This is a genomic window from Aurantiacibacter odishensis (genome assembly GCF_003605195.1).
GTDB lineage: Bacteria > Pseudomonadota > Alphaproteobacteria > Sphingomonadales > Sphingomonadaceae > Alteraurantiacibacter > Alteraurantiacibacter odishensis.
Genome location: NZ_QYOS01000025.1, coordinates 222363 through 279674, shown reverse-complemented (window position 1 = coordinate 279674; position 57312 = coordinate 222363). Strand labels below are relative to the sequence as shown.

General features: G+C 63.6%; 50 protein-coding genes (1 of these 50 cut by a window edge). 30 read left to right on the top strand and 20 right to left on the bottom strand.

Translation table 11 applies throughout. The features are described from left to right. The 9 genes in view from D4Q51_RS13210 to D4Q51_RS13170 are tightly spaced (at most 47 nt apart) and all read left to right on the top strand, a layout consistent with a single transcriptional unit that may run on beyond the window. Positions 1–1012, top strand: the 3' portion of a protein-coding gene (locus D4Q51_RS13210) for a thiolase family protein (RefSeq protein ID WP_120078759.1). 125 nt of this gene lie to the left of the window's left edge; the window shows 1012 of its 1137 coding nt (coding positions 126–1137); its start codon lies off the left edge, out of view; it ends in the stop codon at positions 1010–1012. Next, the gene (locus D4Q51_RS13205; RefSeq protein ID WP_120078269.1) at positions 1012–3345 is read left to right on the top strand and encodes a 3-hydroxyacyl-CoA dehydrogenase/enoyl-CoA hydratase family protein; all 2334 of its coding nucleotides are present in this window, start codon (positions 1012–1014) and stop codon (positions 3343–3345) included. Before D4Q51_RS13210 ends, D4Q51_RS13205 begins: the two co-directional genes overlap by 1 nt. A gap of 18 nt (positions 3346–3363) precedes the next feature. Next, entirely contained in the window at positions 3364–5154 is a 1791-nt protein-coding gene (locus tag D4Q51_RS13200) for an acyl-CoA dehydrogenase C-terminal domain-containing protein (protein WP_120078266.1), read from the top strand. Continuing rightward, positions 5154–6077 carry an NAD(P)H-dependent flavin oxidoreductase gene (locus D4Q51_RS13195; protein WP_240624741.1) on the top strand — a complete coding sequence of 308 codons (924 nt, stop codon included), beginning with the start codon at positions 5154–5156 and terminating at the stop codon, positions 6075–6077. Before D4Q51_RS13200 ends, D4Q51_RS13195 begins: the two co-directional genes overlap by 1 nt. A 38-nt stretch (positions 6078–6115) precedes the next feature. Then, positions 6116–7183: a type III polyketide synthase gene (locus D4Q51_RS13190; protein ID WP_120078264.1), complete on the top strand. Its 1068-nt coding sequence runs from the start codon at positions 6116–6118 to the stop codon at positions 7181–7183. Further along, positions 7176–7862, top strand: a complete 687-nt coding sequence (locus D4Q51_RS13185) for a methyltransferase domain-containing protein (RefSeq protein ID WP_162925331.1) — start codon at positions 7176–7178, stop codon at positions 7860–7862. The genes D4Q51_RS13190 and D4Q51_RS13185 overlap by 8 nt, the downstream gene beginning before the upstream one ends. Beyond that, positions 7841–8974: an NAD(P)/FAD-dependent oxidoreductase gene (locus D4Q51_RS13180; RefSeq protein WP_120078261.1), complete on the top strand. Its 1134-nt coding sequence runs from the start codon at positions 7841–7843 to the stop codon at positions 8972–8974. Before D4Q51_RS13185 ends, D4Q51_RS13180 begins: the two co-directional genes overlap by 22 nt. A gap of 47 nt (positions 8975–9021) precedes the next feature. Further along, entirely contained in the window at positions 9022–10251 is a 1230-nt protein-coding gene (locus D4Q51_RS13175; RefSeq protein WP_120078259.1) for an NADP-dependent isocitrate dehydrogenase, read from the top strand. 18 nt (positions 10252–10269) lie between these two features. Beyond that, positions 10270–11874 (top strand): bifunctional GNAT family N-acetyltransferase/carbon-nitrogen hydrolase family protein, encoded by a 1605-nt coding sequence (locus D4Q51_RS13170; RefSeq protein ID WP_120078256.1) that lies wholly within the window; start codon positions 10270–10272, stop codon positions 11872–11874. A gap of 46 nt (positions 11875–11920) precedes the next feature. Here the strand turns inward: D4Q51_RS13170 and D4Q51_RS15795 are convergent, their stop codons facing one another. Together D4Q51_RS15795 and putP are read right to left on the bottom strand one after the other, a co-directional pair. After that, a complete protein-coding gene (locus D4Q51_RS15795; protein WP_162925330.1) occupies positions 11921–12076 on the bottom strand; it encodes a hypothetical protein in 156 nt (51 codons plus the stop codon). Positions 12077–12230: 154 nt separating this feature from the next. Continuing rightward, positions 12231–13715 carry a sodium/proline symporter PutP gene (gene putP / locus D4Q51_RS13160; protein WP_338068475.1) on the bottom strand — a complete coding sequence of 495 codons (1485 nt, stop codon included), beginning with the start codon at positions 13713–13715 and terminating at the stop codon, positions 12231–12233. 124 nt (positions 13716–13839) lie between these two features. On the opposite strand from putP, the gene D4Q51_RS13155 reads away from it, so the two are divergent. Both D4Q51_RS13155 and D4Q51_RS15790 read left to right on the top strand, forming a co-directional pair. After that, a complete protein-coding gene (locus D4Q51_RS13155; RefSeq protein ID WP_120078250.1) occupies positions 13840–15606 on the top strand; it encodes a cation:proton antiporter domain-containing protein in 1767 nt (588 codons plus the stop codon). 54 nt (positions 15607–15660) lie between these two features. Continuing rightward, on the top strand, positions 15661–15828 hold the full coding sequence (locus D4Q51_RS15790) for a hypothetical protein (RefSeq protein WP_162925329.1): 168 nt from the start codon (positions 15661–15663) through the stop codon (positions 15826–15828). A 26-nt stretch (positions 15829–15854) separates the two neighbouring features. On the opposite strand, the gene alaS is transcribed toward D4Q51_RS15790, so the two are convergent. The 11 genes from alaS to dapA form a co-directional block, all read right to left on the bottom strand. Then, positions 15855–18521 carry an alanine--tRNA ligase gene (gene alaS, locus D4Q51_RS13150; protein WP_120078248.1) on the bottom strand — a complete coding sequence of 889 codons (2667 nt, stop codon included), beginning with the start codon at positions 18519–18521 and terminating at the stop codon, positions 15855–15857. A 50-nt stretch (positions 18522–18571) separates the two neighbouring features. Further along, positions 18572–19399 carry a class I SAM-dependent methyltransferase gene (locus D4Q51_RS13145; protein ID WP_162925328.1) on the bottom strand — a complete coding sequence of 276 codons (828 nt, stop codon included), beginning with the start codon at positions 19397–19399 and terminating at the stop codon, positions 18572–18574. Between the two features lie 210 nt (positions 19400–19609). Then, positions 19610–20677 carry a recombinase RecA gene (gene recA / locus D4Q51_RS13140; protein ID WP_120078243.1) on the bottom strand — a complete coding sequence of 356 codons (1068 nt, stop codon included), beginning with the start codon at positions 20675–20677 and terminating at the stop codon, positions 19610–19612. Positions 20678–20832: 155 nt separating this feature from the next. Then, positions 20833–22416 carry a DUF4139 domain-containing protein gene (locus D4Q51_RS13135; RefSeq protein WP_120078241.1) on the bottom strand — a complete coding sequence of 528 codons (1584 nt, stop codon included), beginning with the start codon at positions 22414–22416 and terminating at the stop codon, positions 20833–20835. Positions 22417–22460: 44 nt separating this feature from the next. After that, positions 22461–23939, bottom strand: a complete 1479-nt coding sequence (locus tag D4Q51_RS13130; RefSeq protein ID WP_120078238.1) for a DUF4139 domain-containing protein — start codon at positions 23937–23939, stop codon at positions 22461–22463. Positions 23940–24031: 92 nt separating this feature from the next. Next, positions 24032–26497, bottom strand: a complete 2466-nt coding sequence (locus tag D4Q51_RS13125; protein WP_120078236.1) for a response regulator — start codon at positions 26495–26497, stop codon at positions 24032–24034. A 67-nt stretch (positions 26498–26564) separates the two neighbouring features. After that, positions 26565–27086 carry a DUF2062 domain-containing protein gene (locus tag D4Q51_RS13120; RefSeq protein ID WP_120078755.1) on the bottom strand — a complete coding sequence of 174 codons (522 nt, stop codon included), beginning with the start codon at positions 27084–27086 and terminating at the stop codon, positions 26565–26567. A gap of 195 nt (positions 27087–27281) precedes the next feature. Further along, positions 27282–27764 (bottom strand): SsrA-binding protein SmpB, encoded by a 483-nt coding sequence (gene smpB, locus D4Q51_RS13115; RefSeq protein WP_120078234.1) that lies wholly within the window; start codon positions 27762–27764, stop codon positions 27282–27284. A 58-nt stretch (positions 27765–27822) separates the two neighbouring features. Beyond that, positions 27823–28242, bottom strand: coding sequence for a cupredoxin domain-containing protein (locus tag D4Q51_RS13110; protein ID WP_120078231.1), 420 nt, complete (start codon positions 28240–28242; stop codon positions 27823–27825). A 67-nt stretch (positions 28243–28309) separates the two neighbouring features. Further along, on the bottom strand, positions 28310–29608 hold the full coding sequence (locus D4Q51_RS13105) for a hypothetical protein (protein ID WP_120078229.1): 1299 nt from the start codon (positions 29606–29608) through the stop codon (positions 28310–28312). Next, on the bottom strand, positions 29605–30489 hold the full coding sequence (dapA, locus tag D4Q51_RS13100) for a 4-hydroxy-tetrahydrodipicolinate synthase (RefSeq protein WP_120078226.1): 885 nt from the start codon (positions 30487–30489) through the stop codon (positions 29605–29607). The genes D4Q51_RS13105 and dapA overlap by 4 nt, the downstream gene beginning before the upstream one ends. Positions 30490–30631: 142 nt before the next feature. Between dapA and D4Q51_RS13095 the strand changes: the two genes are divergently transcribed. From D4Q51_RS13095 to D4Q51_RS13080, 4 genes are all read left to right on the top strand, one after another. Continuing rightward, a complete protein-coding gene (locus tag D4Q51_RS13095) occupies positions 30632–32575 on the top strand; it encodes a lytic transglycosylase domain-containing protein (RefSeq protein ID WP_240624739.1) in 1944 nt (647 codons plus the stop codon). Positions 32576–32935: 360 nt separating this feature from the next. Next, positions 32936–33433 (top strand): transcription elongation factor GreB, encoded by a 498-nt coding sequence (gene greB / locus D4Q51_RS13090; RefSeq protein ID WP_120078222.1) that lies wholly within the window; start codon positions 32936–32938, stop codon positions 33431–33433. Positions 33434–33445: 12 nt separating this feature from the next. Further along, a complete protein-coding gene (locus D4Q51_RS13085; protein WP_240624807.1) occupies positions 33446–33619 on the top strand; it encodes a DUF4169 family protein in 174 nt (57 codons plus the stop codon). Next, positions 33619–33822, top strand: a complete 204-nt coding sequence (locus D4Q51_RS13080) for a hypothetical protein (RefSeq protein ID WP_120078219.1) — start codon at positions 33619–33621, stop codon at positions 33820–33822. The genes D4Q51_RS13085 and D4Q51_RS13080 overlap by 1 nt, the downstream gene beginning before the upstream one ends. Positions 33823–33887: 65 nt before the next feature. Here the strand turns inward: D4Q51_RS13080 and D4Q51_RS13075 are convergent, their stop codons facing one another. Then, entirely contained in the window at positions 33888–35606 is a 1719-nt protein-coding gene (locus D4Q51_RS13075) for a flotillin family protein (RefSeq protein ID WP_420807544.1), read from the bottom strand. Between the two features lie 54 nt (positions 35607–35660). Next, a complete protein-coding gene (locus D4Q51_RS13070; protein WP_240624737.1) occupies positions 35661–36362 on the bottom strand; it encodes a YqiJ family protein in 702 nt (233 codons plus the stop codon). A 139-nt stretch (positions 36363–36501) separates the two neighbouring features. Between D4Q51_RS13070 and D4Q51_RS13065 the strand changes: the two genes are divergently transcribed. Next, positions 36502–36987, top strand: a complete 486-nt coding sequence (locus D4Q51_RS13065; RefSeq protein ID WP_120078213.1) for an invasion associated locus B family protein — start codon at positions 36502–36504, stop codon at positions 36985–36987. Positions 36988–37052: 65 nt separating this feature from the next. On the opposite strand, the gene D4Q51_RS13060 is transcribed toward D4Q51_RS13065, so the two are convergent. Beyond that, entirely contained in the window at positions 37053–37742 is a 690-nt protein-coding gene (locus D4Q51_RS13060) for an outer membrane protein (RefSeq protein ID WP_120078211.1), read from the bottom strand. A gap of 369 nt (positions 37743–38111) precedes the next feature. Between D4Q51_RS13060 and rlmN the strand changes: the two genes are divergently transcribed. Further along, entirely contained in the window at positions 38112–39356 is a 1245-nt protein-coding gene (rlmN, locus tag D4Q51_RS13055) for a dual-specificity RNA methyltransferase RlmN (RefSeq protein ID WP_120078209.1), read from the top strand. On the opposite strand, the gene D4Q51_RS13050 is transcribed toward rlmN, so the two are convergent. Continuing rightward, complete coding sequence (locus D4Q51_RS13050) at positions 39344–40594, bottom strand: DUF418 domain-containing protein (protein ID WP_120078207.1); 1251 nt, start codon at positions 40592–40594, stop codon at positions 39344–39346. The two genes, rlmN and D4Q51_RS13050, sit on opposite strands and share 13 nt — an antisense overlap. Before the next feature lie 71 nt (positions 40595–40665). Between D4Q51_RS13050 and D4Q51_RS13045 the strand changes: the two genes are divergently transcribed. Then, entirely contained in the window at positions 40666–41259 is a 594-nt protein-coding gene (locus tag D4Q51_RS13045; protein WP_120078205.1) for a class I SAM-dependent methyltransferase, read from the top strand. 126 nt (positions 41260–41385) lie between these two features. Beyond that, positions 41386–41859: a glycine zipper 2TM domain-containing protein gene (locus D4Q51_RS13040; protein WP_120078204.1), complete on the top strand. Its 474-nt coding sequence runs from the start codon at positions 41386–41388 to the stop codon at positions 41857–41859. 67 nt (positions 41860–41926) lie between these two features. On the opposite strand, the gene D4Q51_RS13035 is transcribed toward D4Q51_RS13040, so the two are convergent. Next, complete coding sequence (locus D4Q51_RS13035; RefSeq protein WP_120078201.1) at positions 41927–43147, bottom strand: APC family permease; 1221 nt, start codon at positions 43145–43147, stop codon at positions 41927–41929. A gap of 100 nt (positions 43148–43247) precedes the next feature. Between D4Q51_RS13035 and D4Q51_RS13030 the strand changes: the two genes are divergently transcribed. The 3 genes from D4Q51_RS13030 (at position 43248) to D4Q51_RS13020 (ending at position 46736) form a co-directional block, all read left to right on the top strand. Next, on the top strand, positions 43248–45305 hold the full coding sequence (locus tag D4Q51_RS13030; protein WP_120078753.1) for an NAD(+) synthase: 2058 nt from the start codon (positions 43248–43250) through the stop codon (positions 45303–45305). A gap of 112 nt (positions 45306–45417) precedes the next feature. After that, positions 45418–46026, top strand: coding sequence for a hypothetical protein (locus D4Q51_RS13025; RefSeq protein WP_120078752.1), 609 nt, complete (start codon positions 45418–45420; stop codon positions 46024–46026). Beyond that, positions 46023–46736 carry a COG3904 family protein gene (locus tag D4Q51_RS13020; RefSeq protein WP_120078751.1) on the top strand — a complete coding sequence of 238 codons (714 nt, stop codon included), beginning with the start codon at positions 46023–46025 and terminating at the stop codon, positions 46734–46736. The genes D4Q51_RS13025 and D4Q51_RS13020 overlap by 4 nt, the downstream gene beginning before the upstream one ends. A 7-nt stretch (positions 46737–46743) precedes the next feature. On the opposite strand, the gene D4Q51_RS13015 is transcribed toward D4Q51_RS13020, so the two are convergent. Next, positions 46744–47985, bottom strand: coding sequence for a PQQ-dependent sugar dehydrogenase (locus D4Q51_RS13015; RefSeq protein ID WP_120078199.1), 1242 nt, complete (start codon positions 47983–47985; stop codon positions 46744–46746). Positions 47986–48084: 99 nt separating this feature from the next. Here D4Q51_RS13015 and D4Q51_RS13010 point away from each other — a divergent pair, with 99 nt between their 5' ends. The 3 genes from D4Q51_RS13010 to D4Q51_RS13000 are packed head-to-tail and all read left to right on the top strand — an operon-like array spanning position 48085 to position 50257. After that, positions 48085–48846, top strand: coding sequence for an SDR family oxidoreductase (locus tag D4Q51_RS13010; protein ID WP_120078197.1), 762 nt, complete (start codon positions 48085–48087; stop codon positions 48844–48846). Continuing rightward, a complete protein-coding gene (locus D4Q51_RS13005; protein WP_120078195.1) occupies positions 48843–49520 on the top strand; it encodes a cytochrome b/b6 domain-containing protein in 678 nt (225 codons plus the stop codon). Before D4Q51_RS13010 ends, D4Q51_RS13005 begins: the two co-directional genes overlap by 4 nt. Further along, the gene (locus tag D4Q51_RS13000; protein WP_120078193.1) at positions 49517–50257 is read left to right on the top strand and encodes a molybdopterin-dependent oxidoreductase; all 741 of its coding nucleotides are present in this window, start codon (positions 49517–49519) and stop codon (positions 50255–50257) included. The genes D4Q51_RS13005 and D4Q51_RS13000 overlap by 4 nt, the downstream gene beginning before the upstream one ends. Here D4Q51_RS13000 and D4Q51_RS12995 read toward each other — a convergent pair whose 3' ends face one another. Next, positions 50258–50698 carry a DUF1801 domain-containing protein gene (locus D4Q51_RS12995; protein ID WP_120078189.1) on the bottom strand — a complete coding sequence of 147 codons (441 nt, stop codon included), beginning with the start codon at positions 50696–50698 and terminating at the stop codon, positions 50258–50260. A 108-nt stretch (positions 50699–50806) separates the two neighbouring features. On the opposite strand from D4Q51_RS12995, the gene D4Q51_RS12990 reads away from it, so the two are divergent. The 5 genes from D4Q51_RS12990 (at position 50807) to D4Q51_RS12970 (ending at position 56552) form a co-directional block, all read left to right on the top strand. Further along, positions 50807–52102 (top strand): SAM-dependent methyltransferase, encoded by a 1296-nt coding sequence (locus D4Q51_RS12990; protein ID WP_240624736.1) that lies wholly within the window; start codon positions 50807–50809, stop codon positions 52100–52102. A 16-nt stretch (positions 52103–52118) separates the two neighbouring features. Continuing rightward, positions 52119–53366, top strand: a complete 1248-nt coding sequence (locus D4Q51_RS12985; protein ID WP_120078183.1) for an SAM-dependent methyltransferase — start codon at positions 52119–52121, stop codon at positions 53364–53366. A gap of 3 nt (positions 53367–53369) precedes the next feature. Further along, positions 53370–54719 (top strand): MATE family efflux transporter, encoded by a 1350-nt coding sequence (locus D4Q51_RS12980; RefSeq protein WP_240624735.1) that lies wholly within the window; start codon positions 53370–53372, stop codon positions 54717–54719. Beyond that, entirely contained in the window at positions 54716–55273 is a 558-nt protein-coding gene (locus D4Q51_RS12975; protein ID WP_240624733.1) for a hypothetical protein, read from the top strand. The genes D4Q51_RS12980 and D4Q51_RS12975 overlap by 4 nt, the downstream gene beginning before the upstream one ends. 64 nt (positions 55274–55337) lie before the next feature. Next, positions 55338–56552 carry an argininosuccinate synthase gene (locus D4Q51_RS12970; protein ID WP_120078182.1) on the top strand — a complete coding sequence of 405 codons (1215 nt, stop codon included), beginning with the start codon at positions 55338–55340 and terminating at the stop codon, positions 56550–56552. Positions 56553–57312 lie beyond the last annotated feature (760 nt).

The following is a 57312-nucleotide window of genomic DNA, read 5'->3' as shown; positions in this document are numbered from 1 at the left end:
CGGCGTGAACGCCGAAGAGATCGAGGACGTGCTGATGGGCTGCGCCTTCCCCGAAGGCGAACAAGGCTTCAACATCGCGCGCCTGGTGGTGCTGCTGGCCGACTTGCCGCTCAGCATCGGCGGCATGACGATGAACCGCTTCTGCGGCTCTTCCATGAGCGCTGTGCACTATGCCGCCGGTCAGATCGCGATGGGCGCTGGCGAAGTGTTCATCGCAGCGGGCGTCGAATCGATGAGTCGCGTGCCGATGACCGGCTTCAACCCCATGCCCAACCCCGAACTCGCCAAGCGCAGCGCCGCCTACATCGGCATGGGCGACACGGCGGAGAACGTGGCGAAGAAGTACGAGCTGTCGCGCGAATCGCAGGAAGCTTTCGCCCTCACCAGCCAGAAAAAGGCAGGTGGAGCGGTCCAGAAGGGCTCCTTCAAGGACGAGATCGTCCCATACACCCTGCCCGATGGTACGGTGATCGACGTGGACGGAACGCCGCGCCCCGATACCACCGCCGAAGGTCTGGCTGGCCTCAAGCTCTCGTTTGACGAAAATGGCACCGTGACCGCAGGCACCGCCTCCCCCCTCACCGATGGCTCCGCCGCCGTGCTGGTTTGCAGCGCGGACTATGCCGCGAAGAACGGCTTAAAGGTGATGGCGAAGATCAAGAGCGTGGCCATCTCCGGCTGCGCGCCCGAAGTGATGGGCCTTGGACCGGTCGAATCCTCGAAGAAGGCGCTGAAGCGCGCGGGACTGACCATCGACGATATCGACATCGTCGAACTCAACGAAGCCTTCTCCAGCCAGTCGCTCGCCTGCATCGGCGACCTTGGCATCAAGGAAGAGCGCATCAACCTTGATGGCGGCGCGATTGCCATCGGCCACCCGCTGGGTGCCACCGGTGCGCGCATCGTCGGCAAGGCGGCCAGCCTGCTGCAGCGTGAAGGCAAGAAATACGCCCTTTCCACCCAGTGCATCGGTGGCGGACAGGGCATCGCGACTATCCTGGAGACCGCATAATGGCTGACGCAACCATCAAGAAAGTCTGCGTGATCGGCGCCGGCACGATGGGTGCCGGTATTGCCGCCCAGATCGCCAACGCCGGCGTGCCCGTGCTGCTGCTGGATATCGTGCCCAAGGACGGCGACAACCGCAACGCGATTGCCGAGGGCGCGGTCAAGAAAATGCTCAAGACCGACCCGGCCCCGTTCATGGGCAAGCGTCCGGCCAAGCTGGTGGAAACCGGCAATATCGAGGACGACCTTGGCAAGGTTGCCGAGTGCGACTGGGTGGTGGAAGCCATCATCGAACGGCTCGACATCAAGCAGGACCTCTACGCCAAGCTGGAGGAAGTGCGGAAAGACGGCACGGCCGTTTCATCCAACACGTCCACCATCCCGCTGGAGCAGTTGACCGATGGCCGGTCGGATGCGTTCAAGCGCGATTTCCTGATCACCCACTTCTTCAATCCGCCGCGCTACATGCGCCTGATCGAACTGGTGGCAGGCCCCAAGACCAATCCCGATACACTGGAAATGGTCCGCGAATTCGTGGACCGGAAGCTGGGCAAGACCCCGGTCGATGCCGAGGACAGCCCCGGCTTCATCGCCAACCGCATCGGCACCTTCTGGATCCAGCAGGCGGTGAACTCCGCCTTCGACATGGGCATGACGGTGGAGGAAGTGGACGAGATCGGCGGCAAGCCGATGGGCGTTCCCAAGACCGGCATTTTCGGCCTCATCGACCTCATCGGCATCGACCTGATGCCACACCTGATGAAATCGCTCACCAGCACCCTGCCCAAGGACGACTGGTACCAGAAGATCGCCCGCAGCGAGCCGCTGATCGAGGAAATGATCGAGAGCGGCTACACCGGGCGCAAGGGCAAGGGCGGCTTCTACACCCTCGAAAAGGGCGAAGACGGCAAGCGCACCAAGATGGCGAAGGACCTGAAGTCCGGTGAATACCGCGCCGCGGCGCGTCCCGGCCTCGTCCACGGCTCGGCTGCCAGGGGCGACCTCGGCAAGCTGATTTCGATGAAGGGCAAGGTCGGCGACTACGCCTGGGCCGTGCTCGGCCCGACGCTGTCCTATGCCGCCAGCATCGTTCCCGAAGCGACCGCCACCGTGGTGGGCGTGGATGACGCGATGAAGCTGGGCTACAACTGGAAGACCGGCCCGTTCGAGATGATCGACAAGATCGGCGCTGCCAAGCTGGTCGAACGCCTCGAGGCGGACGACCTTCCGGTGCCCGAAATCCTGAAGATGGCGGGCGACCGCAGCTTCTACCGAATCGAGGACGGCAAGCGTCAGTACCTGGGCACAGATGGCGAATACCACGACATCGAACGTGCCGAGGGCGTGCTGCTGCTGGAAGACATCAAGCTTTCCAGCAAGCCTATCATGGCCAACGGCTCTGCCGCCCTGTGGGACATCGGTGATGGCGTCGTCGCGCTGGAATTCACCGGGAAGATGAACGCGCTGGACGAGCAGGTGATGAAGCTGATCCAGAAGGCCATTCCGGTGGTGAAGAAGGATTACAAGGCTTTCGTCGTCTACAACGAAGGCTCCAACTTCTCCGCAGGTGCCAACCTCGGCCTCGCCATGTTCGCGATGAATATCGCTGCGTGGAGCGAGGTGGAAAAGAGCGTCAAGGGCGGACAGGATGCCTACAAGGCGCTGAAGTACGCCCCCTTCCCCGTCGTCTCGGCTCCGGCCGGAATGGCGCTGGGCGGTGGCTGCGAAATCTGCCTCAATTCCGATGCCATCCAGGCCCATGCCGAGACCTACATCGGCCTCGTCGAATGCGGCGTGGGTATCATCCCAGGCTGGGGCGGCTGCGGCGAATTCATTTCCCGCTGGAAGGACAATCCGCGCCATCCCGCTGGCCCGATGCCTGCCGTGTCCAAGGCGTTCGAGACCATTTCCACCGCCACGGTCGCCAAGTCGGCTGCCGAAGCGAAGGAACTGGGTTTCCTGCGCCGTGACGACGGCATCACCATGAACCGTGATCGCCTGCTTTACGACGCGAAGCAGCGCGCACTCGCCATGGTCGATGGCTACGAAGCCCCTGAAAAGCCCGAATATCGCCTGCCTGGCCCCAGCGGCAAGGCCGCGCTGGAACTGGCTGTCGAAAGCTTTCACAAGCAGGGCAAGGCCACCGACCACGACGTGACCGTGGCAGGAGAGCTTGCCTATGTGTTGACCGGCGGCGATACCGATATCACCCAGGTGGTGACCGAGGCCGACATGCTGAAACTGGAACGGGAAGCGTTCATGCGCCTCGTCCGAAATCCGAAGTCGCAGGCGCGGGTCGAGCACATGCTCGAAACCGGCAAGCCGCTTCGCAACTGATCAGAGAGGATTTGTCCAATGCAAGTCTATGAAGCCCCCATCAAGGACATGCTGTTCAACCTGAACGAACTGCATGAAGACGACGGTTTCGGCAATCTCGAAGGGTTCGAGGATTTCGACGAGGACGTGACTGCCGCGATCCTGGAAGAAGCGAACAAGTTCTGCCGCGACGTGCTGCTGCCGATCAACTGGCCCGGCGATCAGGAAGGTTGCCGTATCGAGAACGGCGTGGTGCGAACGCCCAAGGGTTTCCAGGATGCCTACAAGCAGTTCTGCGAAGCGGGCTGGTCGAGCCTTGGTGTCTCCCAGGAATGGGGTGGCCAGGGTGCCCCCCACTCCATCGCCAAGATGGTTGAGGAAATGACCTGCTCCGCCAATCTGTCGTTCGGCCTCTATCCTGGCCTGACCGGCGGCGCGATGGTGGCCCTGGAAGCCTACGGCAGCGACGAGCTGAAGAGTTTCTACATGCCCCGCATGGCGAGCGGCGAGTGGAGCGGCACCATGTGCCTCACCGAGCCGCACTGCGGCACGGACCTTGGCATGCTACGCACGAAGGCAGTGCCGCAGGACGACGGCAGCTTCCTCGTAACCGGCAACAAGATCTTCATCAGCGCGGGCGACCATGACTTGGCGGACAATATCGTCCACCTGGTGCTGGCGAAGCTGCCCGATGCCCCTCCGGGCGTGAAAGGTATCTCACTGTTCCTGGTGCCCAAGTACCTGCCGAACGAAGACGGCACGCTGGGCAATCACAACAATGCCAAGCCCACCGCCATCGAACACAAGATGGGGCTGAAGGCTTCGGCCACCTGCCAGATGACTTTCGAGGATTCGAAGGGCTGGCTGGTCGGCAAGCCGCACCGCGGCTTGGAAGCCATGTTCGCGATGATGAATACCGAACGCGTGGCCGTGGGCATCCAGGGGCTTGGCGTGGGCGAGATTGCCTATCAGTCGGCTGTCTACTACGCGAAGGACCGCTTGCAGGGCCGTTCGCTCTCTGGCGTGAAGAACCCTGACGGACCCGCGGATCCGATCATCGTCCACCCGGACGTTCGCCGGATGCTGATGACGATGCGTGCCTACAACGAGGGCAGCCGTGCAGTCTCCGCGTGGGTCAGCCGCGCGCTGGACGCAGAACATGCCTCTCCCGAACCCGAAGCGCGTGCCCGCGCCAAGGATTTTGTGGCCCTGATGACCCCTGTCGTGAAGGCTCTCTTCACCGACCTCGGCCACGAAAGCGCGCACCTTGCGGTGCAGGTCTACGGCGGCCACGGCTACATCCAGGAAACGGGTGTGGAACAGTTCGCCCGGGACGCCCGCATTGCGCAGATCTACGAAGGCACCAATGGCATCCAGGCACTGGACCTCGTCGGGCGCAAGCTGCCCGATCGCATGGGCCGCAACCTGCGCAGCTTCTTCCACCCCGTCTCTCAGTATATTGAGGACAACGCGGGCGACGAGAAGATCGGCAAGATGATTGCAGGGCTTCAGCAGGCCTTCGGCGCACTGCAGATGTCCACCGGGCACATCGCGCAGAAGGGCCTGAAGGATCCGGAGGAAGCGGCCGCCGCTGCCACCGATTACCTGCGCCTGCTGGGGTTCGTGGCCATGGGTTACTGCTTCGCCAAATCGGCGCAGATTGCCTACAGGCGGCTGGAAGAAGGCGCCGATGACAAGCCGTTCTACGAAGCGAAGATCATCACCGCGCGTTACTTCTTCGATCGCCTGCTGCCACCGGTCATGGCGCAGATGATGGCCATCACCAGCGGCAAGGCCAGCATGATGGACATGCCGGAGGACGCATTCTGATGCGCAGCGCCGCCAACCCGGCGCTCGATAGCTTCGCTGGCGGGCTGAAAGTTCCCGCCATCGTTGCGCCCATGTTCCTCGTCTCCGGGCCGGACCTCGTGGTGGAAAGCTGCAAGGCTGGGCTGTGCGGCACATTCCCGGCGCTGAATCAGCGCACGACCGAAGGCTTCGAGGACTGGCTCTACGAGATCGAGGAGCGGCTGGGTGACGGCGGCGCACCCTACGGCGTGAACCTGATCGTTCACGGCTCCAACCCGCGGGTCGAGGCCGATCTGGAGGTTTGCATCAAGCACAAGGTGCCGCTGATCATCACATCGCTCGGTGCGGTGCCGGATCTCGTAAAGGCAGTGCATTCCTATGGCGGACTTGTGTTCCACGACGTGATCCAGCGCCGCCATGCGGAAAAGGCGGCGGAGGCCGGTGTCGACGGCATCATCGCCGTTGCAGCGGGCGCAGGTGGCCACGCGGGCACCTTCAGCCCCTTCGCCCTCACCAGCGAAATCCGCGAATTCTGGGAAGGGGCGTTGATCCTTTCCGGCTCCATGAGCCACGGCGGCCATATTGCCGCGGCGCAGATGATGGGCTGCGACTTCGCTTACTTCGGCAGCCACTTCATCGCGGCAGAAGAAAGCATGGCGCCGCAGGGCCAGAAGGACATGATGATCGGCGCTTCTGCGAAGGACATTACTTACACCAACAAGGTGACGGGCGTCGGCGCGAATTTCCTGGCGCCCAGCCTGGAGGCGGCGACCCTGCATGATGCGCCGGGCGAAATGTCTCTGAACGAAGAGGCGAAGGCCTGGAAGACCATCTGGTCTGCCGGGCACGGCACTGGTGCGGTGCAAGACGTGCGTCCTACAAAGGCAATCTGCGAGCAGTTGATTGCGGAGTATGAAACGGCAAAGGCGAATTTCTGCAGGTGATCGGCACAGGCAGCCCACAAGGACGTTGTAGCTGCTGAATGCCAGCCAATTTCGCCAGCCGCGCCCCTCGCATAAACGCCATAGCAACGGCAGTGCCGGATTGCGACGTGCACGAGCGTTACACCGAGTGGGCGGCATCGCAGCTGGACGACGAGCGGAAGGCGAAACTGTTTCGCCGCATGGAATCGCGCGGCGGTATCTCGCATCGCTATTCGGTCCTGACCGGCGGCGATGCCGCGATGGATTTCGGCAGCTTCTACATGAACGGCGAAGAACCGGGCACGCACGCCCGGATGGAACGCTATGCCGCCCACGCGCCGGACCTTGCCATGCAGGCAATTGCGGGTCTGCGATCCACCGAGGGTATCACCCATATCGTGATCGCCAGTTGCACCGGCTTCCTAGCGCCGGGTCTGGACCAGATCATCGCTCGCCGCCTTGGTCTTTCCACCGGCGTAGAGCGAGTCTCCATCGGTTTCATGGGCTGCTACGCTGGCGTTACCCTGCTGCGCACTGCTGCGCATATCGTGCGCTCCGACCCGTCGGCCAAGGTCCTGGCCGTGTCGGTAGAACTTTGCTCGCTGCACCTGCAGCGATCAGACGATATCGAGAGCCTGCTCGCCATGGGTCAATTTGCCGACGGCGCGGCGGCCGTGATCGTCAGCGGAGAAGGCGACGGGCTCGGCCTTGGCGAAGGGCTCTCGCTGGCGCTGGAGGAATCGGACGAGCTCATTACCTGGACCATCGGCGACAGCGGCTTTGTGATGCACCTGTCTGGCGAAGTGCCCGGCAAGCTGGCCGAGGCGCTGGACGAAGCTTCCGTTTGCGAGGCCATCACGGGCGACGCTCCGCCTGTCGCATGGGCCGTCCATCCGGGCGGACGCTCGGTCCTCGATGCAGTCGAACGCGGTCTTTCCCTGCCCCCTGCCGCCCTCGCCGCGTCCCGCTCCGTTCTCGACACCTGTGGTAACATGTCGTCGGCTACCGTGCTGTTCGTGCTGCAGAAATTGGCGAAGAATAAACCAGAATCCGGCATCGCCCTCGCCTTCGGTCCGGGCCTCGCGATGGAGGGCCTGCGGTTCGGCTGGGTGTCAGGCCATGCTTGAGGAACGGCTGGAAACCGAGGAAATGATGGACGACCCGGCCCTTCCGGAAGCGGTCTACCGCCAAGTCCTCGCCGATCTCGCACAGGTAAACCGAGTGACGAGGGCCTACCGCCCTACCCTCGATTTCCTTGCAAAGGCACTGGTGAAGAACGAAAGCTTCACCCTCCTCGATGTCGGTTTCGGGCAGGGGGACATGCTGCGGGAAATCGCGCACTGGGCGAGCAAGCGCGGCATCAAGACGAAGCTCGTTGGCATCGACCTCAATCCCCGCAGCGAAGCCGCAGCCCGTGCCGCCACCGATCCCGGCCTGCCGATCACCTACCTCACCGGCGACTATGCCGACCTGATGAATGAGAAGTGGGATTTTATCGTCTCCAGCCTCGTCGCCCATCACATGAGCCGCGAGGAACTCGTGCTGTTCCTGCAAGTCATGGAGAACGAGGCGCGGCGCGGCTGGTTCGTCAACGATCTGCACCGCCACGGCCTCAGCTACCTCGGATATCCGCTGCTCGCCCAACTCGCAGGTTGGCACCGCATCGTTCGCATGGACGGGCAGACTTCCATCGCGCGATCCTTCCGCCGGGACGAGTGGCTTGCCCTGCTGGACGAAGCCGGAATCACTTCCGCGCAGGTCACACGCAAGTTTCCCTTTCGCCTGTGCGTCTCGCGGCTCCGCTGATCCTGGGCGCAGGCCCTGCGGGATGCGCGGCGGCGATTGAACTGGCGCGCGCCGGGGCCAGTCCGATACTCCTCGATCGCAGCGAAACGGTGGGAGACCCCTTGTGCGGCGGGTTCATGAGCTGGCGCTCTCTGGCGCAACTGGTGACGCTGGGGGTTGATCCGCGTACCCTGGGTGGCCACGCGGTCGATCACCTCAAGCTCTTTACCGGCGGCCGCGCCGTGCAGACGCCCCTCCCCCACGCCGCGCTCGGCCTGTCCCGACACGCGCTCGATACCGCGCTGCGCAAGGCCGCGATTGAGGCAGGCGCAAAGCTGGAAATCGACACGATCCGCGCCGTCGTGCCCGGTCTCGCAGCCGGGCAGTCGCAGGACTGGCACGCTGAGACGATATTCCTCGCCAGCGGCAAACACGATGTGCGAGATCAAGCCCGCCCCAGAACGGCTGGCGATCCCGCTCTCGGTCTCCGCCTCCGCCTCCCGGCCTCGCTTGAGCGCAAGTCCCTGATCGGCTCGGCTATCGAACTGCACCTGTTCCGCGGCGGTTATGCGGGGATAGTCCTGCAGGAAGACGGCTCTGCCAACGTCTGCCTCGCGCTTCGCAAGTCCGCCCTCACCGCTGCCGGTAGCGATCCCCGACGCCTCCTGGAGGGGGTCGCCGAAAGGAATGAACACTTTGCCGCATGTCTTGGCGACGACTGGCATTCCGCCAAGATCGAGACAATTGGGGCCGTTCCCTATGGCTGGATTGCCCAGGACACAACGCAGGGCCTTTTCCGGCTGGGGGACCAGGCTGCCGTTATCCCGTCCCTTGCAGGCGAAGGCATGTCCATCGCCGTCGCCAGCGGGATCATGGCCGCACGTTACTGGCTGCAAGGCGGCGCTGAGGCAGCACCCGCCTACCAGCGCGCCTTTGCCGCGCGGGCCCATCCTCCGGTGCAACTGGCAAAAGCCGCACGCGGTCTGGCGGAGAGGCGATTGGGCCATCTTGTCGCTCCTGTCGTCGCCAGCCTTGCTCCCGGCTTGCTGACAAAACTAGCGGAACGGTGCCGGATCGACCTTGCTCGTCCCGAAGCGTCCCCACCGGCTTGCACCAAGGCGCGTCCCTGCTAAGAGGCCCGCAAACGAATACGAACTCCACGAAACAGACAGGACACCCCATGGCGAAGATTCAGGTCAAGAACCCCATTGTCGAGATCGACGGCGACGAGATGACGAAGATCATTTGGCAATGGATCCGCGAACGGCTGATCCTGCCTTACCTCGACGTCGACCTGAAGTACTACGATCTCTCCGTCGAAAAGCGTGACGAGACCGATGACCAGATCACCGTCGATGCCGCCAACGCCATCAAGCAGTACGGCGTGGGCGTGAAGTGCGCCACCATCACGCCCGACGAAGCGCGCGTCGAGGAATTCAATCTCAAGCAGATGTGGCGTTCGCCCAACGGCACGATCCGCAACATCCTCGGCGGCACCATCTTTCGCGAGCCCATCGTAATCGACAACGTGCCGCGCCTCGTGCCCGGCTGGACCGATCCCATCGTGGTCGGCCGTCACGCTTTCGGCGACCAGTATCGCGCCACCGATACGCTGATCCCCGGCAAGGGCACGCTGCGCATGGTGTTCGAAGGCGAGGACGGCCAGAACATCGACCTGGAAGTCCACCAGTTCGACCAGCCCGGCGTGGCGATGACGATGTACAACCACGACGAGTCCATCCGCGACTTCGCCCGTGCCAGCTTCAACTACGGCCTCGACCGCGGCTGGCCGGTGTACCTGTCCACCAAGAACACCATCATGAAAAAGTACGATGGCCGTTTCAAGGACCTGTTCCAGGAAGTGTTCGACACTGAAGGTTTCAAGGAAAAGTTCGAAGCCGCAGACATCGGCTACGAGCATCGCCTTATCGACGACATGGTGGCCGCTGCACTCAAGTGGAACGGCAAGTTTGTCTGGGCATGCAAGAACTACGACGGCGACGTGCAGTCCGACATCGTCGCCCAGGGCTTCGGCTCGCTCGGCCTGATGACCAGCGTTCTGATGACGCCCGACGGCAAGACGGTGGAAGCGGAAGCCGCGCACGGCACCGTCACGCGTCACTATCGCCAGCACCAGCAGGGCAAGGCCACCAGCACCAACCCGATCGCTTCCATTTTCGCGTGGACGCGCGGCCTGATGTATCGCGGTCGTTTCGACAACACGCCGGACGTGGTCGCGTTCGCGGAATCGCTGGAAAAGGTCTGCATCAGCTGTGTCGAAAGCGGCAAGATGACGAAGGACCTCGCCCTGCTCATCGGCCCGAACCAGAGCTGGATGACGACCGAGCAGTTCTTCGAAGCCATCGTGGAAGGACTGGAAGCCGAGATGAATAAGCAGGGGCTGGCGTAAGTTGCCAGGCCTTCGTTCGTGACCAAGGCCCGCCTTGAAGTCCGCCAGGCGAAGATTGGCGATATTCGTAATATCGCCAATCTCGCCAAGCGTGTTTACGAGGATTTTGTCCCGTACACACAAAGTGAAATACGCGGACAGATAAACAATTACCCTGAAGGTTGCTTCGTCGCTTTCCTGGACGACGAACTGATCGGCTATTGCGCATCCATGCGAATTGCCGGAGACAAGGCGCTGCGTCCTCACGGCTGGGACGAGATTACCGGCAAGGGTTACGGCAGCCGCCATGACCCGAAGGGCGATTGGCTCTATGGGTATGAACTGTGCGTTGACCCCAAGACGCGGGGCACGCGTATCGGCCGTCGCCTTTATGAAGAACGCCGCGCCCTTGCCGAGCAGGAAGAACTCAAGGGCATCGTGTTCGGCGGACGAATGCCGAACCTGTCACGTAGTTGGCGGCGTGTGGAAGGGCCGGCAGATTATCTGGAGAAGGTCATCTCCGGGAAAATTCACGATCCCGTGATCCGCTTCCAGCTTGCCAACGGTTTCGAACCCATCGGCATTCTCAAGAACTACCTGCCCGAGGACAAGCGTAGCCGCGCCTTTGCCACGCACATGGTGTGGCGCAATCCCTTCGTGGACCAGGAGGCAAGCCCCAAGGCCCGCGTGCCGCGCGGGGTGGAAAACGTGCGCGTCGCCACCTGCCAATTGCAGGCCCGCGCCGTGAAGGACTTCGACGAATTCATGCGCCAGGTGCGCTATTTCGTCGATGTTGCAGCCGATTACGAAGCGGACTTCATCCTCTTCCCCGAAATGTTCACGCTGATGCTGCTGAGCGCGGAAGAGAAGGAGCTTTCCCCGCTGGAGAGCATCGAGCGCCTTTCCGAATACACGCCGCGCATCCGCGAGGCGCTGTCGGACATGGCGCTGAAGTTCAACATCAACATCATTGGCGGCTCGCACCCCACCCGCATGGATGATGGCGACATACACAACGTCGCCATGGTGTGCCTGCGTGATGGCTCCATCCACGAGCAGGAGAAGATTCACCCCACGCCCAACGAGGCATATTGGTGGAACATCCACGGCGGCGACAGCGTGGACGTGATCCAGACCGACTGCGGCCCTGTGGGCGTGCTGATCTGCTACGACAGCGAATTCCCCGAACTCGCCCGCCGCCTGGCGGACGAAGGCGCGCGGATCATCTTTGTGCCCTTCTGCACGGATTCGCGCCAGGGTTACATGCGCGTGCGCTACTGCGCCGCCGCTCGCGCGATCGAGAACCAGGTCTACGTCGTGATGAGCGGCAACGTGGGCAACCTGCCCAACGTCGCCAACATGGATATCCAGTACGCGCAAAGCTGCATCCTGACGCCCTGCGACTTCCCCTTCGCCCGCGACGGTATCGCGGCGGAGGCGAGTGAGAACGTCGAGACACTGACGATCAGCGACGTGAATCTGGCAGACCTCGCATGGGCACGCGCCGAAGGCACGGTGCGCAATCTGGCCGACCGCCGCTTCGACCTCTATCGGATCGAGTGGGAGCAGAAAGGCTCCGGCGGCGATGCCGCCGACATTAGCGGCCCGCCGCCCACGCGTCAGCATGGGCCGGGTGGCGGCTGACGCTTACACCCTGTAGGGCCGCCTTAAGAGCGTAACTAGCTCAGTCTCATCGCGGATTGCGGAACTCCTGCGCGGTCAGCAGAACGCCAGCGAGGAAGCCCGCAAGCACGAGTGCCGTTCCCATTTCAGGCACCCACTCGGTAGGAGCGAACGCTGACGTCGCTGCCAGCAGCAGAACCGTCGCCGTGAGGACGGCAATCATCAGGACGACGACGTGAGGCGCACGCAGGAAACGCAACGCCAATCTGCGGACTACGATCGTAAGAAGGAGAACCGGTACGAGCGCGGGGATGAGCCATGCGATTATCGTCATCTTCGCGAAACTCCCCTGACGCTGCACAGAGACGCGGAGGTCACTACGCCCGCTGCGCCGTGCCTTCTGCGGTAACCGCAGTCGCCTTGCTCACCATCCAGATCGCCAGCCACGAGGCGGCGAATCCCGGAATGATCTCGTAGACGCCTGGACCGCCGAGGAACTCGCTGTTCCAGCCAAGGGCTATCCACGCCATCACGACGCCCGCGCCCACGACGAGGCCTGCGACCGCGCCCGCGCCGGTCATGCGCTTCCACGTCAGCGACAGGATGATCAGAGGCCCGAATGCGGCACCGAAGCCTGCCCAGGCATTGGCGACCAGCGCCAGCACGCCGCTTTCGGGATCGCTGGCGATCAGGATGGCGGCCACGGCAACCAATGCGGTGCTGATGCGGCCCACGGTCACGGCTTCGCTCTCGCTGGCATCCTTCTTCAGGAACAGGCGGTAGAAATCCTCGGTCAGCGAGCTGGAGCTGACCAGCAGCTGCGAGGAAATCGTCGACATGATCGCGGCCAGCAGCGCGGCCAGCAGGAAACCGGTGACGAACGGGTGGAACAGCGTGTTGGCGAGCAGGATGAAGATCGTCTCCGAGTTCTCCAGCGTCAGCCCGTTCATCTCCACGTGCGCGCGGCCCGCAAGGCCCACACCGAGGGCGCCGATCAAGGCAACCAGCATCCAGCCAAGGCCGATGTTGCGGGCGGTTTTCACCCCGCCCTCGCGGATGGCCATGAACCGCACGATGATATGCGGCTGCCCGAAATAGCCGAGGCCCCAGGCGATGGCCGAGAGGAAGCCGATGACGGAAAGCCCGCCGAACCAGCTCAGGAAGTTGGGATCGACATCGCGCAGGACATCCGCAGTTGTCCCCCACCCGTCGCCGAACAGCACCACCAGCGGCATCACCACCAGCGCCACCACCATGATGCAGCCCTGCACGAAGTCGGTCAGGCTGACCGCCAGGAAACCGCCGACCATGGTATAGGCCAACACCACCAGCGCCGTCAGCAGCACGCCTGCCATATAGGGGCTGAAGCCCATGACGGGCGCGTCGATGAAAGTGCTCTCGAACAGCAGACCACCGCCGACAAGGCCCGCTGCGGAATAGACCGCGAAGAACACCACGATGATGATTGCCGAGGTCACCCGCAGGGCGACGGCCTTGTCCGGAAAACGGTTGGCAAGGAATTCGGGGATGGTCAGTGCATTGCCGTACTGGACGGTCTGCTTGCGCAACCGCGGTGCAACCACGATCCAGTTCACCACGGCCCCGAGGAAGAGGCCAATGCCGATCCACGCCTCGACAAGCCCGGAAAGATACAGCGCGCCTGGCAACCCCAGCAGTAACCAGCCTGACATGTCGGACGCCCCGGCGGACAGCGCGGCCACGGCCGGCGGCAGGTTCCGTCCGCCCAAGAGATAGCCTTCGCTGTCTTCCGTCGAGCGTTTCCAGGCATAGAGCCCGATGCCGAGCATCAGGATGAAATAGAGGGCGAGTGCAATCAGTGTCGGTGTCTGCATGGTGTCCATGCATACAGAACGCGCGAGGCTTGTCACCCGCTGCGGCCAACTTTGTCATAGCTTTTCGGGACAAGCCGCTGCAGCGCAATATATCGGTTGTTATCCTGCAACCGATCTTCGATAATGACCTGTAATGCACGGTGCCGAAGCAATTTCCCCCATCATGAAGGACGCGCTCGTTATCCTGGGCGCTGCCGGAATTGTCATCCCCCTGTTCGCCCGTTTCCGGGTGACGCCAATCATCGGCTTCATCCTCGTTGGCCTGCTGGTGGGCCCCTACGGTCTTGGCCGCATGGTGATGGAATACGAATGGCTGTCGCACGTCACCATCACCGATCGGGAGCGGCTTGAGCCGTTTGCCGAATTCGGCATCATTCTGCTGTTGTTCGCCATCGGGCTGGAACTGAGCTTCAAACGCCTGTGGCAATTGCGAAAGCTGGTGTTCGGCCTCGGCGCGCTGGAATTGCTGGTGATCGGCTCGCTGATGGCATCTATACTCTCAATGATGGGGCAGTACTGGACCGGGGCCATGGCGCTGGGCCTTGCGCTGGCGTTCTCTTCCACTGCCCTGGTGCTTCCGATTTCGGGCACGAACACGCCGGTGGGCCGCGCTGCACTTTCCATGCTGCTGTTCGAGGATATCATGATCGTGCCGGTCATCTTCCTCCTTGGCGCGATGGCACCGTTCGCGCAGGCGGAAGGTCTTACGGGTCTTTGGGATACCTTGCTGCACGGGCTGATCGTGGTCGTCATATTGATGGTCGGCGGACGTCTGCTGCTGCCGCGCCTGTTTGCCCAGGCTGCACGCACCAAGAGCCCGGAACTCTTCCTCGCCGCAAGCTTGCTAGTGGTGATCGGCGCCAGTCTGGCCACGGCATTCGTCGGTCTCTCGCCCATCGTGGGCGCGCTGATAGCGGGCCTGCTGATTGCCGAGACCGAGTATCACACCGAAGTCGAGGGCATCATGGAGCCGTTCAAGGGTCTCGCTCTCGGGATCTTCCTGATCACCGTGGGCATGAGCATCGACCTTGCCACCATCTGGGACAACCTCTGGCTGATCCTTGCTGCCGTGGTTGGCGTATTGACTCTGAAGGCCGTCGTCACCGGTGTCCTGCTGCGCCTGATGGGTGCGCGGCGCAGCACCGCGACCGAGACGGGTATCCTGATGGCCAGCCCTTCCGAGACGACACTCATCGTCCTCGCTGCAGCCACGAATGCCCTGTTGATCCAGCCCGGAACAGCGCAGTTCTGGCAGATCGTGACAGCCATCGGCCTCACCATCACGCCGCTTCTCGCGCTCTTGGGTCGCCACGTGGCTGGCCGCGTCGAGCCTGCACCTTCGCTGGAGGAGATCGATGGCGATCCCACGACACCGCGCGTCGTGATCGTCGGCTTCGGGCGCGTCGGCAGGCTGGTCGCGCAGATGCTTGATGCCCACGGCAAACCCTATGTCGGCGTCGATGCCGATGCAGACCTGATCGAAAGGGCGCGCCGCGAGGGCTATTACGCCATTTACGGCAATGCCATGCGTTCAGACGCGCTGGACAGGCTGGGCATCGACAACGCCCCAGCGGTCATTTTGACGATGGACGAACACGTCCTCGCGCAAAGGCTGGTCAAGAAATTGCGCGCAGCGCGCCCTGACATGCCGATTATCGCCCGTGCGCGTGACAGCTTCCATGCGGCCGAACTCTATCGAAGCGGCGCTTCGACTGCGGTGCCGGAGACGCTCGAAAGCTCCCTGCAATTGTCCGAGGCGGCATTGGTGGACCTGGGCGTGGCCATGGGCCCTGTAATCGCGTCCATTCACGAGAAGCGCGATGAATTCCGCGAGCAAATCCGCGAGGAAGGCGCGCTTGAGAACAAGCCGAAACTGCGCACCAGCACGGCGGAAAGCTGAAAATCTCGGAAATACGGCCGGGTTAGTACGTTGTTGGGGAAAGGAGATTTTCCCATGAGCGAACAGAAAGACCCGACGAAGCCAACCCCGAACGACGAGAAGTTCAAACCCAAGAATGTTGCGAGCGGGCAGGAGAACGGCCGTGCGACGCGCAACATGAAGGATGTTCCGCGCGGAAGCGACGGTGATCGCCGCCGTGCAGCACAGAACCGCACGGACTGACCATCATACGGACTGTTAGCTAGAACTTATGCCGCTACGGTCGCCAATGCCTCGCGCACGGCGGCCAGGGCGGCATCTGCATTTCCGCCATCCGGCCCTCCGCCTTGCGCCATATCGGGACGGCCACCGCCACCCTTTCCGCCAAGTGCCTCGACACCGACGCGAACCAGATCGACAGCGCTGATCCTGTCCGTCAGGTCATCCGTTACCCCGACTGCAAAGGCAGCCTTACCGTCGTTCACAGCGCAGATGGCGGCAACACCTGAACCCATGCGCGCTTTCGATTCGTCCAGCAGGCCGCGCAATTCCTTGGGATTCATGCCCGGTAGCACCTGTCCGGAGAATTTGACCCCGCCAACTTCCTCGTCGCTCTGAGGGGCGGCACCACCGCCGCCACCGAGAGCAAGTTGCTTCTTCGCTTCGGCCAGTTCACGTTCCAGTGTCTTGCGCTCGTCGACCAGTGCCGCCACACGCGCTTCGACCTCATCAGGTACCGTCTTGAGCGTAGCCGCCACGGATTTGAGAGCTTCCTCCCGGTTCACGATCCACTGCCGCGCGGCCTCCCCTGTGAGCGCCTCGATCCGCCTGACGCCTGAGGATACGGCACTTTCCGAAATGACGCGAAACAGGCCGATGTCGCCGGTGGCCCGCACGTGCGTGCCACCGCACAATTCGACGGAGTAATTGCGTCCGCGTCCATCCCAATTCGGACGCCCGATGGAAAGTACGCGCACTTCCTCGCCGTATTTCTCGCCGAACAGCGCCATAGCACCCGCTTCGATGGCATCGTCCGGGCTCATCAATTGCGTGCGCACCTCGTCGTTGGCGCGGATTTCGGCATTCACTTCGGCCTCGATGGCGGCAAGCTCCGCCGGGGCGATCGGCTTGGGATGCGAGAAATCGAAGCGAAGGCGATCCTCGGCGACGAGCGAACCCTTCTGTGTCACGTGCTCACCAAGGTGATTGCGCAGGGCGGCATGGACAAGGTGCGTCGCCGAATGGTTCGCACGGATCTTGTCGCGGCGCTCCGCATCGATGGCGAGATGAACGGTATCGCCCACTGCGACGGTTCCGGATTCGATCTTGCCGTGATGTGCATGGAGGCGACCGAGTGGCTTCGAAGTATCGGATACCGCGATCTGCAGGCGATGGTCGCCGGTGATGACGCCAGCATCGCCAGTCTGACCGCCGCTTTCGCCATAGAACGGGGTCTGGTTGGTCAGGATCGTTACTTCCTGCCCGCTGTCGGCCCTTTCAACCTCCTTGCCATCGACGACGAGCGCGACAACCCGGCCCTCGCCTTCGGTCGAGGCATAGCCGGTGAATTCGGTCGCGCCCTCGCGCTCGGCAATATCGAACCAGTGATCGCCATCTGCAGCCGCTCCGGACCCTTTCCAGGCGGCACGCGCGGCGGCCTTCTGCTGGGCCATGGCGGCATCGAACCCCTCGCGATCCAAGCCGACGCCGCGTGAACGCAGGGCGTCTTCGGTCAGGTCGTAAGGGAAACCGTAGGTGTCGTAGAGCTTGAACGCAGTTTCGCCCGGCAAGCTGTCACCTTCGCCCAGATTACCCGCTTCCTCGTCGAGCAGGCGCAAGCCCTTCTCCAGCGTCTGGCGGAAGCGGCTTTCCTCCCGCTCCAGAACTTCGGTGATCAGTGCTTGGGCGCGGCCAAGATCAGGATAGGCCTGACCCATTTCGCTCACCAGTGTTGGCACAAGGCGGTGCATCAGCGGCTTGTCTGCGCCCAGCAGATGCGCATGACGCATTGCGCGGCGCATGATCCGGCGCAGCACGTACCCGCGCCCTTCGTTAGACGGCAGGACGCCGTCGGCGATAAGAAAGCTGGTGGAGCGTAAGTGGTCCGCAATCACCCGGTGACTGGCCAGCGCGCTGCCCTCGGCGCGCGCATTGGCGAAATCTTCGCTGGCAGCGATGATCGTCTTGAACGTATCGGTTTCGAAAACGTTGTGGACGCCCTGGAGGACCGTGGAAATACGCTCCAGGCCCATGCCGGTATCGATGCTGGGCCGCGGCAGGTCGCCGGTAATCTCGTCGGCTTCCTGCAAGTGCTGCATGAAGACGAGGTTCCAGATTTCGACGAACCGATCGCCGTCTTCATCCGGAGAGCCCGGAGGTCCGCCGGCCACGTCCGGTCCATGGTCCCAGAATATTTCCGAGCAAGGGCCGCAGGGTCCATCGGAGCCCATGGCCCAGAAATTGTCCTTGGTGGGAATGCGGATGATGCGATCTTCGGGAAGGCCCGCAATGCGCTTCCACAGATCGAAAGCTTCGTCATCGGTGTGATAGACAGTGGCCGTGAGGCGTTCCGGATCTAGGCCGAATTCCTTCGTGACCATCGTCCAGGCGAGTTCGATCGCACGTTCCTTGAAATAGTCGCCAAAGCTGAAATTGCCGAGCATCTCGAAGAAAGTCAGGTGGCGCGCGGTGTAGCCGACATTGTCGAGATCGTTGTGCTTGCCGCCGGCGCGCACGCATTTCTGGCTGCTGGTGGCGCGCGGAGCGGGCGGCGTTTCGACGCCCGTGAACACGTTCTTGAACGGCACCATGCCCGCATTCACGAACATGAGCGACGGATCGTTGTAAGGCACCAGGGGCGCGGACGGGACGATCTGGTGATCGTTGGCCGCGAAGTAATCGAGAAAGGTGCGGCGGATATCGTTGGTCGAAGTCATGCAAGGCGAATTAGGGGGCAATTGGCCCTCCGGCAAGCCGCGTTGCACCACTAACTAGCCTTCTTTGCCGTCACGATCCATGCGGCGGCGGGCAAGGCGACGATTCCGTCGTGGTCATGTTTCTCGCACAGGGCGCGCACCCGGTCGAGGAAGCGGTCCTTCTCATGGCCTTCCAGCTCGGCAGACGCCCGAGCCGCGGGACCGATACGGGAGAAATATGCAAAGGCTTCCTCCACCGCATTCTCGCCAGCTCCGGCGATCATCGGAAAATCAACTGCCTCGAAAGCGACATCGGTCCATCCGCCGGCCATGAGGAGCGAGTTGACCCGCTCCTTGTCGGCGAACGCGAAAGGACCAGGTGCTTCAGGGTTCATGGGAGGCGGAGGTTCCGGCAGGAGCTTGCCGACTTCGGTGAAGAACGGGTTTTCGGATACGTCGCGGAAGCACGAGAACATCAGCGAAGCTCCGTCCTGCGCCTGGTCGGCGAGGTTGGCGAAGGCTTTAGGCGGGTCGTCGAAGAACATCACGCCATGACGAGAGACGAGAAGATCCGGCTCCGCCGCCGCATCAGCCGTCCACTCTGCAGCATCGGCTAGGATGAACCGCACGTTCCCCAGCTGGCTCCCGCGTTCGCTTGCGGTTTGCACGAGTTGCGGAGAGACATCGACACCCGTGACGGACACATCCCGGCGACCGCGGGCGATCGCAAGGGAGAGTTCGCCCGCGCCGCAACCGATATCCAGGACGTTGCGGAAGGTGAATTCTCGCGTTCGTTGCAGGAGCCGTTCGGTCAGGCGGGTGAAACTGCGATCTGTCCTGCGCCATTCGGCGGCCCAGGTCTCGCCGCTCTTGCCCTGCCACTCGCTCTTGTCGACCAACACGTTTCTCCCGGTACAGACGCCGGTGTTATCGGGCGGCTCGACACTCGGCAATGTGCAAGATGCGAAGAAGCCGGCGTTGGGGGCACGAATGCCACCGCTCGCCGGCTCCGGTTTCGCAAGGCCATCGGGACTGGAGGTTTCCAACTATCCTGGAACACCTGGAACACAGTCCTGGAGGCAAAGCCCCCGTCGGCCTTCTTGAGGAGATCAGTCTTCGGGGTCCGCGTCCGGCCCTGTCATCATCTCCTCGGCGACTTCGTCGGTTTTGCCGCGGATCGCAGCCTCCAGCTTGTCGCAAACTTCGGGATTTTCCTTGAGGAAGGTCTTGGCGTTCTCGCGGCCCTGGCCGATGCGAACGCTGTCGTAGCTGAACCACGAACCGCTCTTCTCGACCACCCCGGCCTTCACGCCGAGATCGAGAATCTCGCCGATCTTCGAGATACCCTCGCCATACATGATGTCGAACTCGACCTGCTTGAACGGCGGGGCAACCTTGTTCTTCACCACTTTCACGCGGGTGGCGTTGCCCACCACTTCGTCACGATCCTTGATCTGGCCGGTGCGGCGAATGTCGAGGCGAACGGAAGCGTAGAACTTGAGCGCGTTGCCGCCCGTCGTCGTCTCCGGGTTGCCGTACATCACGCCGATCTTCATGCGCAGCTGGTTGATGAAGATCACCATGCACTTGGAACGGTTGATCGAGCCGGTCAGCTTGCGCAACGACTGCGACATGAGGCGCGCCTGGAGGCCAACATGGCTGTCGCCCATCTCGCCTTCGATCTCGGCACGCGGCACCAGTGCTGCAACCGAGTCGACCACGAGAATGTCGATCGCGTTCGAACGCACCAGCGTATCGGTGATCTCCAGAGCCTGCTCGCCCGTGTCGGGCTGCGAGACGATCAGTTCATCGATGTCGACGCCCAGCTTCTTGGCATAGACGGGATCGAGCGCGTGCTCGGCATCGACGAAGGCAGCGGTGCCGCCCGCCTTCTGTGCTTCTGCAATGCAGTGCAGAGCCAGCGTGGTCTTGCCCGAGCTTTCAGGCCCGTAGACCTCGATCACGCGGCCCTTGGGCAGGCCGCCCACGCCGAGTGCGATATCGAGCCCGAGCGAGCCGGTGGAAATCGATTCCACCTGCATGGCTTCCTTCTGGCCCAGCTTCATTGCCGAGCCCTTGCCGAATGCACGATCGATCTGGGCAAGTGCGGCGTCCAGCGCCTTCTGACGGTCCACGTTGGATTCCTTTTCAACCAATTTCAGATTTGCACCTGCCATGACATGGCCTCCATCTGCTTGCTAGGGTCTTGTCTAACTCTTCAACAGCAGCAGATGTACCCACTTTGTTCCATAAGAACAAGAGTGGAACAGAATTTTTGTTGGAGTTTGCGCAGCAGGCACGCATTTCTGCCATTGGCGGCGGGAAATCGCGCCTAGTCAGTCACTTTCCCAACCTGCCAATCCAGGGTCCGCGTTCCGTTTGCCGGAACATTCACCAGAATGATTCGCTGGCCGTTACGCAAACGCTCCCGCAGGCCGCGAAATCGCCATTGGCTGTTGAAGCCAAGCTGGACGCGCACGGTAGCGGGGTGCGGACTGGCATTGGTGAGCGTCGCGCGCGCATCCATCCAGCGCGCCCCGCCCTCTCGCGGGTCTTTCGCCCCGGCGTGGTTGCAGGTGACGAACACCTGCGTGGATTCGCCGAGCGAAAGTTCGACATCCTGACCGGATGCGTAATCGCGCAGCGTTTCCTCCGCCACCAGCAGTTCCCCGCGCGGCCCCCGCTCGAAGACCGAGACCGTGCCTGTGGGCAGCGCCACGCCGAGCCCGTGTTCGTCATCGTTCACCGTTTCCAGCAGGAGGCGTGCTGGTGCGGGATCGGCGTTCCAGTTCCACGGCGTGCAATCGCTTTCGTAAACGAGTTCGCCCTCGACGCCTTCCTCGCGCAGGAAGGCGACCTGCTTGAGCCCCTGCGCGTTCACATCGACCGGCACGGGCACCCGGTAGAGCTTCAGATCGCCCAGCTGCTCTTCCCCGGCCATTACCGGCGCTGCCGCTTCCATCACCTCGCGCGATACGCGTGATCCGGTGACGACGATCCCGTCGGCCATCATGGCAGCTGGTGCTGGCGGTGGAGGTGGTGGCGGAGGCGGCGGATAATTGACGGGTGAGCCGCGCGCGGTGCTGCCGATAGGATAGCAGGTGAGACGAAGCGGCCTCGCCGTCGGGGGATCGGCCAGGTCCTGGAAGTCGCTGGTCACGTTCAGCGTGCCCGCAACGGCCATCAGTTCTGCGTCGGGGAAGCTCTGGCCGTTGTCGTTGAGGATCGTCAGCCAGCTCGTCAGGTCGAAACGGACATCGTCGGCGTCGCGGCCTTCGTGGAGGGTGGCGACATAGCTCGCCTCCCAGTCGAAGCCCCAGGCGAGGTAGGAGAGCGTGACCGTATATGTGCCGCCGCTGGCATCGCGGGTGTCGATGGAGAAAATCGGTTCGGGCGAGAGGCCATCGGGAATGTCATCGAACGTCAGCCGTTCGGGCAGGCCGGAGCAGCGCACCGCCTCGTAGCCGTCCTGCGTTTGCAGGACGATACCGCCGTCGGCGCGGGTGCGGATGATCGCGTCCTCGCTCGCTGCCTCTCCGGTGCCGGGATTGGTGCGGGTAATGGTGACGCGGTTGCCAAGCGTGCCGTCCACTAGTGCGGCAGGGCTTAGCAGGTCGGCGTTGCGGTTCTTCTCGATCGTGCCACCCGGCAGGCCGGTGACGATGGCGGAAACGGCAACCATGCCTTCAGCCACGCCTTCGAAGCGGATGCGGGATTCCCCCGGCGGCAGGGTAACGGTGCGGGTTTCGGAAATCATCGCGAAACCCTGCGGCCAGCGCGTGTTCATCGTGCCGCCGACGCCGCGATTGGGGTCACGGTAGACAGTAACGGCGAGGCTTTCCGGCTGGCTCGCCTCCACGATTGCGCGATCCTGCGCGTTTGCCGCTGTCGAACAGGCCACGGCGAGAGACGCCATGACTGTCGCTCTAAGTGAGGCAGGGTGGCGCATCGCCCCTCCCCTCAGAACCGCGTCTCGTAAGTCACGCGCACCTCGCGCTCGCCGTTGGCGGGCACGGAGACGCGATAGAGGCGCGTGTCGCGGTTGATCTGCTCGCCTTCCACGTCCTCGCTCACCACGCGGAAATCCCAGCCCCACCAGTACTGGCCAAGGCCGTTCTGCGTGAGTTGAACAACCACCGGCTCCGGCTTGGCATTGGTAAAGGTGTATTTCATCGTGGTGCGATAATAGTCGACCGCGCGCTCCACCTCGACTTCGCGCACCACCTGGCCATCCTCGATCACGCGGTAACGGCGGCTCGCTTCGTATTCGGCGGCAGTAATCCGTTCGCGGTCCTCGACCTCGGCCTGCATGTAGACGTCGAAAGCATCGCCCGTGCGCAGCGAGAGCGTGCTGCCCATGGGCGTGTGGCCGATGCCGTTCTCGCCGATGAACTGCGGATTTCCCTCCGCATCGCGCTGGTAGAAGCGGACGGTGCCCGCCGGCAGCGCGTCGCCCAAGCCGCCTTCGCGGCTAGAGTTGAAGCTGATGGCGGAAGAGGCAGGGCGGAAATCCTCGTCGTTCGCCAGCCAGTAGGCGCCGATCGAATAGACGCGGTTCGCGGGCACGCCCTGCACGTCGAGGAAGCCGACCTGCTTGGTCTGCGCGTTGGCGATCGTGGTGCGCTCTTCCAGCGGGTAGAGGTAGAAATCGCCGAGGCGCTCGCGGTCGGCAGTCTGGGTGCCGGGACGCACCATGTCGCGGCGCGGCCCTCCGCCGCCATTGGGGGAGCCTGCCACGAGCAGCGTATCGGCCGCATGGAAGGTGGTGCCGGTGGTATTGGTGAGCGTGACCCAGCCTTGCATGTCCACCGTGCCGTTCGTTTCATCGAACAGCGCGACATAGTCTGCCGTCCAGCCAAGGCCCGGCGTAAGGTAGCGGATGGATGCCTCGCGCGGACCGCTGCTGGTGGAATTCAGGGTGACGGACAAGGTCGGGCGCGCGCGCAAGTTGGGCGGAACCTCGTCGAACACCACGCGTACGGGCAGGCCGTCGTCGCGCAGCACCTCGATCCGGTCACCAATGCGAACGACCACGCCGCCTGCGGTGGAGAGGACTTCGGCGCGTTCGCGCACTTCGGCGCCGGTGGCGGGGTTCGTGCGCACCAGCGTCACGGTCTGGCCGATGGCCTTTTCCATCAGCTTTGCTGGCGTCAACAGGTCGAAGTCGAAGTTCTGCTCGACGATGGCTGTATTCTCGGCATTGAAGCTGAGCGTTGCCGGGCGGATCTGGGCGGAGACATCGGGAAACTCGATGCGGGTGGTGCCACGCGGGATATCGAGACGGCGGATATCCTGCACCAGCGACTGGCCGTTCTGGTAGATGGTTACGGAGACGTCGCCCTGTGCCGTCCCCTCCTGCACCTGCTGTTGCGCTGCTGCGGGCAGCGTCAGCGCGCTGGCGGCGAGAATTGCGGCGGTTATCTGGCGGATAGAATTCATGTCGGCAGTCCCTCCCTCTACACGACGATGATATAAGGTATCACGACCTGTATCGCTCATGAACGCCGGAATCATCCTTTGCGATCAGGACGCTAACCGCCTTTGCGTGGGTTCGCCAGCACTTCGCCAACCTTGTCCGCGATTTGCCTGACGCTGAAGGGCTTGGGGATGAAATGCATAGCCTCGATATCGATCTCGTCGCGAAGCTGGCCTTCGGCATATCCCGACATGAACAGGATGGGCAGGTCCGGATTGGTCTTGCGGATTTCGCGCGCCATGGCCGGGCCATCCATGCTGGGCATCACCACGTCGGACACGACGAGGTCGAACTCGTGCTTGCCGGACTGGACGATTTCCAGCCCCTCGTCCCCGTCGCTGGCGGTGACGATGGTATACCCCTGCCGCGCCAGCGCGCGCTCGGCGACGGCGCGGACCATGTCCTCGTCCTCCACCACAAGGATGCAGCCGCCGCCCGACCAATCGCGGCCCTTCTCTTCCACCTCGGCGCGCTTGAGTTCTTCCTCGGTCGCCTCGTGCACGGGCAGGTAGATGGTGAAGCGCGCGCCCTTGATGCCGCCGTCGGAAGCCTTGGCGTTGGAAGCGAAGATGAACCCGCCCGACTGCTTGATGATGCCGTAGACGGTGGAAAGGCCGAGGCCGGTGCCCTTACCCTGTTCCTTGGTTGTGAAGAACGGCTCGAAGATCTTGCCCAGCACGTGCTGCGGGATGCCGCCGCCGGTATCCTCCGCGATCAGCACGGTGTAGTCGCCCGCAGGGATGATCTCGCTGCCCATGCGGCGAATGTCCTTAGCCTCCACCCGGCGGGTGGCGAAGGTCAGCGTGCCGCTGGCACCCTCTCCGCCGCCGCTGGCCTGGATCGCATCGCGGGCGTTCACGGCGAGGTTGATGATCACTTGCTCGAGCTGGCGCGGGTCAGCGCGCACGGGACCGAGTCCGCGGTCGTGCCTCACTTTCAGCGTGATCTTGGCGCCCAGCAGGCGCTTCAGAAGGTGGCTGACTTCGCTCAGCACGTCGGGCAGTTGCAGCACTTCGGGTTGCAGAGTCTGCTGGCGGCTGAAGGCGAGCAACTGCCGCGTCAGGCTGGCGGCGCGGTTGGAGTTCGCCTTGATCTGCTGGATATCGTCGTAGTCGCTGTCGCCCGGCGTGTGGCGCAGCAACATGAGGTCGCAGTAACCGATGATGGCGGTGAGCACGTTGTTGAAATCGTGCGCGACGCCGCCCGCCAGTTGGCCCACGGCCTGCATCTTGGTGGCCTGCGCCACCTGCCGCTTCAGCCGCGCTTCCTCTGTCGTGTCCGCCAGCGAAAGCAGCACCGCCGCTTCCCCCAGCCCGCGCACGCCGGCAAGGCCGATGCTGACAGGCTCGTCCGGATCGCCGCGCAGGCGCACGGCCACGTCGCCGCTGGAAGCAGGCCCCTGGCCATAGCGTCGCACGGCATCGGACATGGCGGTCTTGTCGCGCGGCACCACCAGGTCCGAGGGATAGGGCGGCAGGTCAGCCCCGATGCCGGATGCCCGCCGAAAGGCGGGATTGGCGAACAGAAACTTGCCGTCGCGGTTGGTGGTGGCAAGGCCCAGCGGCAACTGTTCCAGCAGGCTTTCCAGCTGTGCCGCCTGACCCTTCGCTTCCCCGCCCCAGCCGCCTAGGCCGATGCCGGAATCGATAAGCAGCATGATCGAGGGCGCTTCGGCAGCAGCCTTGCCGGGCACCTGTTCCACTGCCGCAAGATCGGGATCGACCAGCGGCACCTGCACCAGCGTTTGCGGAGAGCCCTTCTGCCCCTCGCGCGCAAAGAAAATGCGTTCGCGATCGTCCGAACGCAGCAGGCGCACGAATTCCTGGCCCGACATGCTGGCGTTCTCGTCACCCAGCGCACGGCGCGCAAGCGTAGGGCTGGCCGCGCGCACCATGCCATCGGGCGAAACCAGCGCCACTGCGATCCCGGCAGAGCCGAGCACGCGGCCGAACAGGCCGGTGATATGGCCGCCGATCCCGGCCAGCGGATTGGTGCGGGTAACGGGCGTGAAGCGCCAGACGAGATAGTCGTCCCCGCCGCCTGCGCGCACTGCGCGGGCTTCCCAGCTCTTCTCCTCGTCGGCGACGACCACAGGCTCCCCGCCCTGCCCATCGCGCCAGGCGGCGCGTGCCAGCCGCGTGAGCTTTTCCGCGCTGGTGCCATCCACCGGCAGGCGCGGCGGCGCGTTGCTGGAGCCAAACCACAGTTCGAACGTGGCGTTGGCACAGACAAGGCGGTTGGCGCGGTCGGTGATGGCGACGGCCTGATCCGCGCGCTCTATGGCGGCAACGGTCACGGACCAGTCTGGCGTATCGGCAACGGGATGTGCCTGCGCGCCGACACGTGCCCGCGCGGCGGCAAAGGCAATCAGTCCCAGCACCACGAGGCCGCCCGCGTATGCGAGCGTCGCCGCAGCGTTGGAAGTCGCAAGCTGGATAAGGGCAATGCTGGCCAGCACGGCGGCCGCCACGGCGATCACGTCGATCAGGCGGCCCGATTCCTTCGCATTGACGATCTTCATTGCGAAAGCCCTAGCAAAGCCCCCCGCCGCGCCCTAGCCGGCACGGTAGGCCAATGCCCGAAAATGTTCATTCGGCAGGTTGCGGCGTCTTCAGTTTACCGGGCCGCTGCCCCCACTTGCGCGCCACCATGAAACGCCAGGCGAAACTGGCGACAAGATAGCCGACTGCGGCGCCGACCACGGCCAGCACGACGAAGCCGAATGCGGCGACGCCGGCAATCTCCGCCCACTGGGCGAACTCCTGGAACCACGTGCTCTGCACATGCTCGTTCGCAGCGCCGGTGGTGGCAGCGTCGATCTTCAGCACGAACTGGCCCAGCTTGTGCGCGATCACCGCCCAGAAGGCGACGGTGAAGGGGTTAGTGATGAGGGTAGTGACGGCCGCCAGCGGAAGGTTGGCGCGCGACGGCAATGCCAGCGCGACCGCAAGGATCGTCTGCCCCAGGGGGATGATGAAAGCGGCAAACACGCCCAGCGCCACACCGCGCGGCACACTGCGGCGATTGAACCGCCACAGTTCAGAGCGCGCAATCGTGCCAGCGACCGGAGCGAGCCAGCGATTTTTCGCCATCTCCTCCTTCTCTGGCATTTTCGGCATCCGTGCCGAAAGCCATCGAGTCGCCCTTTTCATCATGGGTTGGCCCATACTCCTTTGCGTCGCCATTCCTAGATGGTTTTAGCCCAGCAGATGACAACCGTCGCTTAACGGTGATGTGCGGTTTCAGGCGACATTTTCGCCCCACTCACGTCACCGCGTGTCGCATTCTTCCATTCGGGTGCGAATTCAGCCCTTTTCGCGCATCAGGCGCGCCTTGTCGCGCTGCCAGTCACGATCCTTGATCGTGGCGCGCTTGTCGTGTGCTTGCTTACCTTTCGCCAGAGCCAGCTCGACCTTCGCCCGGCCCCGCCCGTTGAAATAGACGGAGAGGGGCACAAGCGTCATGCCCTTGCGCTCCACGGCGCCGAACAGGCGGTTGATCTCGCGCTCGTGCAGCAGCAGCTTGCGCGGCCGCTTGGGTTCGTGGTTGTGACGGTTGCCGTGGCTGAATTCAGGGATGTTGGCGTTGACCAGCCAGACCTGCCCGTCCTTCACCTCGGCATAGCTTTCGGCGATAGAGCCCTCGCCCGCCCGCAGGGCCTTCACCTCGGTGCCCTGCAAGGCGATGCCCGCCTCGAAGGTATCCTCGATAGAATAGTTGAACCGCGCCTTGCGGTTTTCTGCGACGACCTTCTGCTTGTCGAACGTGGCGTGTTTGGGGCGGGCCATGGGAGGGTGCATGTAGGCGTTCGACCGCCAAGTGCAAACCCCGCAATGCGCGGCTTTGCTAACGCACGAGGATCGAGCCTGTCATGCCCCGCAGCGAATGGGTGAAGTGGGTGCACTCGACATCGTAGGCACCGGCAAGAGGGATCAGGCGAAGCTCGACAGTCTGGCCAGCGCCGATCTCGACGGTGCCGTTGGCGATGATCGGCGCTTCGGACTGCGCAATCTGCACGGCCGCGAAGAAATCGGGCGCCGTGAAGCTGTGCGGCCCGTCCGCGTCGTTCACCATCGCGAGCACGATGGGACGACCGGCAACAAGGGTGAGCGTGCGCGGCTCGAAGCTGTAGTCCTTCAGATGGACTTCCACGCGCGGGGCCGAGGCAAAATCGGTTGCGGCAGGCGCGATCAGCGGATCGAGCGAATAGAGCGAGGCGCAGCCCGTCAGCAGCAGCGCGAGTGCAGGAATGGCGAATCGGCGCATCTCATTGAAACTCCGGAAAGGATTACGTGCCCCGTCGCGCGGACCTACGCTCGTCACAGCGCCGTGGCTACATCAAATCTTTCGGCAGCGTCGGGTTGCTGAGGATGCCGATGAACCGCTGCCAGCGCGTGGCCATGTCGGCGTCTCCCGCCTCGACAGCCGCGCCCACGATCTCGGAGCCGAGCCCGTAATTGATTACGTAGCTGCGGTAGGTATCCATGAAGCGCAGGCTCTGTTCGGCGCGCTCGCGGCTCATCAGGCGATAGCGCATCGAGGCGTCGATCGCCTGCTCGCGCGTCATCGTTTCGTCGAGGTAGGCAGCGGCGATGGTGTAGTAGGCGCCGGACAGCCCCTCCAGCGCTTCACGCAACTCATAATACTGCTCGATATCAGTGGCATCGATGCCCGCCAGCGGGGCCAGCACGTCGCGCTCGTATTCCAGCTGGCTGTTGCCGGGGAATGCCAGCTTCACGCCGTATTCCGCACTGCCTTCCGATATAATCGCACGCGGCGAGTAGAGCGGCAGCAGGGTGAATTCGATCTGGCCCAGCTCGTTTACCCGGTCCCGCTCGATCAGCGTGGAATAGACGTGGTGGCCGGGATAGGCCTCGTGACAGCCGACATCCACCGCGCGGTCCAGCCGGGTCGGCAGATCGGTGTTGATCTCGATCACCGAGTGATAGTCGCCCTGGTAATAATTGAACCCGCCCCACGGCTTGTCGGTGACGAGGGAAAGTTCGAAGCTCTCGCTTGCGGGAAGCGGAATGTGCGGCAGGGTGCGCTTGCGGCACTCGTCCACCGCCGCATCGATCACCGCGCGAAGGCGGTCGTTCGGGATGATAAAGCGGTCCTGATAGGCATTGAGCCGCTCGTTCAGAGGGCCGTCTGATGGATCGCCCGGCACCAGTTCCTCGATCCGGTCCAGCACGGGGTCCAGCGTGGTGATGTCGATCAGTTCGGGGCGCACGCCGAACAGGCCCTCGGCCTCGTCCTGAAACGGGATTTCCTCGCCGCGCAGCATCCTCAGGCGCACCTTGGCGCTGGAGAGCATTGCCCGCAGGTACCGCACCCGCTCTGCCTCCAGCGTGCCGGGTTGCGCCTCGATCAGGCCGAGCGTCGCGTCGAGCGCGGTTACGCGGGCCTGCAGCATGGGCAGCGTGGTATCGTCGTCCTGCTCGGCAGCGCGCGTCGCAAGTTCCTCCGGCCCGTAATAGGCATCGACGTAGCCGGGGTCCTTCTCGCCGATGGCAAGCTGGATCGCGAGATAGTCGCGCGCCAGCACGTCCAAAGCGGGCGGCTTGATGCCCGGCATGGTGGCGCAGGACGTAAGCGCGAGGGCGCTGGCGGCAACAAAGAGGCGCTTCATGCGGCGATCCCAGCCAGTTCCATCGCCTCGTCCACCGCTTTTCTCGCTGCATCGGAGCACGGCACAATGGGCAGGCGCACATCGGGGCTGAACCAGTCGAACAGCTTGCTGAGCGCATACTTGGCAGGCGCCGGGCTGGCATCGGCGAACATCGCCCGGTGCAGCGGGTAGAGCCGCTCGTTGAGTTCGCGCGCCGTGGCGAAATCGCCCGCAGCGGCGGCGGCGTGGAAATCGGCGCACAGCTTGGGTGCGACGTTGGCCGTCACCGATATGCAGCCGGTCTGGCCCAGCGCGTAGCCTGCCAGCACCAGCGGATCGTCGCCCGACAGCTGGCAGAAGTCCGGCCCTGCGCCCATGCGATGCGTGACAACGCGCGAAAGGTCGCCGCTGGCATCCTTGATCGCCACGATCTTGTCCGGGAAACGGCGGTGCAGTTCGATCACCGTCTCGGGCGCGATATCCGTCACCGTGCGGCCGGGCACGTTATAGAGCACGATAGGCAGGTCCGCCCGCTCCGCCAGATAGCTGAAGTGCGCCAGCAGCCCTTCCTGCGAAGGACGGTTGTAATAGGGCGCGACCAGCAGCAGCGCGTCGGCCCCGGCGGTCTGCGCTTCCTTGATGTGCCAGAGCGCGGTCTGCGTGTCGTTGGAGCCTGCGCCCGCGATCACCGGTACGCGCCCCTTTGCCACTTCTGCGCACACGGCGATGACCTTGTGATGCTCGTCGTTGTCCAGCGTGGCGCTTTCGCCGGTCGTGCCGCAGGGAACGAGCGCGCTCGACCCGTTTTCGATCTGCCAGTCGATGAAGCGGCGGTAGGCTTCCTCGTCGACATCGTCGCCGGCAAACGGGGTGGCGAGCGCGGGAATCGAACCTGAGAACATTTTACGCCTCTCGTGCGTTGGTGTGAAAAGACGACTCGAAGGAAAATCGCGCCGAAACAGCGCTCTTTCCCAATAGCCTTACCCATTCGGAGGGATTATGTATTCAGCGCCTGATAAGGATGCGCCCCATAGGATGTCCAGCATGGTTCGACTTCCTCTTGTAGCTCTCGTTGCGGCCATGGCCGCCCCTGCCTTCATGTCATCCGGCGCTTTCGCCCAAGATGCCGCCGAATGGGATCGCAACCGCGCCCAGCTCGTGGCTCAGCAGCCCGGCCCGATGGCGCAGGAGATCACCCGGTGGGAGCGATTGTGGGAGGACCGGCAGGCACAGTTGCCGTTCAACGAATATGCGAACTTCCTGCTCGCCAACCCCGGTTTCCCGGACGAGACGACGCTGCGCGCCCGCGCCGAGCAGCGCCTGCGTTCCGAATTTACAGAGCCCGGCGTGCTGCTACGTTTCTTCGAGAACGAGGACCCCGTCACCAACTACGCCAAGGCGCACTATGCGCTGGCCCTGATGGGGCAGGATCGCGCCGCCTCCGAGCGCTGGGCGCTGGAGGCATGGCGCGGCGGCGAGATGAGTCCGACGGCCGAAGCCGCGCTCTCCGCCAACTTCGGCAGTGATTTCACCCAGGCCGATCAGGACATGCGGATGGATGCCCTTCTGTGGCAGCGTGAAGGCGATGCTGCCGCGCGCCAGATCGACCGTGTTTCCCCCAACAAGCGCCGCGTCTTTGCCGCGCGCCTTGCCATCCTTCAGGGCGGCGACGGGGCGACCGACGCGCCGGGCGCGATGGCCGATCCGGGCTACCTGTTCAACCGCAGCCGCGAACTGCGGCAGGAAGGCCGCTCCGGCGAAGCCGTCCGCATGATCGTGGACGGGCCTCAACTTGCCGCCCTTCCCCTCGACCAGACCGCCTGGATCACCGAACTCCTCGCCGTGGCCCGCGCCGCCAACACGCGCGACAGCGTCCGTGTTGCCGCTCGCGCGATCGAGGCGTTCGAGCCCGGCTATGACATTTCCACCGGCGAATACCGCCTGCGCGACGATTATACTTCGCTGATGTGGCTGGGCGGCACCAACGCCCTGTGGCAACTGGGCGACGGCGCCGCCGCCGCGCCGCTGTTCTACCAGTACGGTGCCGCCGCGCGCACGCCGCAGACCCGCTCCAAGGGGTTCTTCTGGGCAGGCGAGGCCTATCGCCGCGCCGGGAACACGGCGGAGGCGACGCGCCATTACGAGATGGCCGCCGACTATGCCGACAAGTTCTATGGCCTGATGGCGCTCGACCGGCTGGGCCGCGACGTGCCCAGCTTCGACCGGATGCCGCAGGGCACGCCGACCGAGGCGGAACGCCAGGCGTTCCTCAACAAGCCGATCACCCGCGCCGTTTCCGAAGTCGCCCGCGATGCGCCGTGGAGCACCGGCATTCGCTTCTACCGCTCCATCGCCGACCAGGCAGATACCGTGGCCGAGCACGTGCTTGTCGCCGAACTCGCCCGCGACATCGGTCGCCGCGATCTTGCCGTGAACCTCGCCGACTCCGCGATGGAGCACGGGCACCAGGGCTTCACCCGCATCGGCTATCCCACGCTTGATACGCCGCCCGGCACCAACTGGACCATGATCCACGCCTTGGCCCGGCAGGAGAGCCAGTTTGCCGAAAACGCCATCAGCCATGCAGGCGCGCGCGGCATCATGCAGTTCATGCCCGCCACCGCGCAGGAAGAGGCGCGCCGCGCCCGCGTTCAGTATTCGGCAAGCCGCCTGATCGACGATCCGCAATATGCGATGATGCTGGGTTCCAACCACATCGAGCGGCTGATTTCCTATTACGACGGCAGCTATCCGCTCGCCATTGCGGCCTACAACGCCGGTCCCGGCAACGTGAACCGCTGGCTGCGCGAGAACGGCGACCCGCGCGTGACGGGCGACTGGCTCAAGTGGATCGAGCAGATCGGTTTCTTCGAGACGAAGAACTACGTGCAGCGCGTGGTGGAAAACGCGGTGGTCTACGAACACCTCTATCCCGACCGCACCGGCCGCGCCGGAGAGCCGCGCCACGTGACCGATTTTCTGCGATAATAACGTCCGCAATGGGGTGGAAAACGGTCATTCGCTCAATCGGCAATCGGCTTCCGTCGATGAGCCTCCTGCCTGCGACGCCCGAACTCGGAGATGGCCCAGAAGGAAAAAGCAAGAAAGAGCGTTGCTGCGGTCGCGACGCTCGAAGTCTCCCGCCCCGCTGAGAAATCTTCATACAGCAGCGCTCCCGTCGCTCCAAACAGGGCTGTGCCTAAAAAATCTGCTATCCGCGCCCAATGCGTCAACCGTCACACTCCGCAATTACTTTGCGGAGGATGGCATCAAACCTCTATGTCCACAATCGGGTCGTTCGCTGACATTCGATCTAGCCCCATTGTCTGACCGCGCTATAGCGCGTCCATGCCCTCTCCGGACAACACCCAGCCCATCACCCCCGCCGGCCTCGCCGCGCTGAAGGCCCGTTATGATCACCTGCTGGGAAAGGAACGTCCCGAGATCGTGGAGATCGTGAGCTGGGCCGCCGGCAACGGCGATCGCAGCGAAAACGGTGATTACCTCTACGGGCGCAAGAAGATGCGCGAGATCGACCGCGAACTGGCCTTTCTCGCCAAGGTGATGAAGTTCGCCAAGGTGGTCGACCCCAGCCAGCAGCCGGACAAGAGCCGGGTGTTCTTCGGCGCGACCGTGACGATTGCGGACGAAGACGGCGAGGAGCGCACGCTCACCATCGTGGGGGACAAGGAACAGGATGCGGGCAAGGGTCTTGTCGGCTGGTCCAGCCCCATCGCCCGTGCCTTGCGCGGCGCGCAGGTGGGCGACCTTCGCACGGTGCGCCTGCCGGGCGGCGAGAAGGAATGGGAAGTAATGGCCATCACCTATCCCAAAAAGGTCGCCTGAGCCTTGGCCAAGGTGATCAACCTGCGCATGGCCCGCAAGCGCCGCGACCGTGCGGCGAGGGAGAAGGACGCCGCCTCTGCCCGCGCGCAGCATGGCCTAGGCAAGGCTGAACTAGCGTCACGCAAGGCGGAAGAAGCGCGCGCCAGCCGCCAGTTGGACGGGGCAAAGCTGGAGCGGGACGACTGATGCGTACCACTTACCAGGATGCTACCGTGCGGCTCTATCACCTCGACGGCGGTCCCGAAGGCGGGGCGGCGAACACGCTGTTCTACGGTCCGCTGGCCGAGGCGATGCGGATCGCCAATGCGCAGCCGGAGGACGTGCAGGAAGGGCTCTACATCGCCACCGATAACGACGTGGTGGCCTGGCTGGACCTGATCGGCGAATAGCTGGCTCCCAGCAAAAAAGGCCCCCGGCGCGAACCGGGGGCCTTCGTTTGCAATGCAAGTCGGGATCAGTCGGCGGCTTTCGACCCACCCTCGTCATCCTCGTCGGTTTCGGTGTCGAACAGCGAGGGCGTGCCCTTCTCGTCCGCCACTTCGGCAGAGGCGCTGAAATCGGCGGTGGCGTTGCCGTTTGCCGCGCCTTCCACCAGCTTGCCGAGCGAGCTGCCGTCGAGGCCCAGCTCCTTCATCAGCCCGTCGAGCACCGGTGCCTGCGCGCGGTAGGCCAGCGCTGCGGCCACGGCATCGTTGGCAAGGTTGCCCGAGCCACCGCCGGAGCCGTTCGCCGTGGTGCCCGGCGCGCCGGACTTCTGCGTAAGGCCGTCGACCTGCACGATCTTGATCGAGTCGATCGCTTCCATCGGCTTCGCGCTTTCGCGGATGACTTCGGGCAGCACTTTCAGCAGGGCCAGCTTGGTCTGCAGGCTGATCTGCTCCATCGACAGGATGTTCGCCGCTTCGTTGACGGCGCGCTGGCCGGCAGCTTCCACTTCGAACTTCACGCGGTCGGCTTCGGCCAGCAGCTTTGTCGCATCGGCCTCGCCCTTGGCGGCCATGCGGGCAGCTTCGGCGCGGTTGGTGGCCGCGTCCTTGTCGGCTTCGGCATCGACGCGGATCTTGATCGCGTCGCGCTCGGCCTGCTTGGCAGCCTCGATCAGCTCGATCTTCTTCTGACGCTCCGCAATCTCGCTTTCGCGGGCCGTGGCGACCTGTTCCTCGGCAGCGACGGCCTTTGCACGCGCTTCGTCGGCTTCGGCCTTGGCCTGGCTTTCCTCGCGAGACTTGTTCTGCACCGCGATCTGCTGTTCCTGGCGGGCGATTTCGAGCGCTCGGACCTGGTCGATCCGCCGTTCCTCCACCAGCCTGTCTGCCTCGATCTGCTGCGCGTCGACCAGCTTCTTGGCTTCGATCCGCGCACCGTCGGCCTCGCGCTGGCGCTCAGCCTGCTGGCTGGCGATTTCGGACATCTGCGCCGCACGACGCACTTCGACTTCACGCTCCTGCTCCAGCCGGGCATATTCGGTGTCGCGGCTGATCTCGAAGCTCTTCTGCGCGGCCTCGAGGTTCTTCGTCTCCATCTGCACGCGCGTGTCCTGCTCGATATCGTTGCGCAGCTTCTTGCGCGCCTCGATCTGCTCGGTCAGTTTCGTCAGACCTTCGGCGTCGAAGGCGTTGTTGGCGTTGAAGTGCTCGATGCTGGTCTGGTCGAGACCGGTCAGTGACACGGATTCAAGCTCCAGACCGTTCATGGCGAGGTCGTTGGACGATACCTGCTGCACCTTCTGCACGAAGTCCGCGCGCTGTTCGTGCAGTTCGTTCATGGTCATGCCCGCAGCGACGGAGCGCAGCGCGTCGACGAACTTGCCTTCGACGAGGTCCTTCAGCATTTCGGGCTGCATCGTGCGCTGGCCCAGCGTCTGCGCGGCCATGGCGATAGCTTCGCTGTCAGGCTTCACGCGGACGTAGAATTCCGCCTTCACATCGATGCGCAGACGGTCGAGCGTGATCAGCGCCTCACCATCCCGGCGCACCACGCTGAGCACCAGCGTGTTCATGTTGACGGGCATGGTTTCGTGGAAAATCGGGAACACCAGCGCGCCCCCGTTCATCACGACCTTTTCCCCGCCAACGCCGGTCCGCACGAATGCGATTTCCTTCGAGGCGCGGCGATACATCTTCAGCAGGAAGATGATGATGACGAGAGCAAGAATTGCGCCTCCCACCACCATCACTAAGCTGGCGTCCAGTAAACCTTCCATGTCTTCTCCTGTCGTTATCTAGTGTCAGGACACTGGCGCCAGCTTGCGCTCTGAAAGGGGAACGCCGTAAAAAACGCCTCCCTCGCGGCGCACGAGCAAAACCTCGTCCCCCTCGTGGATCGTGCTCGCATCCTCATGTGGCTCGAGCATTACGTAATGCGCGTGTCCGTGACGGTCGCGCACTTTCGTTCTGGCAGGAGAGCCGCGCTCGGCCTTCCCGGTGGTGACAGTTCCGCGCCGCCCGACAAGGCTGCCCAGCCCCACGGCGCTCGTCTCGTCCTGCGGCAGGATGTTCCCGAGCGGGCGCACCAGCGTGGCCGTCAGCGGCAGGCTCGCCCCGCTGGAAAACAGCGCGGCCAGCCATGGGTAAAGCGGATTCCCGGTGAGTTCTTCCGCAAAAACCTGGATGCCCATGCCCACCACGGTGAACAGCAGCAGGAACACCATCAGCCACACCATCAGCGGCACTCGGCCCAGCCCCAGCAGGGTGAGCAAGGCTCCGCCAAACCCGGCATCGGGCACTTCCGCCGCGTTTGCATCGAAGTCGGGCGCTTCGACATCCAGTTCGATATCGCCGCCGAAATCGAAATCACCCAGGCCGATCAGCTGGAGCAACAGCGCACAAACCATAAGGCCAAAGGCAATCGCGAATGGCAGGTTGTAATCGGCAAGCAGGCTCATCGTATCGCTCACCACCCGGCGAGCGGCCGAGGGCGTCCTTTCCAAGTTCGGGTCAATTTTTCCGGATGCCCCTTCCCGTTCCATCCATAATGCAGGAATCCCCCGCAAATTCCAGAAAAACCGGATTCAGATGATACGATTTTCGGGATTCCATACAGGCGATGCAGTCGCCTATATAATAGGTATGAAGCGCCTTCTTATTCCGCTTGCCGCCTTCGTCGTCGCCGCGCCGATTTCCGCCAAAGACAGCCTTGGCGTGTTCGGTCAGTGGGGCGCGTTCCGCGATGCAGACGTACCGCGCTGCTACGCCATTGCGGAGGCGGAGGACAGCCGCAACCGGCGCGATTTCGAACCGTTCGCCAGCGTAGGCACGTGGCCTGAGCGGCGGGTGCGCGGACAAGTGCACTTCCGCCTCAGCCGAGAATTGTCGGAGAGCCCGCGCCTGCGGCTTGCCATAGGGGGCCAGCGGTTCGATCTGACGGGCAGCGGTAACGAAGGCTGGGCTGTGGACGGCAGCGGTGATGCAGCCATTGTCGCCGCGATGCGCAGCGGCAGCCGCATGAGCATCAGCGCCAACGACAATCGCGGCAACCGCTTCACCGATCGCTACTCGCTGGAAGGCGCGGCGACCGCGCTGGATGCCGCCAGCGTAGGCTGCGCCGCTCGCTAGACCCAACGAAAAAGGGCCGGAAGGATTGCTCCTCCCGGCCCGATTTCATTCACGTCAGACTTCGATCAGAAGCGCAGGCCGAAACCCACGGCGACCTGGTGACGATCGAGATCAGCGTCGAAGCGATCGCTTTCGCCGGTATCATCGTCGAAGAAGTCGTCGTCGTTGAAGTCGAATTCGCCTTCGTTGTAGTTGGAATAGCGGTATTCCAGCTTCACGAAAGTGTTCTCGCTCATGGCGTATTCCGCGCCCACGCCTGCACGCCAGCCGTCGAGATCAACATCGGTTTCGATGTCGGTCGTGCCGTCATTGGCAAGCAGGTTGTAACGGGCGTTGGTGTAACCGCCCTTTGCGTAAAGCAGCAGGTTTTCGCCAGCCACAACACCGGCACGCGCGCCGACGTAGAGGTCACGGCCCGTATCGAGTTCGGCACCGAAGCCGAGGTCTTCGAGATCGCCGTCGACAACTTCGGTTTCAGCGGTCGAGAATGTGCCTTCGGCCTCGAGGCCGAGGACCACGCGGTCACCCACGGGGAAATCGTAGCCGATGCCAACGCCGTACATGAACCCGTCGATGGACTCGTCGTCCTCGTCGTTCAGGTCGTTGTCGACGTCGCTGCCGGCCTTGCTGATGTCATAGCCGGCAATGCCTTCGATCCGCGGGCCGGTGAAAGCCGAGTTGTCCTGCGCGGCGGCGGGAACGGCCAGAGCCGTTGCCGATGCGGATGCGAGGATGAGTGCGATACCCTTTTTCATTATAGTCTCCATTCGTATTCAAAAACGCGAATTTTCCCGCGTTTGGACAGCCAGAATGAAGCGCAGGCGGACTTCGTTTCATTAACCTTTCACAACGATTCCGCTGTGGTTTTTGAGCAACAATGTTGCTCGACAGAACGACATATTTGCTCGACGAACGGTGGGAACAGGCCGCAAAAACCCGAACGGCGCAGCAATCGAACACGCTTCAACGCAGACTTGGCCCGCTCCGGCGCTGAAAACGCGGTTCCTCGCAGCTTGTCGATCAGAGGCCTCGGTTTGCCGAGAGAAGCAGCGGAACCAAGTCTTGAAGGCAGATTCCGAGCCCGCTTCCCAAACCGGGCGCTTATCCCTATATGCGCGGTTCCCATGACCGATACGACACTGATGAGCATTCCCGGACAGGTTGATCCGGTTCCCGTCGCGCGTGATATCACGCCGCGCGAGGATGGACGCGTGGACCTGATCGGTCTTCCCAAGAAGGACATCACCGCGCTTTTCGAAGGCGCAGGGCTGGACAAGCGGCAGGCCAAGCTGCGCGCTAAGCAGGTGTTCCATTGGCTCTATCACCGCGGCGTCACCGACTTCGAGGCGATGACCGATATCGCCAAGACCATGCGCCCGTGGCTCGCCGAACGCTTCGTCATCGGCCGCCCGGACGTGGTGGAGGCCCAGCATTCCACCGACGGCACGCGGAAGTGGTTGCTGAAGACCAGCGACGGACACGAGTTCGAGATGGTCTTCATCCCCGATGCGGACCGGGGCACGCTGTGCGTCTCCAGCCAGGTCGGCTGCACGCTTAATTGCCGCTTCTGCCACACCGGCACCATGCGTCTGGTGCGCAACCTGACGCCGGGCGAGATCGTGGGCCAGGTGATGCTGGCGCGCGATTCCCTCGGTGAATGGCCGAAGGGCCGGATGGACGACCTGGGCGACGAGAGCGAAGCCGAGTATACCGCCGATGGTCGCCTGCTCACCAACATCGTGATGATGGGCATGGGCGAACCGCTCTACAACTTCGACAACGTGCGCGATGCGCTGCAACTGGTGATGGACGGCGACGGCCTGGCCCTGTCCAAGCGCCGCATCACGCTGTCCACCAGCGGCGTTGTGCCCGCCATGGCCCGCTGCGGCGAGGAGATCGGCGTGAACCTTGCCGTCTCGCTCCACGCGGTGACCAAGGAAATCCGCGACGAGATCGTGCCGATCAACAAGAAGTACGGCCTGGAAGAACTGCTGCAGGCCTGCGCCGACTATCCCGGTGCCAGCAACGCTCGGCGCATCACCTTCGAATACGTGATGCTGAAGGACAAGAACGACAGCGACGAACACGCGCGCGAGCTGGTTCGGCTGCTGAAGGCCTACAAGCTGCCCGCCAAGGTCAACCTCATCCCGTTCAATCCGTGGCCGGGCGCGGTGTACGAATGCTCGACGCCGGAACGGATCAAGCGCTTCTCCGACATCGTGTTCGAAGGCGGCATCTCCGCCCCCGTCCGCACCCCCCGTGGCCGCGATATCGACGCGGCTTGCGGCCAGTTGAAAACGGCTGCCGAGAAGAAGAGCCGGGCCCAACGCGATCGCGAGGAAGCGGAAGCGGCTGCTCAGGCAGGCTGAGCTTCAACGGCGCTCGACCGCACGAGGCGCGGACGCTGCCCATAAGTGGCCCAGCGCCAGAGGTACTCCAACGGCCCGTAATTGAACAGCCGCAGCCACACTACGCTGAAGGCAATCTGAAACGCGAAGAAATAGAGCGACTGGACGGCCAGTTCGGCGGTTCCGGCGTATCCCGCCAGCGCACGGCCCGGCCCGATGCCGAACAGCAGATAGCCGATGAAAAAGCTCTGCGAGACGTAATTGGTCAGCGCCATGCGCCCGACCGGGCCGAACAGCGCCACCAGTGGCCTCGCTGCCGAATGAAAAACCAGGATCAGGATGCAGCCGTAGGCGAGGCTGAGTATCGGCTTGCTCACCTCGTGCAATAACGCCAGCACCCACTCGAAATCGCTCGGCGTATTCATCGCGCCGGTGTTAACCGACGCAACGATATACTGGCCGACCAACCCGAGAGGGAGGGCTACCACTAAGGTGAGGATATAGCCCTTGCGCAATTCGGTTGCGCGCCGGATCCATCCCCTGCGCGCGATGAAGGCGCCCAGCAGGAAGCGGCCGAGCGCGTATAACGCCCAGCCGACGATCACGCCCTGCCCGATCCAGGCGAAAAGGGTTATCCTCGTGAAAATCTCCAGCAGCGCCAGATAGTCACCAGCCTGGCTCGCCGTCTGCCGGGCGACAATCGCGGCATCGCTGAAGTAGGGCCCAGCGTAGTCGGGCACACCAACGGCCTCGACTATGAGAGCGATCAGCGGTTCGCCAAGAATGGCGAGGAACAGGCCGACAACGAGAAACGCACGCGCGCTCAAGTTGCGCATGAAGAACAGCGCAAAGCCGGCCAGGGCGTAGAGGTGCAGGATGTCCCAGACCCAGATGAAGATCGCGTGAAATGCGCCGAACGCCAGCAGGATGCTCAGTCGTCGTACGTAGATGCGTTCAAAATCACCGCCGCGCGCGCGCAGCCTTTGCAGCTGGACCCAGAAACCGATGCCGAACAGAGTGGCGAAGATCGTGTTGGCCTTGCCGTAGACCAGCCACTGCTCGAGAAAGAATACCGTGCTGTCCCGGTCGGAAGTCGGCAAGGCCGCAAGCTGCGCCTCGGTCGCCAGCCACGGCGGATAGGCAGCCTCCAGCACATTGGCCAGCAACACCCCAAGAAGCGCGAAGCCGCGCAAGACATCGAGTTCGCCAAGCCGCTCCGTGGCCGTGACGGGCGCTGCACCGCTTGCGTGATTGACCATGACCGCCCCCTTTAGCGGAAGGCCTACTTCTGCTTGCCCGCCATGCAAAGCCCGCGTTAGTTATCTGCTTCATGACCGACGAAGCCACCCTCGCTTTCTATGATCGGGAAGCGCCAAGCTACACGATGAGCTTTGCGCAGGGCCCGGCGCGGCATCTCGACGCTTTCCTCGACAGGCTGCCGGGCGGTGCGCACATCCTGGAACTCGGCTGCGGCGGTGGGCGCGATGCCAGCCGCATGATCGAGCGTGGGTTCAGCGTTGATATGACCGACGGCTCGAAGGGCATGGCGAAGAAGGCGCGCGAACGCACCGGGCAGGACGTGCGCCTGCTGAGGTTCGAGGACCTCGATGCGGTGAAAGCCTACGATGCGGTCTGGGCTCACGCCTCGCTGCACCACCAACCGCTGGCAGGGCTCGGCGACGTTCTGGCCCGCATTCACCGCGCCGTCCGCCCCGGCGGATTGTTCTTCGCCAACTACAAGCTGGGCGATGGTGACGATCGCGACAGGTTCGGGCGGCTCTATAACTTCTCTCCTCGCCAGCACCTGCTCGACCTTTACGGCGATGCCGGATGGCAGCTGGAAGAGGTGGAGGATTACCGCGCCGGCGGCCTCGACAAGGTGGAGCGCGACTGGATCGCTATAACTGCAAGAAAACTCGCCTGAACCACGCGAGAAAACAGCTCGTCGCAATTTTCGAAAGCCAACAAGCCGTTCATCTTCAGTATCACCTGTCTGAACGAAAAGGGCTCTCAGACACCCGAGCGATGTCGAATCGGAAAGGTAAAGCCCATGAAAAAGACACTTCTAGCAATCGCCGCCGCCTCGCTGGCCATTCCCGCTGCCCCCGCCATGGCGCAGGGCGGACCGCCGCCCTGGGCACCGGCACACGGCTATCGCGACAACGACCGGCATGACCGCTACGACCGGTATGACCGTTACGAGGTACGCTATGATCGCGACGACCGGCGCGACCGCCGTTATCGCGACCGCGACCGCCGCCACCGCGTCTATGACGATCGTGGCCGCTACTACGAGCCGCGCCGCGTGAGCCGTGGCGACCGCGTGTGGCAGGGCCGCGATGGCCGCTACTACTGCGAGCGTGACAACGGCACGACCGGCCTGATCATCGGCGCTGCCGGTGGCGCACTGGTCGGACGCACCATCGACACCCGCGGCGACCGTACTGTCGGCACCGTCCTGGGCGCAGCACTCGGCGCCGTCCTGGGCCGCGAAATCGACCGCGGCGAGGCACGCTGCCGCTAAGTACCGACCGGAGTAAGCTCTCCTGTGACGCCGTCGCTCCCATCCCCCGGAGCGGCGGCGTTTTTCGTCAGATGCTGGTGGTCCACAGGATGACCTGGCCGACGATGGTGAGCACGCAGAACGCGCAGCCAAGGATCGGCACCGCCTTCCACAGGTTCGGCACATCGTCCGGCTGGCTACGGTTCTTGAGCCTCCACAGGGCCGCGTTGACCATGGCAAAGACGATCAGGATGGCGAGACTGGTGCCGCTCGCCAGCGTGCCCAGCGGGATGAACAGCGCGAGCGCCAGCACCACGCCCGTCGTGATGAGGGTGGCAATAACTGGCGTGTCCGTCCGCTCGCTCACCGCGGCCAGCCAGCCGGGCATACCGCTGCGCCCGTCGCGGCCCATATCCATCAGCAAGCGGCTGGCGGCGACCACCTGCGTCAGCGCCCCGTTTACGATCACCAGCAGGCTGACAATCACCAGCACCGTCTGCAGCGTCCCCTCACCCTGAACGGCGGCATAGACGAGAGGCGCATCGGCCTTTGCGATATCACCGATATCGCTGCGCCCGCCCAGTGCAGCCGCAATAGCGAGGTAGAAGGCAAACACGATCACGATGGTAACGATGATGCCGCGCGGCAGGTTACGCTTGGGCTCTTTCAGTTCCTCCGCCGTCTGCGCCATGTCGCCGAACCCGATGAAGGAATAGATGGCCAGGAAAGCGCCCGCCAGGATGCCGGTCCATGCCTCGCCGCTGGAGAACGCCTCTCCGCTCATCAGCTTGCCCGGCCAGGCCATCAGGCCATCCCGCGCCAGCCACAGGATCACCAGCAGGGTGATCAGACCCAGCCCAGTGGTGACAGTCATGAACCAAGCGCTCTGCTTCATTCCGACGATCGAAATGCCGCCAACCAGTCCGACAATGCCCAGCGTCGCGATCCAGTGCGGCACCTCGACGAAACTGGCCAGATAGCTGACGAAGCCGGTCGCGATCGTCGCGCCGGAGACCATGTTGGCAACGATCAGCATCCATCCCGCCACGGAAGGCATCGCGCGCGAAGTGCCGAAGGCTTCCTCGACATAGTCGATCGCGCCGCCCGCCGTCGGGATACGTGCCCCGATCTCTGCGAAGGAAAGCGCGGTGAACACGGCAACCAGTCCTGCGACAGCGTAGGCAAGCGGGGCCCCCGGACCGGCCTTCCCCATCACCTCGCCGATCACCACGAATATGCCAGCGCCAAGGATCGTCCCGGTGCCGTAGAATATCAGGCTGCCCAGCCCCATCGAGCGTTCGAGCGACATGCACGTCTCCCCTTGTCCTACCCTTGCCAATGGGAGGCGCGCCTCGCGGTTCCGATCCAGCAATTCCCTTATGTAACGGTTTCAGGCTATGGCGCTTTCCATGAGCGCTGATACGCACCCCTTCTTCGACATGCACACGCACGGCTTCGTGCGCGTTGCCACCAGCACGCCCAAGGTTCGCACCGCCGACGTCGCCTACAATGCCGCTGGCATCATCGCGCAGGCGGAGATGGCGCACGAGCAGAACGTGGACCTGCTGCTCTATCCCGAGATGTGCCTGTCCTCCTACGCACTGGACGACCTGCATATCCAGGCCGCCCTGCTGGACAGCGTGGAAACCCATATCGAGCAGATCCGGGAAGCGAGCGAGGACCTGACCCCGGTGCTGGTAATCGGCGCGCCGCTGCGCCGTAACGGTCGCATCTACAACTGCGCCGTGGTGATCGCCCACGGCGAGGTGCTGGGCGCCGTGCCCAAGAGTTATCTGCCCAATTACCGCGAGTTCTACGAAAAGCGCTGGTTCGCGCGCGGCAATAACTGCCGCGACCTGTGGATCGGCGTCAAGGGGGCGGAAGTGCCCTTCGGCGTTGACCTGATCTTCGCCGCGCAGAACCTGCCCGGTTTCACTTTCGGCATCGAGATCTGCGAGGATTTCTGGAGTCCGCTCCAGCCCGGCACAATGGCCGCGCTGGCGGGTGCCACCATCATTCTGAACCTGTCTGCCAGCAACATCACCATCGGCAAGTCCGATGAGCGGCACCTGCTCAGCCGCGCCAGTTCCAGCCGCAACGTCTGCGCCTATGCCTATTCCGCCAGCGGTTTCGGTGAAAGCACGACGGACCTCTCGTGGGACGGCCAGGGCATGATCTACGAACTGGGCGACCTGATGGTGGAGAGCGTGCGCTTCGAACTGGAGCCGGAGTTGTGCGTCACCGATGTCGACACGCGCCGCATCGTGAACGAGCGGATGCGCATGGGCACCTTCAACGACGCTGCCGAAGATGCCGGACGGCCCGAGGACAGCTACCGCACCATCGGATTCGAGCACGTCTATGAACCCGGCGACATCGGCCTTCGCCGCCCCATCCGCCGCTTCCCCTTCGTGCCCAACCGGCAGGACATGCTGGACCAGGATGCCTACGAGGCGTTCAACATCCAGGTCGATGCCCTCATGCGCCGGATCACTGCGACGAAGCCAGAATGCCTCGTGATCGGGATATCGGGCGGCCTCGATTCCACCCACGCGCTGATCGTGGCGGCCAAGGCTTGCGACACGCTGGGCCTGCCCCGCTCCACCATCCGCGCCTACACCATGCCGGGCTTCGCGACGTCCGACAAAACCAAGGCCAATGCCTGGAAGCTGATGGAAGCCTTCGGCTGCACCGCCGAGGAGATCGATATCAGGCCCGCCGCCCGTCGGATGCTGGAGGATATCGGCCACCCCTCCAGCGAAGGCGAACCGCATTACGACGTGACGTTCGAGAACGTGCAGGCGGGCTTGCGCACGGATTACCTGTTCCGCCTCGCGGGCCATCACAAGGGCTGGGTGATCGGCACCGGCGATCTGAGCGAACTCGCGCTTGGCTGGTGCACCTATGGCGTGGGCGATCACATGAGCCATTACGCGGTCAATTCCGGTGTGCCAAAGACGCTGATCCAGTACCTGATCCGCTGGACCGTGAGCAGCAGGCAGTTCGATCCCGGCAGCGACGAAGTGCTGGAAGCGGTGCTGAATACCGAGATCAGCCCCGAACTGGTTCCCGCAGACTCGACCGGCGAGATCCAAAGCACGCAGAGCATCATCGGCCCTTACGAGCTCAACGACTTCTTCCTGCACCACACGATCCGTTACGGACAGTCGCCCAGCCACATCGCCTTCCTGTGCTGGCACGCCTGGCGCGATATCGATGAAGGCATGTGGCCGCACGCCTTCCCGCAGGAGCTGAAGAACGAGTACGACCTGCCCACTATCCGCAAGTGGCTGGAAAACTTCGCCCGCCGGTTCTTCCAGTATAGCCAGTTCAAGCGCAGCGCGCTGCCCAACGGGCCGAAGGTCAGCGCAGGCGGCGCGTTGTCGCCGCGCGGCGACTGGCGCGCGCCGAGCGATGCCGTGGCCGACGTGTGGCTGGCAGACCTGCGCGACAACTTGCCCGACTGACCTGTGCAGGTCGCCGTTTGACGGGCCTCCCCGCGACACGTAGACTGCTGCAAGTGTGGAGGTTTGCCGGATAATCCGGCTCATGCCTCAGGCAACTGCGGGGGCAGTCGACATGAAAAAGCTCATTCGCATCGCAGGTATCGTCCTCGCGCCCTTTGCGCTGGCTTCCCTTGCCGCGCCGGCGAGCGCCCAGTTCGGCGGGATTGGCCGTGTCATCAATGATGCCCGCAACGCTGCGGAAAACCAGGACGAGGAGGAAGGCGAACCGCAGACGCAGGAAGAGTGTGAGCAGGATTCCAGCCCATCGGTCGGGCGCGCAATCCTTGGCGGCATTCTCGGGCGGGCGAGTCGCGACGTGGCGAACCGCGCAGGCGTATCGTCCTACCTGCCGGTTGCGGAGTTTTCCGACCAGTTGACCGGCGCCATCGCCTGCCGTCTCGACCCGGAAGAACAGCGCCAGGCCGCAGAGGCGACCATGGCTGCAACACGAGGCACCGAAGACGGTAGCGGCGCGGAAGTCGGCGCGACATCGGCCTGGGTATCGGAAACGCGCGACGGCGTCTCGGGCCGTTCCACCGTTACGTCCCGCGACGAGAGGCCGGGGCAAGGCCTCGACTGCATCGTCGTTTCCGACGTGATCATCGTTTCGGGTGAAGAGACCCGCGCCGACAAGCGCATGTGTCGCCGCCCGCCCTCGCCGCGCTACGCCATCGCCGCATGAGGCGGCTCCCTCGCACATTGCTGGCAATCGGCGCGCTGGTCTCGCTGTCTGCGCAAGGCGCGGCGCAATCGGCGATGGACCCGGCCAATCCCACCTGCCCGGCCGAGCCGGACTGGGGCCCTGCCGGGTCGATGCAACTGTCGACGCGCGAAGGCGAGGACATGAACGTGCTGGTGGCTGAAGGCATAGTGGACACAGGCTTCCCCGATCGCCTTCGCGAAGCCATCGAGGCCGATCCCATGATCGGCGAAATCTGGATAAGATCTCGCGGGGGAGACGCGCGCGCGGGTAATGAGGCGGGCCGTATCATCCGGTCATACCCCGGCATGGTCACGCGCATTCCCAGCGGCTGGGCCTGCTTCTCCGCCTGCAATTTTGTCTTCATGGGTGGCAGCATCCGTCACGTGGACCCCGGCGGCATCTTCATGGTGCACATGTTCACGCACACAGGCGACCGCTCGGTCATCAATGAAAGCGTGCTGGACGGCACCGAGGCGACCACGGAGCTTATCGGCGCAATTGAGCAAAGCTCCGCCCTGCTGGCCAGCGAGGACAACGACTTCCTGATCCGCATGGGTATCAGCCGCCTGTTGCTGACCGAGGTCATGTACCAGGTTCAGGCGGTCGGCACCGATGCCGATCCCAGCACCCGCTACTGCCTGAGCGACGAGGAAGTGCTCGAATACAACGTCATGAATGTGGGCGGCTGAGGCTGGTCTAGTCGCCGGGGGTCAATCGCAGGACCGCGCCCTCCACCTGATCTGTGAGAAGGTAGATACTGCCATCGGGCGCCTGCTGCACGTCGCGCCAGCGCTGGCCCATCTCCTGCAATAGCCGTTCCGGTTCCCCGATCGGCATACCCGTATTATCAGTGTCGTAGCGCAGCAGGCCTTGCGTGAAGCTGCCCAGCAGCATGTCACCCTGCCAGTCCTCCAGCAGGCCGCCGGTGTAGAACATCAGGTTGCCGGGATTGAAGCTTGGCGGACCGTAGACCAGCACCGGGTCGATCATGCCCTCGACGTTGCGAATGCCTTCGGCCTGCTGTCCATCGTAATGCATACCTTGTGTGACGGTGATCCAGCCGTAGTTTCCGCCGCGCAGGATGCGATTGACTTCGTCCCCGCCGCGGGGGCCGAACTCGCTCTCCCACAATTCGCCCGTGGCGCTGTTGTAGGCGAGACCGAGAGGGTTGCGATGGCCTGTGGACCAGGTCAGCGGCTCGTGCCCTTCCATGCCGACCCATGGGTTGCCCGGTGGAACATCGCCCTCGTCGGTCATTCGGAATATCTTGCCATAGTGAGAGGCCGGGTCCTGCACCTGCTCACCCCAGTTGCGGTCGCCGCTGGTCACGAACAGGTAGCCGTCGGGATCGAACAGCAGCCGCCCGCCGTAGGAACCGAAGGCGGGCCCCTGCCCGCAGCACCGCTCCGGCAAGGGCTGCGCGCCATACCAGGTATCCGCCACGAAGATGTCCTCCACATCGGTCAATTCCTGGGAACCGGGGGCCCAGCGGCCGCGCATGACAGCGAGAGTGGAAACCTGCTCGTCATCCGGATCGACCTTGGAATAGGCCATGTAAACCAATCGGTTGCGCTCGAAATCCGGGTGCAGCGCGATGCCCTTCAATCCGGCAATGCCGAAGGTGTACATCGCCGGAAGTCCGCCGATCGGCTGCGGATCGAGGGTGCCATCCGCGTCGATATGACGCAGCCTTCCGACGCGTTCCGTCACCAGCATTCCGCCTTCGGGCAGGAAGGCAATCCCCCATGGCCGCTCCAGCCCGGCGACCAGTTCGAGGTGGATCGGCCCGTGCTCGGTGTGGAAGTCCCAGGGCCCAGCGCCAAGGTCCGCGCCCTGGAACATCGGCCTCGCGGGAGCGGGTTCGTCCTGCGCGGATGCCGTTCCCGACGCCAATGCCAGTGCCGCGACACCTGCGGTGAAGCCAAAGCGCCAGATCATTTTCCTCTCCCCAAACCAAAAGCCCGGTTGTGTCGCCGTGGCCCGTCACTATCGTAGGGTCATGGCGACCCCTTCCGCATTGACTTTGTCCATTTTTCGATGACACGCAAGTCCGTCCTTGTCACTGGTGGCGCAAAACGTGTGGGTGCTGCGATGTGTCACGGCTTTGCCGCAGCTGGCTGGCACGTCGTCATCCACTGCAACACGTCGCGCGACGCGGCGGATAAGCTAGCGAGAGGACTGGACAGCGCGGAGGTTGTGCAGTGCGACCTCGTCGATCTCGACGCAGCAACCGCGATGGTGCGCAAACTGGCGGAAAAGCTGGAAGACTGGCGCTGTCTGATCAACTCGGCGTCGATCTTCGAACCCGACGACGTGGACGCGCTCGATATCGAGACGAACCGCAAGGCGATGCGCATCAACGCCGCCTCGCCCGCCCTGCTCGCGCAAGCCTATTTCGCGAATGCGCGCAGCCAAGCCGGTCGCCGCGTCATACAGGTGACGGACCAGAAACTGTCCAACCTCAATCCCGATTTTTTCAGCTACACGATGAGCAAGTCCGCCGCAGATATCGCCGCGCGGATGATGGCAATGGTGCACGACGGGCGTGACAGGGTGTACACGCTGGCCCCCGGAGCTATCCTGCCGAGCCACGACCAGAGCAGCGAGGAAGCCCAGCGCTCCCACCGGCTGAACCTGCTGGAACGGCATACCGCCGCCAGCGAAGTGGCCGATGCCGCGCTGTTCCTGGCCGAGGGTCCGCTGACCAGCGGGCAAGCGATCTATGTCGATTCGGGCCAGCACCTGCTGAACCAGCCGCGGGACGTGATATACCTGGAGCGTGAAGGGAACGGGGAATGACCAAACCGAAGAAACGCCATGCCCTGTCCACGCGCCTTTGGCACTGGATCAACGTAATCAGCGTGATCGTGCTGTTTATGAGCGGGCTTAATATCTCGAACGCTCACCGCCGCCTTTACTGGGGCGATTCGGGCTTTGCCCCGGAACAGGCGTGGCTGGAAGTTCCGCGTTTCCCCGGCTGGGCGACGATCCCCGATTACTATAGCCTCGCCGCTGCGCGTGACTGGCACGTGGTATTCAGCCTCGTCTTCGGCTTTTCGCTGCTCGCATTCCTAGTTCTGGCTCTCGTCAACGGTCACCTGAAGCGCGACATCTTCGCCCGCGCCAGAGAATGGAAGCCCTCCAACATCTGGCGTGACATTCGCGAGCACCTGAAATTCAATTTCGACCACGGCGAAGGCAAGTACAACATCCTGCAAAAGATCGCCTACGCCAGCGTGATCCTGGTGCTGATCCCGCTGATGATCTTCACCGGCATGGTGATGAGCCCCGGCATGGAAGCCGCCTGGCCCTGGCTTACCGAGGTGTTTGGCGGGCGACAGAGCGCGCGATCCATCCATTTCCTCGCCGCATGGGGCCTGTTTGCATTTTTCGTGGTGCACGTGCTGTTGGTTCTGGCTTCCGGTCCGATCAAGCAGATCAGGGACATGATTACCGGAGGGAGAGAACCATGAAGCGTCGCAATTTTCTCGTCGCGGGTCTTGGTGCCTTCCTTGCCGGGTGCAACGAGATCGGCAAGTCAGATTGGTTCGGCAAGGTGGTGGACGGCGCACAGGGCTGGCACCGTGGGCTTCACCGTGCGCTGGGAGGAGGCCGTATTCCCATGGCGCCCGAATACACGCGCGCCGATCTGTCGCCCTATTTCCGCGGCAACGGCAGCCTGACGGTCGATACCGATGCCTACCGTGCTGCGGAAGCGGAGGGCTTTGCCAACTGGCGACTTGCGGTCGGTGGGTTGGTTAACAATCCCGGCGTGCTGTCGATGGACGATATCCGCGCCCTCCCCCAGCGCACGCAGATCACCCGCCACGACTGTGTCGAAGGATGGAGCGCAATCGGCGAATGGACCGGCCCGCAACTCTCGCAGATCCTTGAAGCGGCAGGCGTTCAGCCGGAGGCGAACTACATCGTCTTTCGCTGCGCCGACAATCTCAATGGCTCCGACTATTACGAGAGCTGCGACATGGACGATGCCTTCCACCCGCAGACCATCATTGCACACGAATTGAACGGCGAGTCCCTTCCCGTCCGCAACGGCGCTCCCCTGCGCCTGCGCATCGAGCGGCAGCTTGGTTACAAGCACGCCAAGTACCTGACCGGCATCGACGCGGTAGCCAGCCTCGACGATATCGAGGGCGGCAATGGCGGATACTGGGAAGACCGCGGCTACCAGTGGTATGCCGGGATCTGATCAGGCGGGCGGATAGGCCTCGTTCATCGTCTGCCAGTTGAGGCGCACCAGTTCCTCCAGCACGCCCATGTCCACGTCGGCCAGCTTGTTGATGTAGAGGCAGCTCGCCCCGCGCGAGTGCTTCCCCAGGTTCTCCAGCAGGGTATCGTTCTTCGCGCGCGCTTCGGCATTGCAGTAGCAGCCCATCAGGTAGATCGAGTGCTTCGCCTTGCGCGGGCTGAAGCCGGTGCGGCACATGTCGCCCTCTCGCCCGCTCTCGTACTTGTAGTGATATTCGCCATACCCGATGATCGAGGGGCCCCACATGACGGGCTCCTCTCCCGTCACCCTGCGGAACATCGCATCCAGTTCACGGGCCTCCTCGCGCTTGCGCGCATGATCCACACTGTCGATGAAAGCCTCGACGCTGGCAGCGGTGGGCAGGGTCTTGTTCTCGCTCATCGAAGCGAAACATACCGCAGAATTGACACATGGCCAATCGGTCCGCAAACCCTGCCGGGCCAAATCAATAATCCGGGGGACGCCGAGCCTATGTGGCTGCTCGACAAAATGCTGAATAAACTGATCCGGGCGGGCAAGCTCGTGATCACTGACTACGACGGCAAGGTTTACGAATACGGTCCGGGCGGTGACGTGAACGGCGAATATGGCGAGGCGATCAGGGTGCGCCTCACCGACAAGAAGGCGAGCAGCCACATCGCCCGCTATCCCCAGGTCGGCGCGGGCGAGGCCTACATGTGGGGCTGGCTGGAAGTGGAGGGGCCGCACGACATTCGCGATATGGTCCTCTACGTCACTAGCCAGGCGAAAGTGCACGGAGACAAGGCGCTGCAACCGCAGGGCACGCTGAAACGGCTGGCACAGAAGACTGCGGCGAGGATCGACAGCGTCAACCTGAAGACCAAGGCACGCAAGAACGCCGAGCACACCTACAACCTGACGCGGCGGCTTTACGAGCTGTTCCTCGACGAGGACCGGCAGTACACCATGGGTTACTACCGCGACACGTCGAACTCGCTGGAGAAGGCGCAGCTCGACAAGAAGGCGCACATCGCCGCCAAGATGTACATGCAGCAGGCGCGCGAGATGGACCGGCCCCTGCGCGTGCTGGACATCGGCTGCGGCTGGGGTGGCCTCGCGCTCTATCTCAACAAGCATTACGGCGCGGAAGTGCTGGGCGTTGCCCTCGCGCCCGACCAGATCGCCTTCTGCAAGGAGCGGGCCAAGGAAGCGGGCGTTTCCGACAAGGTGAAGTTCGCGCTGATGGACTACCGCGATGTAGAGGGCACGTTCGACCGGATCAGCTCGGTCGGCCTGCTGGAGCATGTCGGCACCCCGCACTACCCGCAGTTCATGAAGAAGACGCACGAGCTGCTGGCGCCCAAGGGCGTGATGTTCAGCCACTGCTGCGGCCGTGCGGGCCCTCCCGGCTTCACCGACGCGTGGACGCGCAAATACATCTTCCCCGGCGGCTACATCCCCGCCCTTTCAGAGCTGGTGACCGAAAGCGAGAAGGCCGGCTGGCAGATCATGGATGTGGAGGCCATGCGCTTCCACTACAGCCACACGCTGGAGGAATGGTACAACCGCACCACCATGCACCGCGAAGAACTGGTCGAACTCTACGACGAGGAATTCTTCCGCATGTGGCAGTTCTATCTCGCAGGCGCGGAACAGAGCTTCCGCCATGGCACGCTGGTAAACTGGCAGATTCAGTACGTGAAGGAGCGCGACGCGATCCCGATGACAGGCGATTACGTCTACGAAGAAAGCGCACGGCTGCGCGACCTCGAGGAACCGCCGCGCTGGCATCTCGATCCGGTGCTGAAGGAAGCTGCGGAATAGAGCGGAGAGGACCCGAATGAGCCAGACCCTGATTGACCGGCTGATCGGCAAGGCCATCACGTGTGGCACGCTGAAGCTCACCCTGCACGACGGGCGCACTTCCACCTACGGTACGCCACATCCGGATTACCCGGACGTCGCAATCCGCCTGGCGGACGGCAAGGTGATCCGTGACATCGCGCTCGATACCAAGCTGGGCGTGGGCGAGGCCTACATGGACGGGCGCATCATCATAGAGCGCGGCGGGATCATGGAACTGATCGAACTCGCGCGTCGCAACGCTCCGTGGGAGGCGAAGGGCGGCTTCGGCCGGATGGCGCCGCATCGCAAGGTCTTGAAACGGCTCGCCTACATCAGGGACAGCGTCAACAATCCCTTCAAATCGAAGGATAATGTCGCGCACCACTACGATATCGGCAACGACCTCTACAAGCTGATGCTCGATGAAGAGCACATGCAGTATTCATGCGCCTACTGGCCGCAAGAAGGGATGACGCTGGGCGAGGCGCAGGAAGCGAAGCTCGCCCATATCGCGGCCAAGCTGATGCTGGAGCCGGGCAACCACGTGCTCGACATAGGCTGCGGCTGGGGCGGCATGGCGATCTTCCTCGCCAGCCGTGCGGATGTGAAAGTCACCGGCATCACGCTCAGCGAAGAGCAGCTCGCCCTCGCCCGCGAACGGGCCGAGGCCGCAGGTGTATCGGACCGCGTAACCTTCGAGCTGGTTGACTACCGCGACCTCGCCGCGCGCGGTGAGACCTACGATCGCATCGTGTCCGTCGGCATGTTCGAACATGTCGGCGTGCCGCAGTACGAGACGTTCTATCGCGACTGCGCGAAGATGTTGAGCGGCGACGGGGTGATGCTTCTCCATACCATCGGCCGCTTCGGCAGCCCGGTGGCGGCGGAGGCGTTCACGCGCAAGTACATCTTCCCCGGCGGCTACATCCCCTCGCTCAGCCAGATGATGGAAGCGAGCCAGAAGGTCCGCCTGATGGCGACCGACGTGGAAGTGCTGCGCGTGCATTACGCGAAGACGCTGCGCGAATGGTATGCCCGCTGCATGGAACATCGCGATGAGATCTTGGCCATGTTCGACGAGCGGTTCTTCCGCATGTGGACCTTCTACCTCGCCGCCGCGACTTCCACGTTCGAATGGGGCGGCCTGTGCAACTTCCAAGTGCAGTACAGCCGCAACCGCTATGCCCTGCCGCTGACGCGCGATTACATGGAACAAGCAGAGCGCAAGCTGCTTTCCAGCTAGGTCTTGACCGCAACGTCTCCCCTTACCCGGCGCGCGGTGTTCGCGCAGGCCTGGCCGATCATGCTCGGACAGGCATCGGTGCCGCTCGTCGGGATCGTCGATACCGCCGTGATCGGACGGACCGGCGATGCGACCGCGCTCGCCGGCGTGGCGCTGGGCGCGACGATCATCACGCTGGTGTTCTGGACCTTCGGCTTCCTGCGCATGGGGATGACCGGGCTGACCGCACAGGCCCAAGGCTCGGGCGACCGGGCGGAAGTCGAGGCGCTGCTGCTCCGCGCTCTCGCCATCGGACTGGGGCTCGGCTTCGTCCTGCTGGCGATCAGCTGGCCCGTCCGCGAGGCGGCACTGGCTATCATGTCCGGGACGCCTGCCGTCGATGCGGAGGCCAGCGGCTACATGCAGGGCCGCTTCCTCGGCGCGCCTGCGGCCCTCGCCGTCTATGCCATCAACGGCTGGCTGCTGGGCCTTGGCCGCACGCGGGAGGCGCTGGCGCTCCAGATAGCGATGAATGTCGCCAACATCGCCCTCGATATTGGGTTCGTGTGGGGCATGGGCCTGGGTGCCTACGGGGTCGGGCTCGGCACGGCCTGCGCGGAAGGGATCGCGCTGCTACTCGGCTTGCTGATCGTGGGCCGCGTGGCGGGAGCCAACATCCTTGCGCTGGTTGCGCGCACGCCGCGCTCGCTGCTCACCGACCGTGCGCGGCTGGGAAAGCTGTTCGCCGTGAACCGCGACATCATGATCCGCACGGTCGCGCTGCTTATCCTCTTCACGTGGTTCGCCAATGCCGGCGCGCGCCTCGGCGCAGCCACCCTGGCGGCTAACCACGTGCTGCTGCAATTCGTCAGTTTTGCTGCCTTCATTCTCGACGCCTTCGCATTCACCGCGGAGGAGCGCGTCGGCAGCGCCTATGGCAAAAGGGATCGCGACCGCTTCATGCGCGCAGTCCGGCTCACAGGCGAGTTCTCCCTGCTGAGCGGCGCATTGCTGGCGCTGGCGTTCTTCGTTCTCGGCGGACCGCTTATCGATTTCCTCACGACGGACGCCGAGGTGCGCGAAGTAGCCCGCGCCTACCTGCCCTTTGCCGCGCTGATCCCACTGATTGGGATGCCGAGCTACATGATGGACGGCGTGTTCATCGGCACCACGCGCGGACGGGCGCTGCGCAATGCGGGCGTGGCTGCAACGGTGCTCTACATCGCGCTGGACCTGCTGCTGCGTCCCTTCGATAACACCGGCGCATGGATCGCCATGACGGCCAGCTATCTCTTGCGCGCAGGCGGCCTCGCACTGTATTTCCCCGCCCTGCTCAAGGACATCCGCCAGACAGAGGCCCCGAAATCCGCATGATCCCCCAGCTGCTTTCACGCTCTACTGCCCGCATGGTCGCCGCCGTGCTGCTGGCCGTCGCCGCCATGGGTCTTGCCACTCCGGCACAGGCCGACGTGCAGGTCTCTTTCCATTCTTTCAACGGATCCGTGCTCTGGGGCCGCTATCCACACACCTTCGTGGTGCTGAAGGGTGAGCTGGACGACGGCACGAGGGTCGATGCCAATTATGGCTTCTCCGCCCGCTACACCTCGCAGGCGATCTCCTCCGGCCCCGCCGAGCACATGATCATGACCGAGACGGAGCGGACCATTGCCGCCACCAACCGCCATTTCACGGTGACGGTGAGCGACCAGCAGTACCGCCGCCTGCTCGCGACCGTCCTCGCGTGGCGCGACTATCCCGGCGACTATTACGACCTCGACGAAAACAACTGCATCCACTTCGTGGCCGCCCTAGCCCGCGTCGTCGGGCTGGAGGCGGACGTGCCGGAAGACTACCTGCGCCGTCCGAAGGCCTGGCTGAACTATATCAGCCGCAAGAACCCCCAGTTGGCCGCCAGAGAGATTCCCTAGTTTGCCGTAAGCGAATTGCGCTGCTAACCGCCGCCGCGCCAATTTGTGTGAACGGGATTCTTTCATGTCTGACATCAAACGCGTCGTCCTCGCCTATTCCGGCGGCCTTGATACCAGCGTCATCGCCAAGTGGCTTGAGAGCGAGCGCGGCCTCGAAGTCGTGACCTTTACCGCCGACCTCGGCCAGGGAGAGGAAATCGAACCCGCCCGCGCCAAGGCCCGCGCCATGGGCATTCCCGACAAGCACATCTTCATCGAGGACGTGCGCGAGGAATTCGTACGCGACTACGTCTTCCCGATGATGCGCGCCAACGCCCGCTACGAAGGCGACTACCTTCTCGGCACCTCCATCGCGCGCCCGCTGATCTCCAAGCGCCTTGTCGAGATCGCGCACGAGACCGGCGCCGATGCCATCGCCCACGGCGCGACCGGCAAGGGCAATGACCAGGTGCGTTTCGAGCTGTCGGCCTATGCGCTCGATCCCAACATCAAGGTGATCGCCCCCTGGCGGGAGTGGGACCTCAACAGCCGCACCGCGCTGATCGCCTGGGCGGAAGCGCACCAGATCGCCGTGCCGAAGGACAAGCGCGGCGAAAGCCCCTTCTCCACCGACGCGAACCTCCTGCACACCTCGTCCGAAGGCAAGGTGCTGGAAGACCCGTGGGAAGAGACACCCGACTACGTCTATTCGCGCACCGACCATCCGGAAGATGCGCCGGATACGCCCGAATACATCACCATCGACTTCGAGAAGGGTGACGGCGTTGCCCTGAATGGCGAGGCGATGAGCCCTGCAACTCTGCTCGCCGCGCTCAACGATCTTGGCCGCAAGCACGGCATCGGCCGGCTCGACCTTGTCGAGAACCGCTTCGTGGGCATGAAGTCGCGCGGCATGTACGAGACGCCCGGCGGCGAGATCTACGCGCGTGCCCACCGCGGGATCGAGCAGATCACGCTTGATCGCGGCGCCGCCCACCTCAAGGACGAGCTTATGCCGAAGTATGCAGAGCTCATCTACAACGGCTTCTGGTTCAGCCCGGAGCGCGAGATGCTGCAGGCCGCGATCGACCTGAGCCAGGAGAAGGTGAACGGCACCGTCCGCCTGAAGCTCTACAAGGGTCTTGCCAGCGTCGTGGGCCGTAAGTCGCCCAATTCGCTCTACTCCGAAGCGCACGTCACCTTCGAGGACGATGCCGGTGCCTACGACCAGGCCGACGCGGCTGGCTTCATCAAGCTGAACGCTCTGCGCCTGCGCCTTCTCGCCCAGCGGGACCGTTAAGCCGCCAAAACCGTGACTTTTTTGCTGCATCAGCGAGAAATTTTCACGTGTCGCGCCGAGCCGTTGACTTATCCACCCTTGTCCACTGGCATTTCGCCGAGAAGTGGATAAGTCGACGCTCGCGCCCTTGCCCGACTCGGCCCTCCAGCGCATTCTCAATTCATCGAGAGCGAGAACGGATCGCCTCCCTGGATCGCCTGCCGAGACAGGAAGACGGAAACCGAAGCGATCTCGACGCGATGACAGCATCATTGCGGAGTAGGAAAGGGAAAGCGGAGCCTTCGGGCGACACCATCCCGGACTGTTGAGACCGCGACGATCTATCATCGGACAGCCGGAGCAATGAACCCCGGTGTCGGTGGATCGAGGCGCAGCTTGCTGCAACACGAGCCGCTCGAGACACCAGAGTAACAGCCCCGGTTGCGGACAGGCAGCCAGACCTGTCGGGACCGGCCTCAGGCCCCCTGACTTTTCAAGGCACCGGTCCGGCACCGGCGCGAGCGCCGGGCGACATATCCTGATGGCCAAACCCGAAAGGGGGCGGAACAGACGGAGACACGCCAGGCGATAAGCGTTCCTTCAAGGAACCCACCGCCGGTGAGAGTGGGGTCGGTAGCAATACCGACCCCATTTTTCGTTCCGGGACAGTCCGCGTTCCCTGCAGCCACTTCGGTTCGTCGCATTTTCGCCTCATTTCGCGACGGATCGCCCCGACCGCACGGCCATTCCCCGCTCCCGGACTCGGTGGCGTAACCCTCTT

Bases quoted from the DNA above. Each gene is read 5' to 3' on its own strand.
- smpB (WP_120078234.1), bottom strand. From the start codon at position 27,764: ATGGCCCGCCCCAAACACGCCACGTTCGACAAGCAGAAGGTCGTCGCA.
- D4Q51_RS13195 (WP_240624741.1), top strand. From the start codon at position 5,154: ATGCGCAGCGCCGCCAACCCGGCGCTCGATAGCTTCGCTGGCGGGCTG.
- D4Q51_RS13050 (WP_120078207.1), bottom strand. From the start codon at position 40,594: ATGGTCAATCACGCAAGCGGTGCAGCGCCCGTCACGGCCACGGAGCGG.
- D4Q51_RS12975 (WP_240624733.1), top strand. From the start codon at position 54,716: ATGATCCCCCAGCTGCTTTCACGCTCTACTGCCCGCATGGTCGCCGCC.
- D4Q51_RS13095 (WP_240624739.1), top strand. From the start codon at position 30,632: ATGGTTCGACTTCCTCTTGTAGCTCTCGTTGCGGCCATGGCCGCCCCT.
- D4Q51_RS13110 (WP_120078231.1), bottom strand. From the start codon at position 28,242: ATGCGCCGATTCGCCATTCCTGCACTCGCGCTGCTGCTGACGGGCTGC.
- D4Q51_RS13020 (WP_120078751.1), top strand. From the start codon at position 46,023: ATGAGGCGGCTCCCTCGCACATTGCTGGCAATCGGCGCGCTGGTCTCG.
- D4Q51_RS13010 (WP_120078197.1), top strand. From the start codon at position 48,085: ATGACACGCAAGTCCGTCCTTGTCACTGGTGGCGCAAAACGTGTGGGT.
- D4Q51_RS13075 (WP_420807544.1), bottom strand. From the start codon at position 35,606: ATGGTGGTGGGAGGCGCAATTCTTGCTCTCGTCATCATCATCTTCCTG.
- D4Q51_RS13045 (WP_120078205.1), top strand. From the start codon at position 40,666: ATGACCGACGAAGCCACCCTCGCTTTCTATGATCGGGAAGCGCCAAGC.
- D4Q51_RS13000 (WP_120078193.1), top strand. From the start codon at position 49,517: ATGAAGCGTCGCAATTTTCTCGTCGCGGGTCTTGGTGCCTTCCTTGCC.
- D4Q51_RS13025 (WP_120078752.1), top strand. From the start codon at position 45,418: ATGAAAAAGCTCATTCGCATCGCAGGTATCGTCCTCGCGCCCTTTGCG.
- greB (WP_120078222.1), top strand. From the start codon at position 32,936: ATGCCCTCTCCGGACAACACCCAGCCCATCACCCCCGCCGGCCTCGCC.
- putP (WP_338068475.1), bottom strand. From the start codon at position 13,715: ATGGACACCATGCAGACACCGACACTGATTGCACTCGCCCTCTATTTC.
- D4Q51_RS13185 (WP_162925331.1), top strand. From the start codon at position 7,176: ATGCTTGAGGAACGGCTGGAAACCGAGGAAATGATGGACGACCCGGCC.
- D4Q51_RS13005 (WP_120078195.1), top strand. From the start codon at position 48,843: ATGACCAAACCGAAGAAACGCCATGCCCTGTCCACGCGCCTTTGGCAC.
- D4Q51_RS13060 (WP_120078211.1), bottom strand. From the start codon at position 37,742: ATGAAAAAGGGTATCGCACTCATCCTCGCATCCGCATCGGCAACGGCT.
- D4Q51_RS13030 (WP_120078753.1), top strand. From the start codon at position 43,248: ATGAGCGCTGATACGCACCCCTTCTTCGACATGCACACGCACGGCTTC.
- D4Q51_RS13205 (WP_120078269.1), top strand. From the start codon at position 1,012: ATGGCTGACGCAACCATCAAGAAAGTCTGCGTGATCGGCGCCGGCACG.
- D4Q51_RS12995 (WP_120078189.1), bottom strand. From the start codon at position 50,698: ATGAGCGAGAACAAGACCCTGCCCACCGCTGCCAGCGTCGAGGCTTTC.
- D4Q51_RS13040 (WP_120078204.1), top strand. From the start codon at position 41,386: ATGAAAAAGACACTTCTAGCAATCGCCGCCGCCTCGCTGGCCATTCCC.
- D4Q51_RS13125 (WP_120078236.1), bottom strand. From the start codon at position 26,497: ATGAAGATCGTCAATGCGAAGGAATCGGGCCGCCTGATCGACGTGATC.
- D4Q51_RS13175 (WP_120078259.1), top strand. From the start codon at position 9,022: ATGGCGAAGATTCAGGTCAAGAACCCCATTGTCGAGATCGACGGCGAC.
- D4Q51_RS13080 (WP_120078219.1), top strand. From the start codon at position 33,619: ATGCGTACCACTTACCAGGATGCTACCGTGCGGCTCTATCACCTCGAC.
- D4Q51_RS13130 (WP_120078238.1), bottom strand. From the start codon at position 23,939: ATGAATTCTATCCGCCAGATAACCGCCGCAATTCTCGCCGCCAGCGCG.
- D4Q51_RS13155 (WP_120078250.1), top strand. From the start codon at position 13,840: ATGCACGGTGCCGAAGCAATTTCCCCCATCATGAAGGACGCGCTCGTT.
- D4Q51_RS13135 (WP_120078241.1), bottom strand. From the start codon at position 22,416: ATGGCGTCTCTCGCCGTGGCCTGTTCGACAGCGGCAAACGCGCAGGAT.
- D4Q51_RS12970 (WP_120078182.1), top strand. From the start codon at position 55,338: ATGTCTGACATCAAACGCGTCGTCCTCGCCTATTCCGGCGGCCTTGAT.
- D4Q51_RS13120 (WP_120078755.1), bottom strand. From the start codon at position 27,086: ATGCCAGAGAAGGAGGAGATGGCGAAAAATCGCTGGCTCGCTCCGGTC.
- D4Q51_RS15795 (WP_162925330.1), bottom strand. From the start codon at position 12,076: ATGATTGCCGTCCTCACGGCGACGGTTCTGCTGCTGGCAGCGACGTCA.
- recA (WP_120078243.1), bottom strand. From the start codon at position 20,677: ATGGCAGGTGCAAATCTGAAATTGGTTGAAAAGGAATCCAACGTGGAC.
- D4Q51_RS13035 (WP_120078201.1), bottom strand. From the start codon at position 43,147: ATGTCGCTCGAACGCTCGATGGGGCTGGGCAGCCTGATATTCTACGGC.
- dapA (WP_120078226.1), bottom strand. From the start codon at position 30,489: ATGTTCTCAGGTTCGATTCCCGCGCTCGCCACCCCGTTTGCCGGCGAC.
- D4Q51_RS15790 (WP_162925329.1), top strand. From the start codon at position 15,661: ATGAGCGAACAGAAAGACCCGACGAAGCCAACCCCGAACGACGAGAAG.
- D4Q51_RS13015 (WP_120078199.1), bottom strand. From the start codon at position 47,985: ATGATCTGGCGCTTTGGCTTCACCGCAGGTGTCGCGGCACTGGCATTG.
- D4Q51_RS13190 (WP_120078264.1), top strand. From the start codon at position 6,116: ATGCCAGCCAATTTCGCCAGCCGCGCCCCTCGCATAAACGCCATAGCA.
- D4Q51_RS12985 (WP_120078183.1), top strand. From the start codon at position 52,119: ATGAGCCAGACCCTGATTGACCGGCTGATCGGCAAGGCCATCACGTGT.
- D4Q51_RS12990 (WP_240624736.1), top strand. From the start codon at position 50,807: ATGCTGAATAAACTGATCCGGGCGGGCAAGCTCGTGATCACTGACTAC.
- alaS (WP_120078248.1), bottom strand. From the start codon at position 18,521: ATGACTTCGACCAACGATATCCGCCGCACCTTTCTCGATTACTTCGCG.
- D4Q51_RS13065 (WP_120078213.1), top strand. From the start codon at position 36,502: ATGAAGCGCCTTCTTATTCCGCTTGCCGCCTTCGTCGTCGCCGCGCCG.
- rlmN (WP_120078209.1), top strand. From the start codon at position 38,112: ATGACCGATACGACACTGATGAGCATTCCCGGACAGGTTGATCCGGTT.
- D4Q51_RS13200 (WP_120078266.1), top strand. From the start codon at position 3,364: ATGCAAGTCTATGAAGCCCCCATCAAGGACATGCTGTTCAACCTGAAC.
- D4Q51_RS13105 (WP_120078229.1), bottom strand. From the start codon at position 29,608: ATGAAGCGCCTCTTTGTTGCCGCCAGCGCCCTCGCGCTTACGTCCTGC.